Source organism: Gordonia aurantiaca, from assembly GCF_039939235.1.
Classification (GTDB): Bacteria; Actinomycetota; Actinomycetes; order Mycobacteriales; family Mycobacteriaceae; genus Gordonia.
This window is the reverse complement of the sequence record NZ_JBDUUF010000006.1, coordinates 1-57265: the sequence shown is the minus strand read 5'-3', so window position 1 is coordinate 57265 and position 57265 is coordinate 1. Positions and strand designations below refer to the sequence as shown.

Below are 57265 nucleotides of genomic sequence, written 5' to 3'. Positions count from 1 at the left end.
GAACACCGGCATCCAGGATGCGCACAATCTCGCATGGAAGCTCGGTCTCGCCGTCGCCGGTAATGCCGCGCCGGGGCTGCTCGACACCTACGATCTCGAACGCCGGCCGGTCGGCGAGGAGGTCGTCGGCCGGACCGTCCGCGATGCACGGGAGGGCATCGGCGCCGACTCGAACGACATCGGGTTCATCATGCGTCGTGAGGCGCAGTTGCTGATCTCCTATGCCGACAGCCCGCTGGCCGCCGGGTCCGCGATCCCATCCGTCGCGGCCGCGCCGCGTGCCGGTGAACGCGCCCCGGACGCAGCAGGACTCACGCGCGAATCGGTCAACCACCCGCTGCGCCTGTTCTCGCTGCTCGGCGGCGTCGACCATGCGCTGATCCTCTACGCCGACGCGTCCGCGGGTCCCGAGGACGTTCCGTGCCTGGAGGCACTGGCCGACGACATCGTCGCCGCCGCCCGTGGCCGCATGACGGTCCACGTGGTCGCCGCGCCCACCGCTCAGGTCGGCAGCATCGAGATCCCGTTGCTGCGTGACTCCGAGCGACTCTTCGAGGCCGGATACCGACCTGACGGATCGGCGATCTTCGTGATCCGTCCGGACGGTTACATCGGGTACCGCGGCCCGCTCGGTGACACCCGTGCGGCACTGACCTACCTCGAGTCGACGTTCGCGTAGACCGGGAGCGAGTTGAGCAGGTCACACCGGACGAACCATCCGGGTCCGACGGGCTGCGGCCACCGTAGGCTCACCGCATGACCAGATGGGTGCAGGTGGGGCGGGTCCGGTCGCTGGCCGGCCGGGTGAACTCGTCGGCTCGACGCCGCGTCGACGACTCGTATGTCGGGCGGTCGCTGGGGGCCGGCGAGGTGATCTACCTCGTTGCCCCCACCGGGCACCCCAACTACGGCGACGAGATCATCGCCCGCACGTGGCTGCGGCATCTGGCCCGCATCCGACCGAACGCGACGGTCGTGCTCGACTGTCACAGCCCCGGGTCGGCGAATGCGCTGCTGCGCGACGCACATCCGAAGATGATCGTCGTCGACACGCTCTGGCAGCTCACCGATTACGCCAAGGACGCCGAGCCTGGCGACCCGTGGTCGTGGGTGGCGCGCGCGGCCGTCGACTCCGGTATCGCACCTCGGCTCGCGGTCGGGATCGACCTGCTCGCCACCGCGACCACGATCCACCTTCTCGGCGGCGGATACGTCAACACCGTGTGGCCGCACCATGTCTCGTTGTTCGTGGCGGCCGAGGCCGTCGCCCGGACCACCGGGGCACGCCTGGTGGCGACCGGACAGGGACTGGTCCCGACGGTCGAGGAACCCGCCTGGTCCGCGCTGACCGCCGCGCTGCGGGCGTTCGACGTCGTCGACGTACGGGACACAGCGTCGGCGCAGGCGCTCGGCGACGTGCACGCCACGGCCGGCAACGTCCGTCACTCTGGTGACGACGCCTGGCTCGCGCTGCATCGGCCGCAGCCGCCGCTGTATCGCGTGGACCCGCCCGGTGAGCGGGAACCCGGTGTGGTGCTGTGCCTGCAGTCGGACCTCACCGAGAAGTTCCGTGGTCCCACCGGAACCGGTCTGGACGCGCTCACCGAATTCGTGCGCGCGACGCTCGACGCCTGGGAGGTCCCGGGTTCGGCGGTGACCGTCGTCGAGGGGATCCCCGGTCACGACTACACGATCCCGCATCGCCTCGGCTCCCGGCTCGAGGGCAGACGGGTCCTCGGCTTCCGAGACATCTGGTACCACGGTCTGCCCGCCGGGGCCGGCGACACGTGGATCAGCACACGGTTCCATCCGCATCTGCTGGCCGCGGCCGCAGGTGATTCCGGCGTGGCCGTCGTGCCGATGCCGGAGTACTACTCCACCAAGCACCGGTCGCTCGCCGACGCCGGATCCGCGTGGACGATCGTCGACTCCGGGGACACCGTGCCCGAACGCCCGGCCGCGGGCGGCTTCTCCCTCATGGACCGGGACACCGCGATCGCGACGAAAGTGGCGTCGGCACACGACATCTACCCGGTCGCGCCACTGCTCGCCCATCGCGCGTAAGGTCGGCGGCATGGCGAGAACCGTTGCGAGAGCCGATACCGTCGACCGCGCCGGACTGGTGGAGTTCATCCGGCCGCGCCATCAGATGATCCTGAGCACCGTCCGTTCCGACGGACGTCCGCAGATGTCGCCGGTGACCGGCGGCGTCGACGACGAGGGCCGCATCGTCATCTCCACCTACCCCGCCCGGGCCAAGGCGACCAACGTGCGCCGGACCCCGGTGGCGAACGTCGTTGTGCTCTCCGACGAGTTCAACGGCGCCTGGGTGCAGGTCGATGGCGACGCAGAGGTCCTCGACATGCCCGAAGCCGAGGACGCCCTCGTCGACTACTACCGCTCGATCGCCGGCGAGCATCCGGACTGGGACGAGTACCGGGCGGCGATGCGCCTGCAGGGCAAGTCGCTGATCCGGATCACCCCGACCCACTGGGGTCCCATCGCCACCGGCGGTTTTCCCGCCGACGTCGCGGCGAAGCTCGACGCACAGGACGGCTGAGACCCGCGGCATCCTTGCCGGGACCGAAGGGCGTATCACCATGAGCAACAAGGTCGATCTGAAGAAGACACTCGACAGCTATCAGGCGAGACGCGGCGAGTTCCGCATCCTCGAGGTGCCGCCGATGCGGTATCTGATGATCGACGGCAGCGGCGATCCCAACGACTCACCCGAATTCGCGGCCGCCGTCGAGACCCTCTATCCCGTCGCCTACGGACTCAAGTTCGCGAGCAAACGCGAACTCGGCCGCGACTACGTGGTGCCGCCGCTCGAGGGTCAGTGGTGGGCCCCGGACATGTCGGTGTTCACCGGGGCGCGTGACAAGTCACGGTGGAACTGGACGCTGCTCCTGTTCGTGCCGGAGTGGATCGACGACGAGCTCGTAGCCACGACCATCGCCAAGGTCGGCGCGAAGAAGGCGCCGCCGCGCATCGACGACCTCCGCGTCGAGGAGATCGATGAGGGCCTCTGCGTGCAGACACTTCACCTCGGGTCGTTCGACGACGAGGGCCCGATCCTGGCCCGCATGCACGAGGAGTTCATCCCCGACAATGGTTTACGCATGACGGGGCGTCACCACGAGATCTACTTCAGCGATTTCCGCAACGTCACCCCGGACAGACTGCGGACGATCCTGCGCCAGCCCGTGGAGCGGGTTCAGCGGTAGGGGTCGGTGATCTCGCGGAGCCGGGTCATCGTCTTCTCCAGCGCGGCGAAGTCGTCGTCGCCCAGATGCGCTCGCCACTCTCCTTCTATCTGCTCGACCTCGTCGGCCGCGCGCACACACAATTCGATCCCGCGCTCACTGAGGGTGACCAGCCGCGCCCGACGGTCCGACGGGTCGGCCACCCGCAGCAGGTAGCCCGCGGACTCGAGCTGGTCCACGATGCCACCGGCCGTCTGCTTGGTCACCCCGGCCTGTTCGGCCAGGTCGGTCAGCCGCATCGGTTCCGGGGCGAGACGCTGCATGACCCGCGCCTGCGCGAGGGTGATGTCGTCGGCGCCCTCCGCGGCGAGGCGGGCCATCACCCGCCGCTCGAGGTACCGGTGTGCCACGAACATCAGCACACCCAGCGGTGGTCGATCGTCGCTCATGCCGTTGACTTTAGTACGGAACCCTGACTAATATAGTCAGGCATCCTGACGAACTGCGACGGGAGGCGGCCGTGGACACCGACACCCTCTGGCGCCACATCGACCGCGAGCGGATCGACCTGGCCGACCTCATCGAATCCCTCACCTTCGAGCAGCTCGCGACGCCGTCGTCGTGCGCGGGATGGACGATCCGGGACGTGGCGGTCCACCTCACGCAATCGCACGCGAACGCGCGTGACGTTCTCGCGGCCGCGGTCCGCTACGGCTTCCGTTTCAACACGATGATCCGCGAGATGGCGATCCGCGATCAGACCCCACCCGACGAGGCCGCGGACAAGCTGCGCCGAATGGTCGGGTCACGACGTCACCCGTTCGGCACCAACGAGCGCGCGCCACTCATCGACGCGCTGTTGCACGGCCAGGACATCGCGGTCCCGCTCGCGATCGACCGACCGATGCCGGTCGACGCCGCGGCCACCGCGGCACGGGAGATCTGGGATGTCGCCTTCCCGTTCTTCGCCCGACGCCGCAACCGTGGCCTGCGATTCGTGGCCACCGACGTCGATTTCGAGGTCGGTGCCGACCGCGTGGTCGAAGCCCCGATCCGCGACATCCTGATGCATCTCAGCGGACGCACGCCGGTGCACAGACTGCCGGTGTCCGACGACTCGGATTCCGGCTCCCGGGCGGGCTGACCCCGCCCCCGGAGGCCAACCGGAGGGAATCGAGATCGCCTCGCGCAGCGTCGATCCAGTGTCACCGCAGCCCGGGACCGGCCGCAGCGGTTCCCCACCCACGGCCTGCGCCGCAACCGGCGACGAGAGGCCGCGCCGCGGGTGACGATTGCGCACCCACGTGTCGCCGGAGCCGCGTCGCACGGCGAGTTCGACCATGCGCAGGCCTCGAGGTGGACCATACGTGGGTTGTGTTCACCGAGGCGGCCGATGCGGAAACCGAGTTCCCGCAGTGGTTCACCGCGCTGTCGCATGTACGCTGCGGCATGAACGCTCTCGCGTGGACGGATTCCGTCCACCGGCCACACACGCCGCCGTGTGGACGCTCAGGTCGAGCGACGGTCAAAGCTGGTCGCCGACGGGCCGATCGTGGCTATAGTCGGCATCACAGCCCGACTCGACCGAACGGATCGCCATGTCGACAACTGTTGCCGAGAGGATTGTCGAAGAACTCGACCGTGCGGGGGTGCGGCGGGCCTACGGGATTCCCGGCGACTCACTGAACGGTCTCACGGACGCTCTGCGGACCACCGATGCCATCGCCTGGCAGCACGTGCGACACGAGGAGGCCGCGGCCTTCGCCGCCTCCGCGGAAGCCGCCCTGACCGGCGAACTCGCGGTCTGTGTGGGCAGTTGCGGGCCCGGCAATCTCCACCTGATCAACGGCCTCTTCGACGCCCACCGCAGCCGGGTGCCGGTCCTGGCGATCGCAGCACACATCCCCGGACCGGAGATCGGCAGCGGATACTTCCAGGAGACCCACCCCGAACAGCTGTTCCGCGAGTGCAGCGCGTTCTGCGAGATGATCAGCACCCCGGATCAACTGCCACGCCTCCTCGACGTCGCGCTCCGCACCGCCGTCGAACGACGCGATGTCGCGGTGCTCGTGATCCCCGGCGAACTGTTCCTCAAACCGTGCCCGAAACGCCGTTCCGGCGCACCCATCCGGAAGATCCCGCGGATCGTCCGTCCCACCGATGCCGAGTTGTCCCGTGCCGCCGACACTTTGAACGCCGCGCAGCGCGTCACGATACTCGCCGGGGCCGGCGTCGCGGGAGCCCACGACGAGGTCGTCGAACTCGCCCGAGTCCTCCAGGCGCCGATCGTGCACGCCCTGCGCGGCAAGGAGTTCATCGAGTACGACAACCCCTACGACGTCGGAATGACCGGATTGCTGGGCTTCTCGTCGGGGTACCGCGCGATCGAGAAATGCGACACGCTGCTCATGCTGGGCACGGACTTCCCGTACCAGCAGTTCTTTCCGTCGAAGGCGACGATCATCCAGGTCGACATCCGCGGCGAGCAGATCGGTCGGCGCTGCCCGGTCGACGTCCCTCTGGTGGGAGACGTCGGCGACACGGTGCACGCGCTGCTGCCCCTGATCGCCGGCGGACGCGATCCCGAACATCTCGACACCTCACTCGCCCACTACACGAAGGCACGTCGACGCCTGGACGACCTCGCCGACAACGACCGCAACAGAACCCCGATCCACCCGCAGTACCTCACTCGCCTGATCAGCGAAAAGGCCAGTGACGACGCCGTTTTCATCCCCGACGTCGGCTCGCCGGTGGTGTGGGCCGCGCGATACCTGAAGATGAACGGTTCACGCCGTCTGATCGGGTCGTTCACACACGGGTCGATGTCGAACGCGGTGTCCCAGGCGATCGGTGCGCAGTCGGCGTTTACCGGCCGTCAGGTCATCGCCCTCGCCGGCGACGGCGGACTCGCGATGCTCCTCGGCGAGCTGCTGACGCTCACGCAAAACAAGCTGCCGGTGAAGATCGTCGTCTTCGACAACTCATCGCTGAACTTCGTCGAGGTGGAGATGAAGGCGGCCGGGTTCGTCAACTACGGAACCAACCTGGAGAACCCGGATTTCGCGCGGCTCGCCGAATCCGTGGGTCTGTGGGGCCGCAAGATCGAGCGGCCCGACGATCTGCCCGCCGCCATCGACGGGTTCCTCGCCCACGACGGCCCGGCACTGCTCGACGTGACCACCGCCCGCCAGGAGTTGTCGATCCCGCCGACCGTCACGGCGGCGCAGGCGAAGGGCTTCACGCTGTACGCGCTACGAACGGTGTTGTCCGGTCGTGGCGACGAGATCATCGATCTCGCCGAGACGAATGTGTTCCGGCGGTTGTTCGACTGACCATCCCACCCGGGCGGCACCCTCGAAGCGCCGGAGCACGGTCCCGACCTGGCAGGCCCGACGCTGCCCGAGCAGGCCGATGGTCTCACTTCGGATCGTGCTCTCCGAAGAGAATTCGACCATCATCCGGCAGGTGTCTGTCTGACCGAAGCATCAAAACTCACGGTCGACGAAGCTCCGTTCACGAGTCGCCGCACGAAGTCCTGGTCGTCGGTCACCAGCATGGGGATGGTTGTCAGGTCGATCGGCGGGGTCTACCGGCGCCCATCTGGGAGCGGGTCAGAGGATGTGATCACGAGACCGGATGCACCAGCACGCCGAGCGGCATCGTACTTTCGCTCGAATGTGCAGCCATCACGCGGTAAGACAATGAACTGATCCTCGACGTCTGCGCCGCCTTCGGTGCACCCGTCGCCCAATGTCGATGACAGCCGTGCTTCCACCACTTTGGCACCGATGGAAAACGGGAAGTGCCTCAGCCGGACCGGCGCACCGTCGACGATGGCATCTACATCGGACGCCACATACTCATACCCCGCCGGACCCGGTGGCGAAGACGACGGCGATGCGGCGCCGTCGGCGACCCTGTCGGCACCTGGCGCGCCGCCGCACCCGGCCAAGACCGTGGAAGCAACGAAAGCCACTGCCATCGATGTCTTCATGGCAGGCGACCTACTCATGAACTCCCCCGGATCTCTCACGGTTCCAACGGTTTCCGCGAAGCCGAACGTCTGATCGCCCAGCCGGGTGTCCAGCGCAGCACGCCATCGTATGGCGCCTGCCTCGTCCGAAGAGACGAATGGGTAGTGGTGCGGTTCGACCATTTCGAATGCCAGTACGTGATAGGCCGCAGCCTCCGCCCCGATCTTGCACCACCACGTGACCCCGAGCCGCCAGGTCGAAACACCACGCACAGCGCCGAAGGCACGGACAATCGCCGCGCGACAGAACGAAACACTCAGCGCGCCAACAAGAACTGCCCCCGGCCCACCCACCAAGGGCCACCGCGTCCGCGCGGCTGCAGACAACCCGATGTTCGGCCATCGAATGCTCATGCAGTGTGCCACACCACCCATTTGCCAAGAATGACTGCGAGAGCGGCCCCGTCGCGCTCGCGCCCGACCGTGGCTGCGAGCGCGACTGCGACTGCGACTGCGACTGCGGCCAACGGTGTCAGGTGGGGTGTCCAGCCCGGCGGTCACACCATCTCGACCGGCGGCGACAACGCCGCGCCAGTCGAATTCGGCGGGTGGCCGGCAGCGGTCGTCGGGGTGAGGATTGCGTCAATGCGGCGACGCGGCCACCGAGATGTCCGCTGTTGACAAAGTGCTCGCGAAGGTCGGCCGGAAGCGTGCGCTCAACCGCGGGCCGGCGTGGGTGAGGCGGGTGACCCACGATGCGACCTCGACCCCACTCGAGGTCATGGGCGTGGTGACACCCAGCCAAGCAAGTGATACACAGGAAGGAATCCGTCTCATCGAACACCAGCCGAGCCGGACGTCAACCGTTGGGGGTAACCGTGTCCACGATGCTGCCGAGCCAGACACCGCCGTCGAACGAGCCGCCGTCGAACAAGCCGTCGTCGAACAAGCCGTCGTCGGGACAGCAACCGGCCGCCGACCCGGGCACGCCGCCCTTCCCGACCGCCGTCGCCTACGACGCCGCGATGTCGAACCGGGCACTGAGACTCGCCCGCTCCGCGGCTCGCAAGCTCACCGGTAAGGACCTGTTCCCCGAACCGGAGCACCTGCGGGGCTTCGCCGAGGACATGTTCCGTACCGACCCGGTCGCCGAGCGCTTCGTCGACGAGGTCTACGGCGCCCTCGGCCCAGAACCAGCCCGCGCACTCCTGGACAAGGCACTCACCGACGGGCTCGACAGCGTCGAGAACCCGCCGCCGGCGCTGGTCGAACTGTTCGAGGAATTCGAGACGGTGCCCGACTGGGTCGACCCGAAACTCATCGCCGAGGGTGAGGAGATCTGGCGACGCTGGGGCACCTTTCTGTTCAGCGTCGCCGGCGGCGAAACCCTCGAGATGTACACCGAGGCGGCCGTCGCGAAACCGTTGTCGCTGGCCGGCGGATACGCCGGGGACAACGCACTGCGCCGGTTCCTGGAGACCGCGAGGTTCTGGATCGACGTCTCGCAACCGGGCGCCCTGCTGACCCCGGGTTCGGCGGGACGTGCGACCGCGATGCGCGTCCGGGTCATGCACGTGTGGGTGCGACGGACCGTCGCCGAGCATCCCGAATGGGATCGCGAGCGCTGGGGCGAGCCGATCAGCCAGTCGTATCAGCTGCTCACGCTGCTCGGCGGGAGCGTCGTCCCGGCGCTCGCCCTGTGGCTGACCGGTGTGCAGACCACTCCGCGCGAGATCCGCGTCCTGCTGCACTACCAGCGCTACCTCGGACACCTCCTCGGCGTGCGCACCCAGTGGTATCCGGAGACCATCGCCGACGCGCTGCGCCTGCTCGCGTTCGTGAATTCGACCCGCAGCCACGACTCCGGCAAGGACGGCGCCGAGCTCATCGAGTCGTTCCCGGCCGCCTTCGCCAATGCGGACGCGACCGGCCTCGAACGGCTCCGCGGTAGGTACAACTCGATGATGTACGCCGCCTACTCGACGATCTACATGATGCCGACGACGCGGATCCGCTACCGAATGCCCAATCCCCTGCCCGGCATCGCGCTGATCGTGCTGCGATGGCCGCTCGTCATGGCAGCGGAGACTCTGCGCCGGGTGTCGCCCGGGTTCCGGCGGTTGCACGAGAAGGCGATGTGCCGCCACCGCGAGAACTGGCACCGCTGGCAGTCGTCGGGGCGTCCCGCGGAGTTCGCGCACGGCAAGGGCCTGCGGCGATGATCACCGGTGCTTCGCCGAACAAAGTGACGGAAACGCCACCTCGGGTTTTGCGGTCGGACCCGGCACGATTAGCGTGAACGGAATGACGCAACCCCCGACCACCGCCCCGACGTCGCCCACTGAGGTCCCCGACCTCGCCGAGCGCGTCGGGCACTACTACGTCCTCGACGGCGCGTACGAAGTGGGACGCGAGAAGGTCCGCGAATACGCCCGGGCCGTCCAGGACTACCACCCTGCCCACTGGGAGCCCGAAGCTGCTGCGGCTCTTGGCTATTCCGGTCTCGTCGCGCCGCTGACGTTCACGTCGATCCCGGCGATGGCGGCCAACCGCGAATTGTTCGAGTCGGTGATAGTCGGCTACGACACCTACGTCCAGACCGAGCAGGTCTTCGAGCAGCACCGCCCGATCGTCGCCGGTGACGAACTGGTGACCGACGTCGAGCTGTCGAACGTGCGCAAGGTCGCCGGCCGCGAGCTGATCACCGTGACCAACACGATGACCGACGCGAACGGCGAGAAGGTGCACACGATGCACACCACGGTCGTCGGCGTGACGGCCGAAGAGGTCGATCCCCAGCTCGGCCCCGCCGTGCGGAAGGTGATGATGCACGACGTCAACATCTTCAGCCACGACGACACCCATCACCTCTACGAGAAGACCGTCCGCCCCGAGGGCGAGGTCCGCGTCGCCGACGGCGCGGCCCGCGCATCCGGTGCGCGCTCCTTCGACGAGCTGTCGGTGGGCGACGAACTGCCCGTGCACACCGCCCGTATCTCGCGCGGTGACCTGGTCAACTACGGCGGTGTCGCGGGCGACGCCAACCCCATCCACTGGGACGAGGCCATCGCGAAGCTGGCCGGACTGCCCGATGTGATCGCGCACGGCATGCTCACGATGGGTCTCGGCGCCGCGTTCGTGTCGGAGTGGTCGGGCGACCCGGGCGCGGTGACCCGCTACGCGGTGCGCCTGTCACAGACGGTGCCGGTGTCGGCCGATGCGGGCGGTGAGATCGAGTTCAGCGGCCGGATCAAGTCACTCGACCCCGACACCCGTACCGGCGTCGTGCTCATCACCGCCAAGTCCGGCGGCCGCAAGGTCTTCGGCCTGGCGACGATGAACATCCGCTTCGCGTGAGAGCCGGGCGTTGCGCGCCCACGCCCGGTCGTCTCGGACGCGAAAGCCCCCGACGATGAATTCGCCGGGGGCTCTCGCGTCTGCGGGCCGCAGAAGGATCATTCGAGGACGAACACCGGGATCTGCCGATCGGTCTTGGTCTGGTACTCCGCGTAGGGCGGGTAAGCCTCGACGGCGAGCTTCCACCAGTGCTCGCGCTCCTCGCCGCTGATCTCGCGAGCGGTCAACTCCTTGACCTCGGTGCCGTCCTGCACCGTGACCTGCGGGTTCGCCTTCACGTTGTGGTACCACACCGGATGTTCGGGGGCGCCGCCCTTCGACGCGACCATGGCGTACTTGCCGTTCTCCTCGACGCGCATGAGCGGGACGTAGCGCTTCTTGCCGGTCTTGGCTCCGGTGACGGTGAACAGGACGATCGGGCGACCCATCACCTCGACGCCGTCGGTGGTTCCTGTTTCGAGGATCTTCTGGGTCTGGTCGCGGACCCAGCCCTCGGGGCTCAACTCGGCTTTGGCAGTCATGGTGTGGGCAACATCCCGACGGCCGCGCCTATTCCGTTGCGTGGGCCACACGATGTCGCGAGCGGCCGGCGTCGGACTCACCGTCCGGGTCGTCAGCCGGTGAGCGCCTCGGTCTCGACCCTGGGCACCGCGGCGAGCAATTCGCGTGTGTAGGGGTGCTCGGGGCGCCCGAAGACGCGATCGGCCTCACCGTATTCGACGACCTCTCCCCCGCGCATCACCAGGATGTCGTCGGCGACGTGATGGATCACGCCGAGATCGTGCGAGATGAACACGAGCGACACCCCGGTCTCCACCTGCAGCATGGCGAGCAGGTCGAGGATGCGCGCCTGGATCGACACGTCGAGGGCCGACACCGGTTCGTCGCACACGATCACCGACGGCTCGGGCGCCAGCGCACGAGCGATCGCGACACGCTGCCGCTGGCCGCCGGACAGGTGCAGTGGGTGACGCTTGCGGAAGGCATCCGACAGGCCGACATCGTCCAGGAGCTCGGAGATCCGCTCGTCGAGCGCCTTACCCCGGAGGTCACGTGACCGCAGACTGTCTCGCAGGATGCGTTCGACATTCCAGCGGGGATCGAACGAGCTCAGCGGGTCCTGGTAGATGACCGAGATCTGGTGCCGGTTCGCCCGACGTTCGCTGTCGCGCAACGAACTCCACGGCCGGCCGTTGAGTTCGACCGTCCCGGAGTCGGGTTCGGTGAGTCCGAGGATCATGCGCGCGGTGGTGGTCTTGCCCGAACCCGACTCGCCGACGATGCCGAGCGTCTTTCCCGGCAGCACGTCGAAACTCACGCCACGCACCGCCGGACGTGACGTTCTGTTCTTTCCCTCGAACGACTTGCGGAGATCGCGCACCCGCAGCGCCGGGGTGGCACCCGGATCGGACGCCACCGGCGGTTCCGGCAGTGTCTCACCGCTGCTGAGCAGGGTGCCTTTGGAGGTCCGCGACGGCACGGACGCGAGCAGCCCCTTGGTGTACTCGTGCTGCGGCCGGCGCAGGACGTCGCGGGTGGCGCCGTGTTCGACGATCTCGCCCTGCCGCATGACGGCGACACGATCGGCGAGCCGGCCGACCACGGCGAGATCGTGGGAGATCAGGATGACGCCGTTGCCACGGGCCTTCGCCTCGCCGAGGACGTCGAGGATCTGCGCCTGCACCGTCGCGTCGAGCGCGGTGGTGGGTTCGTCGGCGATGAGCAACTTCGGGTCCTGGGCGAGCGCCGACGCGATGAGCGCGCGCTGCCGCAGACCGCCGGAGAGTTCGTGCGGCCGTTGCCGGGCGCGTACCCGGGGTTCGGGCACGCCGACCAGGTCCAACAGCTCGACGACCCTCTCCTCACGCTCGGCGCGCCGGAGCCCACCCCGGCGGAGCAGGCCCCCGTCGAGCCGTGCGTGCGCGGTCAGCGACTCCCCGATCTCGCTCCCGACGGTCCGGAGCTGATCCAGGGACACCAGCGCGTCCTGGAGGACGAAACCGATCTCGCGGCCGCGGAGTCGCCGCCAGTCCCGATCGGTGTATCCGAGCAGGGACCGCCCGGCGAAGTCGATCGCCTCGGCCCCGATCCGTGCACCCTCACCGGTGAGCCCGATGAGGGTCCGGGCCGTCACCGACTTCCCAGATCCGGACTCACCGACGATCGCGAGGCATTCTCCGGCGTTCACCGCGAACGACACGCCCTTGACGACCTCGCGGTCGCCGAACGACACGTGCAGGTCCCGGATCTCGGCCAATGGCGCCTCGGCGCCGGTGACGTCCACGGTGGCAGTGGTGTCCGTGGCAGTGGTGGCGACTGCGGTCATCGGGTGGTTCCTTCCAGTCGGGCGCCGAGGTGGCGGCCCACGGTGGTGAATGCCAGCGCGGTGATCACGATGACGAGGCCGGGAAAGATCTCCAGCCACCACGCCACGGTGATGTAGGTGCGGCCGGCGTCAAGCAGCGCACCCCACTCCGGCGACGGAGGCGCGACGCCCAGACCGAGGTAGGCCAGGCCCGACGCCCAGATGATCGCCTGCCCGATGCCGAGTGTCGCGGTCACGATCATCGGCCGTAGAGCGTTCGGGGCGATGTGTTGCACCAGGATTCGCGTCCGCGAGTGTCCGAGGGCGGTGGCCGCCTCGATGTAGGCGGAGTTGCGGACCGCCAGCACCTGTCCGCGGATGATCCGCGCGTAGCCAGGTGCGATGCCGATACCGATCGCGAGGATCAGCGTGCTGCGCCCGGGACCGAAGACCGACGTCAGCAGGAGGCCGAGCAGGATCGTCGGGAAGGCGAACAAGACATCGATCCATCGATTGGACAACGCCTGGGCGAGGCGACCCGACAATCCGGCGGCGATGCCGAGCACCACCGCGATGACGAGGGCCACGGTCACCGCACCCAGGCCGATTGCGAGGGACTGCCGCGTTCCGAAGATGACGCGGCTCAACAGATCTCGCCCCGACAGGTCGGTGCCGAAGGGATGTGCCCAGGTGGGCGGCGACAGCGTCGCGTCGAGGTCGATCGCGAGCGGATCGTGGGGCGCGAGCGCTCCGGGTGCGACGACCGCGATCAGCAGCAACAGGAGAACGACGAGCGCGGCGATGACGGTGGGCGGGACCGACCGACGGCGCGGCGTCTCCGGCAACGCGGTGACGGTGCTCCGAGAGGTCTTGATCTCCGGGGCCGGCGCGGATGGTTCTTGGATGGTCATGGCACCTCGATCCGGGGGTCGATGACGGTGTAGAGGAAGTCGACCAGCAGATTGGCGACGGTGTAGATCGCGGCCACCAGCACGACGATGCCGCTCACGAGCGGAACGTCACGGGCACTCGCGGCGGCCACGAGCGTCTGGCCGATACCGGCGCGTGCGAAGACCGTCTCGGCGATCACCGCACCCGACAGCAGTGCGCCCATCGCCCATCCCGACACGGTGATCGCGGGGAGCACCGAGTGCCGCAACACATGTCGGGCGCGCACCGACAGGTCACCGAGTCCTCGGCTACGGGCGGTGAGCACGAACGGCTGGTCGAGCGCGCGGGCGAACTCGTCGCGCGCGATGCTGCCGAGGAAACCGGCCAGCGGGATCGCCAGCGTCAATACCGGCAGGACGAGACCTCGCAGGGAATTCCCGCTCTCCACCGGGAACCAGGCCAGGTCGATCGCGAAGACCACGAGCAGGATCGATCCGAGCCAGTACTGCGGGAGGCCGGCGCTGACGGTCTCCAGCAGGGCGCCGAACGCGCCGACCGGACCACGACGACCCGCCGTCAGCGTGGTGGTGACCAGCACGAGCAGCCAGGCGACGACCAGTGCGCTGAAGGTCAGCACAAGGGTCGGCCCGAGCTGTGCGGCGATCACGTCGGTGACGGGTTCGCTCAGCTGGTACGAGGTGCCCAGGTCGCCTTTCAGCAGCCCCCGCAGATAGTTCAGGTACTGATCCCAGATCGGGTCGGTGAACCCGTACTGCTCGTTCACCGGACCGGTCTCGTCGGGTGTGCGTTCCCGACTCTCCCCGGACGACAGGTTGAGCAGCAGCGTCGCCCGGTCACCTGGCGCGAGGACCTGCAGCAGGAACGTGATGGTCGCCGCCGCCCACAGCACGAACACGGCCGAACCGACTTTGCCGAGCCACCGTGACCACGTCGCCGCGCCGATCCGCCGGCGGTGCGCCGGCCGATCGGCGACCTCGTCGACGGGCGCGGTCGTCGTCTTGTCGGCCTGGATGGTCATCGCACAAACCTCGCATCCGCGAACACCGGTTCGCCTTGGGATTTCTCGACCCACACGTCGTGCAGCTTCGGATGGACCGCGATCGACGTGGTCTGCGTGTACAGCCCGATGGACAGCGCCTTCTCACCGATGAGCTGCTGTGCCCGGCGGTAGTACTCCCGCTGTTCGGTCGGGTCCGGCGAACTGTTGGCCTTCTCGATGAATCCCTGCAGCACCGGGTCGTTGTAGTACGCCGTGTTGTGGGGGTTGGGTGAATCCTCGAGTCGCTGACGCCAGTTGATGTACAGCAGGCCCGGGGTGGGACTCGTCCAGTAGCCGACGTACGCGTCGTAGGTGTGCGGCTTGGCGTAGTTGCCGCCGAAGTACTCGCTCTGGGTCGCCGGCACGAGTTCGATGTCGAAGCCGACCTCGCGTGCCTGATAGGCGATGTCCTGCAGGATCGCAGCCCCCTCCGGGCCGACGATGGCGTCGGCGGCGTAGACGATCCGTGCGGTGAGCCGTCGGCCATCCTTGGTGCGGATGCCGTCGGAGTCCCGCGACGTCCAGCCCGCCTCGTCGAGCAGCGCGTTGGCCTTGTCCGGGTCACGCTCGTAGGCGCCGGCGTCCGGATCGTAGTCGGGGGTGCTCTGGCTCAGCGCGCCGTTCGAATTGAACGGCACCACACCGAGAAACGCGGTCTCGACTGCCTTCTCGCGGTCGGCTGAGTAGGCGAACGCCTGACGCACCCGGACGTCGTCGAACGGGGCGTGTTCGACGTTGAGGGTGATCGCGTTCGGCCGCCCCGGGGTCACGTATTGCTTGGTCTGGAAGCGCGTTGTCGCGTCGGCCCAGTTGATCGGCGGGACGTTGTAGATGACGTCCGACGACCCACTGGTGAGCGAGCCGTATCGCAGCACCGGGTCCTTGAGGAATTTCCAGATCACCTTCTCGACGTAGGCCGGACCCTGGTGCTTGGCGTTTGCCGGCGCCGAGTTGTAGTGCGGGTTGCGGACGAAGGTGATGCTGCGGTTGCGGTCCCAACGTTCGATGACGAACGGTCCCGAGCCGACGGGTTTGGAGCAGTTCTCCTTCGGTCCGCGGGCCAGTGCTGTCGGCGACTGAATTCCGAAGTAGCCCTGCGTGAGCACCGTCAGCAGCGGGCTGTACGGACGCTTGAGATGAAGCGCGAACGTGTGCTCGTCGATGACCTCGCCACGGTCGTAGTACTGACCGATGTAGGCCATCACGGTGCCGTTGGGCGCATCCGGATCGAGGTACCTGTCGAAGTTCTCCTTCACCGCCGCGGCGTCGAGGTCCGTGCCGTCGGTGAACTTTACCCCGGGCTTCAGACGGAAGGTGTAGGTCTTGCGGTCCTGGGAGATCTCCCAGCTCGTGGCCAGCCACGGGACCGGGGTGCCGTCGTCGTCGAGGGAGACGAGGTTGTCGAGGTATTGTCTTGCCAGGTAGGCGTTCTGGACCCACCCGCCGTGGATGCACGGCGGCTCCTGCTCGTGGCCGTACTCGATGACACCACCGTCGAGATACTCACCGGCAACCGGTGGCACGCCGGGCGAGGTGCCATCACCGGTGGCCGGCCGCTCCCCGCATGCGGTGAGCAACGCGGCCACCGACAGGCCCGTCGCGACCAGGGCTCGCGTCCGTCTGGAACGGACAGAACTGAACACGCCAAGTACTCCTAGGATTCGAAAGTCGTTGATCGACAGTCACGGAAAGTTCTCCGCCGGCGTCGACGTGCTGGAGACGCACCTATCAGACCGTGCATTTCAGACCGCACGGTCGGCCCGCGGTTCGTGACGAACGGTAGCGATCGCGTCCGGCGTCGTCAGGTGTTGGATTCACCCTGAGCGCAACGACACACGGATCGGCCGCGATGAGTACCGTCATCGGCGTGTCTGAGCCAAAACCCTTGCGGTTCTCCGCGTTTGTCATGAACACCACCTCGCACATCCTGCATGGTGCGTGGCGTGCGCCCGACGCCCGGCAGACGGAGTTCAACTCCCTGCAGCACTGGATCGATCTCGCAAAGATCCTGGAAGAGGCAACATTCGACTTCATCTTCTTCGCCGATGTGGTCGGCCTGTACGACGACTACCGAGGCGACTGGAAGAAGTTCGTCGACACCGGACTGCAGATCCCCAGCAACGACCCGCTCGTGCTCGCGTCCGCGCTCGCCTCGCACACAGAGAATCTTGGCATCGCGATCACCAGCTCGATCCTGCAAGAGCACCCCTTCGACTTCGCGCGGAAGATGTCCACGTTGGATCACGCCTCGAACGGCCGGATCGCGTGGAACATCGTCACCAGTCTCTCCGGAAATGCCTGGCGCAACTTCGGATACGACAGCATCACCGCTCACGACGACCGGTACGCGTGGGCAGAGGAATACGTCGACGTGGTCTACAAGCTGTGGGAGGGCAGCTGGGATGACGGCGCCCTGATCCAGGACAAGGAATCCGGTATCCACGCCGACTTCGACAAGGTCCACAAGATCCATCATGTCGGCGAGCGCTACCGCGTCGAGGGCCCGCATCTGGTGGCACCGTCCCCACAGCGCACCCCGGTGCTGTTCCAGGCCGGATCGTCGCCGGCCGGGCGCCGGTTCGCCGCCCGTAATGCCGAGGCGCAGTTCATCGTGTCCCCCAACCCGCAGGCCGCGCGCGGTCTCGTCGACGACACCCGCCGCCTCGCCGTCGAGGCGGGTCGCGCGCCGGAGGACATCAACTTCTTCCAGGGGTTGTCGTTCGTCGTCGGGAGCACGGAGGAAGAAGCACGTCGCAAGGCGGCAGAGCTCGACGAGCTCATCGACCCGAGCACGATCATCGCCCATTCCGCCGGCGGCCTCGGCATCGACCTGGGCTTCTATGACCTCGACACCCCGATCGGCGAGATCAGGACCGAAGGCACGCAGAGCACCCTGCTGTGGCTGCGGGAGGCCGTGCCCGACCGTGAACCGACCGTCCGCGACCTCGCCGAACTGCGCAGCCGCAGCGGTCGGGTCGTCGGCACGCCCGAGCAGATCGCCGACCGTCTGGCCGAGTGGCGCGACGCCGGAGTCGACGGCATCAATGTCATCAATGCGACGATCCCGGGCAGCTACATCGAGTTCGCCGAGCACATCCTGCCGGTGTTGCGCGACCGTGGACTCGCCCAGCGGGAGTATGCGCCCGGCACGACCCGCCGCAAGCTCACCGGCCGGGACCGTCTCCCCGATACCCATCCCGCAGCCGCCTACCGTGGCGCGTTCGCAGCGAAAGCCGAGGTGCCGGCATGAGCGTCCTCACTCGCGTCATCACGGAACGTGCCGCAGTCCTGTCCGAGATCGCCGCGGACGCCGCAACCCGCGAACTCCAGGGCGACGACCCGCACGCACAGATCCGGCTGCTGAGCGAATCCGGCTACACCGCATTGACTCTCGATGACGAGTCGGGGCATGGCGCAAGTGTGCCGGAGTTCTTCGAGTTCCTCATCGAGCTGGCGCGCGCCGATCCGATCGTCGCGCACATCCTCCGGGCGCACTTCTGGTTCGTCGAACAGATCCGCCGCTTCCCATCCGGTCCGGTGCGCGACCGTTGGGTCACCGAGATCGCCGCCGGGAAGGTGTTCGGCAACGCGACAAGCGAGCGCACCGGCAACGCCGGCTCGTTGTCGTTCCAGACCGAGCTCCGCGCCGTCGACGGCGGATGGGTGCTCTCCGGGGTCAAGTTCTACAGCACCGGCACCGCCTTCGCGGACTACGTATCCGTCACCGCGACGGTGCGCGGCGGCGACCACGACGGTCAGGTCGCGAGGATCGTCCTGCCCGTCGATCGTGAGGGCGTCACCATCGTCGACGACTGGGACGGGATCGGACAACACCGTACCGGGACCGGCACCACTCGTCTGGAGAATGTTGCGGTGACGGCGGAGGACATCCTGTCGTTCACCGACCGCGGGTCCACCGAACCGGTCGCCAACGACGGACCGTTCCTGCAGCTCTATCTGCAGGCGCTGATCACCGGGATCCTGTTGTCGGTGACCGACGATGCGACGTCCCTGCTGCGGTCGCGCACCAGAACCTTCGATCACGCTCCCGTAGAATCACCCAGCCACGACCCGGTGCTGCTGGCGACCGTCGGCGAGATCGATGCCGCCGCCCACGTCGCACGGGCCGCGGTACTCGACGCCGCGCGGACCATCGAGGAGGCGTTCGCGCCGGCCCGCAGCGGGGTTATCGAACCAGATCTGTTCCACAAGGCATCGGCGGCCGCGGCCCGGGTCAAGATCCACGTCGACCGTGTCGGCCTGCGCGCCGCAGCCGATCTCTTCGAGGTCGGCGGTGCATCGTCGGCGAGTCGAGCAAAGAACCTCGACCGGCACTGGCGGAACGTCCGGACCGTCACCTTGCACAACCCGACGTCGTACAAGGCGATCGCACTGGGCGACCTGCTGGTCAACGACACTCCCCTGCCGGCGAACGGTTACTTCTGACCCGGTGCACTTGTCGGCGTAATGCGTGCAGAATCCCTCGCGGATGTGCGAGCAGCACACGCGCAGCCACCTTCCGCTGCTTGCGGTCCGAGGAGCGTGAGCGACGAGCCGCGAAGGGTTGGTGACCTGAACTCCCGACGTCGCCGCCCGGAGTGATGTCGTGGGTGATGTCGTGGGTGATGTCGTGTCCGGCGCTGCGGTGTTCTAGTTCCGGTAGGCGGTGTTGAGTAGTTCCGCGCACAGGGCGAGTTCGATCGGGGATGCGTCTTGGCGGTCGGTGTATGTCAACTCGAGTGGGTGTGGTGCAGCGGCGGGCAACTCGGGTTCGGGTTGGTTGTGGATGTCGTTGCGTACCTGGGTGAGGATTTCGCCGAATCGTCGACCGATGTCGGGTCGTCGGTTCACGCGTGCGGGGTTGGGTGGCGCCCCGGGCTCGTCGTTCAGCTGCCAGGAGCATCGGCCGGCGTCGGGTCCGGTGCGGATCAATACGGGTGGTGTACTGGCCGGGTTGGTCGCCGACCATGTGGTGATGGCGGGTGCAGGTCTGGATGAGGTTGTCGATGTCGGTGGACCCGCGGGATCAGCGTGCCGTCAGCGCTGATGGCGTATCCGGTGGTGCGGACGAGGTCGTGCAGGTCGGATTTGATGATCCGGTTCATCGGCAACCCGCGATGGACCTTGCCGAGTAGGCCGTCGTCGAACACTGCTTTCAGCAGCGCCGTCAGGGCGTCGTGCTGCATCTGCGCCGGGGTGCGGAGATCCCGCTCGGCGGCCGCCGCGAGCTGGTCGGGGTCGGCGTCCTCGGTCGAGCCGCGCGGTGAGTCCGGATCGTTGGGGTTGATCATCCCCGGGTCTGGCCCAGAAATCCAGAAACGTCCCCAACAACGCCCGTAGTTCGGGGGTTGGCGGGCCGATCAGTTTCGACATGCCGTCGGCGCGTTGCCGGTCGATCTGCAGTCGCCGTCGGCGTTTACGGTCGTCGGTGTCGGTGAGGGTGCCGTCCGGGACGAGGTGGGCGAGCAACTGCGCGCCGGCGCGGTCGATCTCGGTCAGGGTCATCCATGACGCGTATTCGGTCATGGTGCGTTCGGCGGCGGCTTTCACATCTTGGAGGATCGCGGCGGGGATCTGTTCCGCCACTTCCATCACCGCATGCACATGCTCGGAGCCGACCCGACCGTCGGCGAAACGCTTCCGCCAGCGCGGGCAGTTCGGGCTCGAGCGGCCGGCCGGTCAGGTCGGTGAATGTCGCGGTTGCTTTCACCTGGGCGCGGCGTTGACCCGGATGGGTCATCCGCAGTGTTTCCTGCATGTACTGCAGGATGTCGCGTCTGCCGGTCTTGCGGGGCACGTCACGGACCGCGATCTCCACCAGCTGCTGGTTACCGGGAACGGGCTCGTTCGGTCTCGCGGGCAACGTATTCGGCCTCAGGCATCGGACAACCCGGTCAGATTCGCCTGCCGTATCCTGTCGATCAACTCGTGGAACCGATCAACCAACTCCACAGCGTCGGGGCGGGGTGCGTCGACAGCGTCGACCGTGCCGGTGTCGGTCAAGACGGCCACCCCCAGAAACCGCGGATCGAAAGTATGTTCGATCACACACGCGGACCAGGCGCCGCGCAGTGGAAATCCACAAGATCAGGTGAGTGGTGAAGCCAGCGCAACCGTATCCACACCCGCATGACCGCTTCCTCCCGCGTGTCGACCGACGACCATCCCACGCCGGAAAGAACAGGTCGCGCGGGAAGGTGGAGGTCACGCGCAGACGACACCGCCCACGCACACGTGGAGCACCAGACGGAATCGTCTGGCTCGCAGCGCTTCTCAGTTAACTCCCGCGAGCTCCTCGTCGGCCGCCGTCTTCCCGAACGCGCCTCGGTACCGCGCCGCGGGATGACGATCGGGCAGCCGATCCCCTTCGCCGAAGATCTTGTGCCGCAACGTTCCCGGCCGGTACTCGCTCTGGATCAGGCCACGTTCCCGCAGCGTCGGGACCACATGGTCGATGAAGACCTCGTACGAACCGGGGATCTCGTAGTTCATCAGGTTGATACCGTCGACACCGCTCGCCTGCCACGCGGCGAGCTCGTCGGCGATCTTCTCCGGCGTGCCGACGATGCGGAGGTTGGTCGCGGTGTGGTGCGCGACGTCGCGCAGGGTCGCCGGGCGGTCGGTGACGATGTCCTGAATCCACCCGACCACCGACTGCACCCCCTCGGTCTGGATCTCGCCGACCGGGGTGTCGAGGTCGTCGTACCCGAAGTCGATGCCGATCGATCCCGACATGTGCGCCAGGTGCCCGTCGTGGTCGATCCACTCATCGAGTTCGGCCGCGAGACGGGCGGCCTCGGCCTCCGTCGACGCGGGCACGACGTACAGCCCCTGGAAGAACTTCAGGTCGTCCGCGCGCCGCCCCACCGCGACCGCACGGCGACGGATGTCGGTCGTGTCCCGCAGCGCCGCCTCGCGATTCGGCGCCCCGAGAAACACTGCCTCGGCGTTGCGCGCCGCGAAGGTGCGTCCCGCCTCGGACGCGCCGGCCTGGAACAGGAACGGCGTGCGCTGCGGACTCGGCGACACCAGGTGCGGCCCCTCGACCTGGTACCGCTTCCCTACGTGGTTGATGCGGTGGACCTTGTCGTAGTCGGCGTGGATGCCACGCTCGCGGTCCTGCAGCAGTGCGTCCTCCTCCCAGCTTCCCTCCCACAGCTTGTAGGTGACGTCGACGTACTCGTCCGCCCACGCGTACCGCTCGTCGTGCTCGGTGAGCCCCTCGAGACCGAAGTTCCGGCTCGCGTTGGGCAGGTAGTTGGTGACGATGTTCCAGGCGATACGCCCCTTGGTCGCATGGTCGAGCGTGGAGATCCGTCGGGCGAAGTTGAACGGATGCTCCTGGAGAATGCTCGCCGTGAACGCGATGCCTAGGTGTTCGGTCACGTAGGCGAGAGCACTCGCGAGGACGCTCGGGTCATTGCTGGGCACCTGCAGGCCGGCCTCGAAATACTTGCGTTCATCGCCGCGGTACGGCGCGTAGAGCCCCACTACGTCGGCGAAGAAGATGGCGTCGAACCTCCCCCGCTCGAGGGTCTTCGCGAGGTCCACCCAGTGGTCGAGGTCGTTGAAGTCCACCGAACGCGACGACGGTCTACGCCAGGTGCCCTGGACGATGTGACTGGTCGTGTTCATGACGAAGGCCGCGAAGTGCAGCGGCCGTGTGGCTTTCGGATCGGACATGAGCGCTTCCTCCGACTGACGATCTGCGGCGACGAGAAGTGGGATCGGACTGATGCACCGTAGGTCCGCGACGGACACCGGAACACGATTGCGCGCAGCATGATCGAAACCCACGGGTCGCCGTGGGGCGGCGAAAACCGCTGGACGGCGATCGGACACTGGAACCCATGAAACTGTGGGTCGACGACCTCCGCACGCCGCCGGAGGGTTGGACATGGGCGAAGACGAGCGCCGAGGCGATCGCCGCGCTCGCCGAGCACTCGGTCACCGAGTTGTCTCTCGACCATGACCTCGGCGGCGACGACACCGCCCGCCCGGTCGTGCTCTGGATGTGCGAACACGAGGTGTGGCCGACGGTGATCTCCGTCCACAGCGCCAACCCGGTCGGAGTCGAGTGGCTGACCGGGATGATCACGCGCTACCGCACCCGAAACCCTCCCCTCGGCGCCCATCCCACACTCCGGCCGTATCGAAATCCTCGGCCGTCGCAAAACTTATGAGACTCCTGTTTTGCGACACCACCCGAACCACTTCCCGAAACACGGTGGCGTTACTTGGAACACATCGGGTGCGTCTCGAATCCCGGGCGAGTCTCAGAATGATTTCGAGCGTTTTGAGATAGTGTTCTCCCCGTGACAACCGATGCGACAGGTGGCGCACCGAGGATGGCCCTCGGGTACGCGCGGGAGACTCCGGGGGCCCATCCCCTGGGGCCACAGATCGATGCACTGACCGAAGCAGGGGTCGATCCCGGCCGGATCTACACGGACCCGGCGGACCGCCGTCCCGTGACGGGGCCTCGAGCCGGGATGAGCGCCCTCCTCGACTACGCTCGCGCCGGCGACACGGCGGTGGTCGTCGGGATCGACCGGCTCGGCCGCAACGTCCGCGAGGTCATGATGATCGCTCGTGAACTCGCCTCGCGCCGAATCGGTTTGCGCTCGCTGCGCGAGGGCATCGACACCGACGACCCGGCAGGCGCCATGATCGTCGGGGTCCTCGCATCGCTCGCGGAGCTCGACGACGACCCCACACCTCGCCCGGTGCGCAGCCGGCCACGGACCGGCGGGCACGCTCGCCCGTCGTCTCACGTCGGTCGGCCCCGCGCGCTCGACGACGATCAGGTACTGCGCGCCGAGCAGATGCGCGCCGCCGGTGAGTCGGTCCCACGTATCGCCGAGGCGCTGGGGGTCAGCCGCGCCACCCTCTACCGGACCCTCGCGGAAAGGCGGTCGGTCCGGTGAACCGCGACGAAGACTTCCCCGACCTCGACATCGTCACGCCGTACGGCATCGTCACCCGTCTGCCGACGTCGTTCCCGATCTACGACGCGGATCTCGACGAGCACCTCGACGCCGATCTCTTCCAGAAGGGGTTCGAGGACGCCGAGGCCGACCTGTGCGCGCTGCCGCTGCCCTGGCGGTCGCAGCTGGCGCGCAAGGTGCTCGAGAGCCCGCCCGACCCCGACGACGAGGAGCCGAGCCACACCCGCGGCTACCGCGCCGCGATGTACGGCTACGTCCGACACGGGGGTAGGTGAGCCCAGGCCCGTCCGGGCCGGTCAGCCCACGCCGGCACCGGACTCCTGGGGTATGACGCGGCCGTCCCGCACGCGGTAGACCGCATCACACCGGGCGAGCGTCGACTCGCGATGGGTGATCCACAGCACCGTGCGCCCCGCCCACACCTGGCGCAGGCGGGCGATCACCCGCGACTCGGTGGCGGTGTCGAGCTGACCGGTCCCCTCGTCGACGACGATCACCGATCCGTCGTGCAGGACCGCCCTGGCCAGGGCCAGACGTTGCCGCTGCCCGCCGGACAGCGCCACGTCGCGGTCGGCGATCACCGTGTCGAGACCGTCCGGCATCGCCCGTACGACTGTGTCGAGGTCGACGGCGCGGAGGGCGTCCCAGAGACGCTCGTCCGTCGCATCCGGCGCTCCCAGACGCAGATTCGCCGCGATCGATCCCGGTAACAGGTAGGGCTCCTGGTCGACGACGGTGACCAGGTTGCGCAGTTCCCCGACCGGGATGCGCCGGAGATCGTGCCCGTCCCAGAGCACGCGCCCGGCAACCGGGTCCCAGATCCTGGCAACCAGCGCGCCCAGAGTGGACTTCCCGCTGCCCGTGGCACCGACGATGCCGACGAAACCTCCCGCCGGCACGGTCAGATCCACGCCATCGAGGATGCGCCGCCCGATTCGATTCCGGTGTTCGAAGACCACTCCGTCGAAACAGATCTCAGGGGCCGAGGTGTCGGGTCGCCAGGCGTCCGCGGGCACCGGATCCGGGGTGGCCGGTTCAGCGTCGGCGATCTCCCGCACGCGGCGTAGCGACGACCTCGTACTCCCCAGGAGCGCGGCGAAACCGTCGACGGCTGCGAGAGCGGGAAAGGTCGCGACCGTGACTCCCAGCATCGCCGCGATGGTCGGTGCATCCGCTCCGCCGGCGTGCGCGATCACGATGACGACGACGAGCGCACCCACCTGGAATCCTCTGGCCAGACCGGCACGGGCGGCTGCCCACCGCGCCACCGTCCGATACCGGACGGCCAGCTCCCCCTCGACGGAGTCGATCGCACGCATCCGCTGCGATTCGGCACCATGGGCGCTGATCTCTCGTAGGCCCGCGATCGAGTCCGCGAGATGAGCCGAGATCGCTCCGCCGAGACCGACCACCGTCGCCTCGGCGCGTCCCACCCGGGCCCGCCCGACAAACGGAATGCCGGACCCGAGGGCCACGAAGAAGAACAGCAAAGCGAACGCCAGATCCGAATGGCCGATCGCGATGAACCAGACGAGAACACCCGTGGGCATCACGATGGCCCCGATCGCCGGGACCAAGGTGTGCGCGAAGAACACCTCGAGCCGATCGATGTCGCGCGTCACCCGCCCGAGGAGGTCACCGGTACGGTGCCGATACGTGACGGCAGGAGCCAGCGCCGCCAGTCGCCGGTAGAAGAACACCCGCATCATCGCAAGGACCCGGAACGCCACCCAGTGCCCGGTGTAGTGCTCGAGGTAATGGAATACACCCCTTACCGACGCCAATGCCATGACCACCGCGAGAGCGAGCCACGGCGACCCGGACCGTGTGGTCACCGCGGACACCGCCGCTTGTGCGGCGTACCCGAGGAGAACCGCCCCGGCGGCTAGCTCCGCCACCCGACACAGGGCGGAGATCGCCAACGGCCACAAGACTGGTCGTCCGAAGGCGAGGAGCCAGCGGGTCTGTGCGGTCTGTGTACTCCGGTCGTCGCGGGTTGCGCGTTCGGTCATCGCCGTGCCCCTTCATCCCGCACGAGGTCGTCGTTCTCGGGTCGGGCGGTCTCGAGGGCTGCTTCGTCGAGATCGACCCCCCGATGGGCCAGTGCGGTGAGCAGCGCCGAGTGCGTCGCCATGACGACCGTCTTCCTCCCGGCCAGCGAGGCGATGGTCTCCGCGATGAGCCCTTCGGAACGCGGGTCGACATGGCTGGTGACCTCGTCGAGGATCAGCACCGGCGCATCCCGCAGAAGGCCGCGCGCAAGTGCCAGCCGCTGCGCCTGACCACCCGAGAGCGCGGTCCCGAACTCCCCCACCGCAGTGCCGAGCCCCTCGGGCAGCGCGTCGATCTCGGCGTCGAGGCGCGCCTGCCGCAAAGCCTCCCACATTCGTGACTCGGAGGCGTCCGGACATGCCAACCGGAGGTTGTCTGCGACGGACCCGGCGAAGAGATGTGTCTGCTGGTGGACGATTGCGGTGTGGACGCGGGGATCGCCCACCGCGCCGTCGAATTCGATGTGACCGCGATCCGGAACGAGGTCCCCGGACAGCAACGCGAGCACCGTCGACTTTCCCGCGCCGGAAGGCCCGGTCAGAGCGACGATCTCACCCTCCGTGACCTCGAGGGTGAAGTGCGACAACGTCGGTGCGCGCCCGGGATGGGAGAAATCGACGTCTTTCAGACCACAGGACACCGGCCTCGCGGACACCGGCCTCGCGGACGCCGCCGGACGGTCCGCGACCGGCGGTCGTGGTGTCCCGGTGCCCAGCAGTCCGACGACCTCCTTCTCGGCGGCGACCCCGGTCATGCCGATGTAGAAGAACTGGCCTATGTGGTCGATGGGCGTGGTCAACAGCACCGCGAGCAACACCAGCGCGAGTGCATGCGGTGCGTCGAGCCGGCCGACCGCACCCATGTGGACCGCGGAAGCCGTTGCCGCACCGATCAATCCGCCGTAGATGACGACGTCGGTGACGAGGAGGATGACCTGGTTGCCGAGCAGCAACCGCATCACGGTGCGGCGCTGGGCCTCGCTCTCGGCGGCCAGACGTTCCGCCTCCTGCCCGGTGCGCGAGTAGAGCGAGACGGTCCGCAGACCCCGCAGGGCGTCGAGGAACTCGGCGGCGAGTCTCCGAGACTGTTCTCGATGGCGGTCCGACGACCGCCGGAACATTCGCTGCAGACCACCCACGGCCGCCGGTGCGAGCAGCAGGAGGATGAACATCAGCCCGGCGATCTCCCACCCGGTCGAGAACCCGATCACCACGACCACGACCAGCGGCGTCGTGACCGCACCGATCATCGTCGCGATGAACCCCCCACGCAACGCGGCGATCTTGTCCGCCCCGTCGGTTGCCGCCGACACCAGGCGACCGGCCGGCGGCAGTTGCGCGCGGGCGACGAGATCGTCGGCGGCGAAGATGCGCCGCTGGACCGCGCGTCGGACCGAGCGCTCCACGTGACGTGCGGCCCGATCGTCGACGAGCGGGATCGAGGCGACCGCGAGCACCGAGATCACCGTCGCCGTGGCGAGGATCCCCGGCCAGGGCGTCGTTTCCCCGTCGGCCGGCAGCTCCCCGAGCGCGAGGTAGACGACGCAGGTCGAGACGACGCCCAGCCAGGTGAGACCGACACTCACCGCGGTGAGCCGGCGGACCGGTCGCTCGATCGGGAAACCCATCAGCACTCCCTTATTGAAAATGATTACTGTTATCGTTTGGTTGATCCCGGAGTATACGCACGAAAGGCACGACCGCTGTGGCAGCCCCAGAACCCCTCGTCGAGGACCGTCGCGAGACCCCGACCACACTGCGGCCCAAGCGATCTGCGTGGTGGTCGATGGCCGCGGCGGTCGGCGTCCTGATCGTGGTGGCCCTCGCCGGGATCGCGATCGGGCCGGTTACCGTCGGATGGCCGGACACGCTGCACGCGCTCGTCGACCCCGATGCCGCGGACGCCCCGCTGGTCCGCGACGTCCGCGCCCCCAGGGTCGTCGTGGCCGGGATCGTCGGCGCCGCGCTCGCGGGTGTGGGTGCGGTGATGCAGGCGGTGTTCCGCAATCCCCTGGCCGACCCGGGAATCACCGGTGTCGCGTCCGGCGCGGCCGTGGGCGCGGTGGCCGTCCTGGTCTCGGGCGTGTCCATCCTCGGTAGTGCCTCGGTGCCGCTCGGCGCGTTCGCCGGGGCCGCGGTCGCGGCCCTGTCCCTGCTGCTTGTCGCCCGCACCCGTACCGACGCGTCACCGGTGACCTTCGTCCTGGTGGGCATCACCGTGGGCTCGTTCTGCTCGGCGGTCACCGCGGCGCTCGTCGCCAACGCACCGACCGACTCCGCGGTGCGGTCGGTGATGTTCTGGATCAACGGCGATCTCACGTCGCGGACCTGGACCGACGTCTGGCTGTGCCTGCCGCCGATCATGCTGGGGACGGCCGTCCTCGTCTCCCGGCACCGGGTGCTCGACACCTTGCTCCTGGGCGAGCAGACGGCGACCAGCATGGGCATCGACGTACGACGCCAGCAACTCGTGCTCCTGCTGGCCGGCGCGCTCGTGACCGGCGCCGCGGTGGCCGTCACCGGCGTGATCGCGTTCGTCGGGCTGGTGGTACCTCATGCAGTCCGACTGGTGCTCGGCACCCGGCATCGCATCCTGCTTCCGGCGGCGATGCTCAGCGGTGCGATCTTTCTGATCCTCACCGATCTCGCGGCGCGGATGATCTTCTCTCCCGTTGTGCTGCAGACCGGTACGGTCGCGGCTCTGGTCGGTTCACCGGTGTTCGCGTGGCTGGTGCTTCGCAGCGGAGGTCACCAGGAGAGCGTCGCGTGAGCGCGCTCCTGTCGGTGCGAGACCTGCACGTGGTCGGTCGCTCACGCACCGGCGCCCCGCGCCCGCTGGTGGACTCGGTCGACTTCGACGTCGTGCCGGGCAGCGTGATCGGCATCATCGGCCCGAACGGTTCCGGGAAGTCCACGCTGCTGTCGGCGATCGCCGCCGGGCGCCAGATCACCCGGGGATCGATCCGGTGCCGCGACGTCGAGTTGACGGGAGCCCGTCCCCGCGTCCGGGCCCGTCACGTCGCCTACGTGCCGCAGCAGGCCCACCTCGGGTTCGGCCTCACCGTCCGCGAGATCGTCGGTCTCGGCGCTCACGCCAATGCGACGGGGCACCGGCACGATCGGTTGGTCGACTCCGCGCTTCGGCGCACCGGATGCGCGCACCTGGCCGACCGGCCCGGGGCTGCCCTCTCGGGAGGCGAATGTCAGCTCGTCCACATCGCGCGGGCGCTCGCCCAGGGGGCTCCCGTCCTGGTGATGGACGAGCCGGTGTCGGCATTGGATCTCGCCCACCAGGTCGAGGTTCTCGCGCTCGCACGATCCCACGCCGCGACCGGCCCCGACACCGCGACCGTCCTGAGCATCCACGATCTGGGCCTCGCCGCCCGTTTCTGCGACCGCCTGGTCCTGATGCAGGCCGGCCGGGTCGTCGCCGACGGGGCACCGGAGGAGGTACTCACGCCGCACCTCATCCGGCAGGTCTACGGCGTCCGAGTCCGCACCGACCGGGACCCGGCGACGGGATCGATGCGTGTCACCGCCTTCCCACGTGGGGCCGGCGATCTCCACGACGTCGGCCCGCCCGACGAGGCCGCCGCCCTCGACTCCCGAAACAGGCCCGGGCAACACCCGGGCACCCACCAGAAAGGTCGATGATGAAGACGTCCCACAGCGTTCGGTTTCTCGCCACAGCGATCGCGCTTGCCGCCGCACTCGCCGGATGCAGCGGCCAGACCGCAGAAGACCACGAAACCGAGGCCACGCCGCAGCGGATCGCCGCGCTCAGTCCCGACGTGGCCGAAACCGTGGCAGCGCTCGGGGCCGGCGACCGACTCGTGCTCATACCGGACTCGCAGACGCACCCGTCCCTGACCAACCACCCCGACGTGATGCGTGCGGTCGGTTCGACCATCGCCGCTCACGGTCCGGCGGACCCCGAACGGATCCTCGCCGCGAACCCGGACATCGCCATCGTCACGCCGCGACACGAGGGCGAAACCGACACGTCGACCCTGCTCGCCGGTTCTTCGGTACGGATGGTGACCCTCCCCAACACTTGGCAGAGCGTCGACGAGATGCTCACCGACATCATCGCCATCGGCGACGCCATCGGATCGTCACGACAGGCGACCGAACTGGCCTCGTCCATCCGCGACGGCATGGCGGAGATCCGGCCGGTCCCGGCACCGGCGAGATCGGTCCTCATCCTCAGCAACCAGGCCGGACGACCGATGATCAACGCGGGCAAGGGTTTCACTCAGGATCTCGTCACCCGCGCGGGCGGGCGCAACGCGGCCGACGATGCGGGGCTGTCGCGCACCGGCTTCGCCGATCCCGAGCAGGTCGTCCGCGCCCGGCCCGACGTCATCCTGCTCGTGGACATGCTCGGACTCGGTCGCGATTCCTTCGCCCCGATCCTGTCGAACCCCGCCGTCCGGCAGCTCGCCGCGGTCCGCGGCGACCGCATCCTGCTTCTCGACGGCAAACACAGCCAGGCGCTCGGACTGCAGAGCACGGTCGACGGCCTGCGCCGAATCCGTGACCGGCTCGGCGACACGTCCGACCAGCGGTAGTCGCCTCCCGGCGTCCACCACGTAATGTCGCAGCGATGCGACCGGCATCGGGTCGGTCGCATCGCCGCCCCGACGGCTGAGGCGAGAGGACTGCGAGGCGATGGACGACACCGGCTCCCACGGCGAGCTCCAGCAGGACGACGGACGGTTCCGGGTGACCCGATGGACCATCGAACCCGGCGGGACGATCCCGATGCATCGCCACGAGTTCGACTACGTGGTCGTCCCGCTCGTCGACGACACGATGTACGCCGTCGCTCCCGACGGCACCGAGATCGCCGCCGAACTCCGGGTCGGCCAGACCTACACGAGGTCGGCCGGCGTCGAACACCGGGTCGAGAACCGGGGCACCGACCGAATCGCCTTCGTCGAGGTCGAACGTCTCTGACAACCCGCGGCCGGCCCGAAAAGCCCGCTCTCGGACCACATTCCCCCGACCGAGGACACATGACGTCGAGGTCGTCGACGAATCGTGACCGGGCCCGACCCGAGCACCCGCAAGATCGCGGGTTGCGCCCAGAATCGCGAGCTGGAAATGGTGATTATTCAGGTGAACCCGCGATTTCGTGCCGTCGATGACGCGGCGACCCGGTGCCGTCGTCGCCGGGGCCGTACAGTACTTGCGTGGTGCAGCTCAAAGTGGGAAGCCAGCGCGACGACGCGGCGACCGATGTCCTCCTCGCGGCCGACAAGTTCAACCGACACACGTTCTGGTGCGGCCAGAGCGGTTCGGGCAAGACCTATGCCCTCGGCGTCGTGTTGGAGCAGTTGCTGCTCAACACCAGGCTGCCGCTGCTGATCCTCGACCCGAATGCCGACTTCACCCGGTTACCGGAGGCACGGGCCACCGCCGACTTCGAGACCGCCGCCGCGATCGCCGCGGCCGACATCCGCGTCCTGCATTCCACGCGATCCGACGAGCCGCAGCTGCGTACCCGTTTCCTGGAACTGCCGCTCGCCGCGAAAGCCGCAGTGCTGCAACTGGACCCGATCGCCGACGCCGACGAGTACAACGTTTTGCTGCACGCCGACGCCGCGCTCACCGCCACGCTCGACGAGACCAACTTCCTCTCCGCGCTCCGGGAGTCGGGCGACCCCGGTCGGCAGCAGCTGGCAACCCGCGTCGAGAACCTGCAGGTCCTCGAGTGGGACCTGTGGGCGCGCGGCGACATCGCGGCCACCGATGTCGTCGACGAACGGCCGGCCGCGACCGTTATGGACCTGGGCGGTTTCTCACATCCGGAGGAACCGAAGGTCGCCGCACTGAGCGTCCTCGAGCACCTGTGGGCGCGACGCGACGAGCGCCGTCCCGTCCTGATCGTCATCGACGAGGCACACAACATCTGCCCGCCGGTCGCCACCAACGCCGTCGAGCAGGCACTCATCGACCGGGTGGTCCAGATCGCCGCGGAGGGACGCAAGTTCGGCCTCTGGCTGTTGCTGTCGACGCAGCGTCCGACGAAGATCCACCCGAACGTGCTCTCGCAGTGCGACAACCTGTGCCTGATGCGGATGAACGCACCCCGGGACCTCGCCGAACTCGCCGACACCTTCGGGTTCGTCAACGAGCACATGCTCGCCCAGTCCCCCGAGTTCCGGCAGGGCGAGGCGCTGTTGGCCGGCGGGTTCATCCCGACCCCGACCTTCACCCGGATGGGCGCGCGGCTCACCGAGGAAGGCGGGGCCGACGTGCCGGTGCCGCTGGGTATCTGAGGGCCTGTCCCGCTACCGCCAGACCGGTTCGTCGCTGCCCCATGGGTGCAGCGGCGACGGATAGTTAGTCGGCGCCCCGGGGAAGTCGAGGATCGGCGGAGCGCAGATGACCGTCGTCGCGGAGACGTCGGTACCCGGGCGGATCGGTACCGACGTGGTGGGCAGGGACGCCGGACCGTCGTGCTCGCCATGGTTCTCCGAGGGGCCGGCCGTGAGCAGTTCGTGCGCGGTCCGAGCAAGCCTCATGTCGATGTCGAACGATCCCCCGACGGTCCGCTGGGCGCGGATGGCTGTGCTGATCGCCGCGGCGAGGAAATGTCCCGTCGAGTGGTCGAGCGCCTGCGCCGGCAGCGCGCCCGGCGTCGCACCGTCCCCGGACTCGAGGACGGCGATACCGCTCGCGGCCTGGACGAGACTGTCGAAGCCGCGGCGATCGCCCCACGGCCCGTCCGTGCCCCACGCCGACAACTGCGCGACGATGATCCCGGGGAAGCGCTCGCGCAGCGACTGCGGGTCGAGTCCGTACCTCGCGAGGGCCGTCGGCCGGTACCCGTGTACGACGACGTCGGCGGTGGACAGCAACTCCTCGAACCGCAGCCGGTCGGAGGGATCGTCGAGATCCATCAGCGCGCTGCGCTTCTCGTGACCGGTGTCGAGGTGCTGCCACGACGCCTCGGGGAGTCGCGGCGAGTCGATGCGCAGCACGTCGGCACCGGCGACGGCGAGATCCCGGGTGGCCACCGGACCTGCGATCACCCGGGTCAGGTCGAGCACCCGGATGCCTGCCAGAGGCGCCGCCCCGCCTTTCCGCCACGGGCGCGGGGCCGCGTCACCGGAGGACGCGAAGCGCACCATCGGGACGCCGGCGACGAGCTGCGCCTGGGGATGCTGCCGCCACTCGCCGGGATAGCGGACCGCGAAGACCAGCGCCCCGGCTGCCGCGGCGAGGTCTTCGAGGTCGAACCGCGTCCACTCGGACATCGCCGCTTCCACCGTCGGCCGCTCGGACCGCGGTGGGATCCCGAGGAGCCGCGCGAGCCGCTCTGCGTGGTGCGGATAGTTCGCGTGCGTGCGGACCCAGCCGTCCCGGACTCGCCAGAATCCGGACAGCGCTCCCCAGACCTCGGGCGGCTCACCGTCGAGACGGAACAGCTTCTCGCTGCCGAACGACGCCTGCACCTTGGACGCGTCCGGCGAGACCGTCAGACCGCGCCTCTCGATGACTCCCCGCTGCACACCGATCAGTGCCACGCCGAGAGAGGCGAGCGCCGCGCTGTCGTAGGCCAGTTCCGCGACGCGCAGCTTCGACGTCCACGTGGGCACGTCCGGTGCGGGCCGCAGGGCGGCGAGGTCGGCGGCGGAGAGACCGAGCGCCTCGGCGACCGCACGGCCGGCACGGTGGAGCCCACCGGCGGCATCCCCGTCATCGCGCACCGGGTCGGACGGATCCCGTGTCGCCGGTTCGGTCATCGTCGGCACCTCCGATCGGTCTCGTGATCCTGTCATTCGTTGCCGTCTGCATCAGATCCGGCCCCACGTGCGATGTCTGAGCGAGTAGATCACCGCAGCCATGTCCTGCTCGGCCCGGCCGAGTTCCGTCGCCTCCGCATACAGCTCGGTGCACACGTCCAGAAGTGGACACACGACCCCGTTGCGGTGTGCGTGTTCTCGTACGAGCGTGCTGTTCTTGAGTACGTCGTGGATCGCGGCGTGCGGCGTCCAGTCGGCCTCGACGAGCTTGGCCGTCTTGGCACGGGACACCGCCGAGGACATGGGTCCGGCGTCGAGCACCTGCCGGAGGAGGCCGGGATCGACCCCGTTCTCCTCCGCGAAGTGGAACGCCTCGGCGAGGGCGGTCACGAGCGGGATGAGAACGGCGTTGACCGCCAGTTTGGTCATGAGCGCCGACGGGACGCGGCCACAACGCACGACGGTCGAACTCATCGCGCGGATCAACGGCTCGACCCGGTCCAGGGATTCCTCGTCACCGGCCGTCAGGGACAGCAGTGTGCCGTCGAGCGCGGGCTGCCGCGAACCTGACACCGGTGCCTCGACATATGCGCCGCCGCATTCGACGATCCGGCCCTCGAGACGTTCGGAGAATGCCGGAGAGACGGTGCTCATCAGCACGACGATGCGGTCCCGGAACCGGCCCGCGTCCATCGATCCGAGCACCGACTCGACCGCGTCCTCGTCGGACAGCATGACGAAGACGACCTCGGCGTCGGCGAAGACATCGGCGGCTACCGACGCGACCGTCGCTCCGACTGCGCCGAGGCCGTCGCACGATGAGCGCGTCCTGTTCCACACGACCAGCGGAGTCCGCCGATGCAGGTTCGCGGCCATCGCAGAGCCCATGCGGCCGAGGCCGAGGAATCCGACCCGGTCACCCACGTCGGGCACCACCCGGTTCCCGGTGGCCCTCACTCTGGCCGCCACCGATCAAGTCACCACCGATCAAGTCACCGTCGATCAAGTCACCGTCGATCAGGTCACCGTCGTGGGTCGGCCGCGGGCCGGGCCGGTGGCGTTCCCGGCGACGGGTGACGAGGGCGAGGACCACGATCACGAGGGCCACGACGACGAACGCCGTCACGGTTCCGGCGTCGAGAAATCCCTCCGACCCGGCCGCGTCGGCACAACTCCCCTCCCCGCGGAGTTCGCGAACGCACACGCACGCGACGCATGCCTGATGCAGGGCATCGGCCAGCACCGTGTGAGCCGACCCGAAAACCGTCATGTGATCACCGACCTCCACTGTCTGGACCTACGCCACCGATCCAATCTCCGGAAGCATGCGCACAGATAGATCCAGTTGGGGTTAACTGGACCCATGAGCCTTTCGACCATCGGTCCGCGGATGTCGGCCCGAACCCTGATGAATCTCGTCGGCGAGCTCGACCCCGCTCGCCCGGTCTACGAGGCCCTCGCCGAGCGGATCCGGCTGCTGATCCTCGACGGTCGCATCCCGGTGGGCACCCGGCTTCCCTCCGAACGCGAACTCGCCGCCGCATGCGGGCGCAGCCGCACGACGATCGTCGCGAGTTACCAGATCGTCCGCGACGCCGGCTACCTGGTGAGCCGGCAGGGTTCCGGGAGCCGCGCGATCCTGCCCGATCCCGGTCGGGGCGAATCGGATTCCCGGGCAATCGACTTCGCGCGCGCGGTGCCCCCGCCGGTCGATGGTCTCCGTGACATCTTCGCCCGGATGGGCGAGCGCATGGTCGACGCGCTCGACGGGCCGGGATTCGATCTGGTCGGCAACCTCTCGCTCCGCGAGGCCATCGCCGAGCGCTACACCGATCGCGGCCTGCCCACGACCGCAGACCAGATCATGGTGACGATCGGCGGGCAACATGCGATCTCGCTGGTCGCGCACACGCTGCTCGGTCGCGGCGACATCGCACTCGTCGAGGCGCCGACCTACCCGCATGCCTACGACGCGCTCAAACGCGCCGGGGCCAGGTTGATCACGACGCCGGTGACGTCGGCGGGATGGGACGTCGACCGACTGGTGGACGCCCTGACCGGCGCTCGGCCGGCGCTCGCCTACCTGGTCCCCGACTTCCAGAACCCCACCGGCGCGTCGATGCCCACCGAGGCGCGGGCACGCGTAGCCGAGGCCGCCCGGTCGTCGGGCACCGCCCTGGTCATCGACGAGACGACGGCCGACCTGAACATCGACCGCCCCTGGGACGACGGCCCGTTCGCGCGTCACGCGAAACGGGTCGACCCAACGCTCGGGACGGGTGTGATCACCGTCGGGTCGTTGAGCAAGTCGATCTGGGGTGGTCTCCGGATGGGCTGGATCCGCGCCGACACCACGGTGATCCGGCGCCTCGCGCAGGCCCGGCCCGCCGGCGACCTCGGCACCCCGCAGATGGAGCAGTTGCTCGGCGAGCAGATCGTGCGCGCCATGCCCGAGCTGCTCGCCCGGCGACGCGCTCTGCTGGCCGAACACCGTGCTGCGCTGGTCCGCCTTCTGGGCGAGCGGCTCCCGCAGTGGACCGTGCCCTTCCCCGACGGCGGGCTGTCGCTCTGGGTGCAGCTCGACTGGCCCGGCAGCTCCGCGCTGACCAGCCTGTGCGACGTTCGCGGGCTATCCCTGGTCGCCGGGCCCAAGTTCTCGCTCGACGGCGCGTTCGAGCGGCACCTGCGCATCCCGTTCACATCCCCGATCGCCGATCTCGAGCGCGGCGTCGACCTGCTCGCCGACTCGTGGGAGCAGCTCACGGTCCGACGCACCCGCCGGACCGTCATGTCGCGGATGCCCGGAGTGGTCTGACGTCGACCAGTCCACTTTTCTCGACTGGATCATGAGCCCGTTCTCCGTTGCGTGATGCAATCTGCAGCGGCAGAGAGGATCGAGATGCACCAGTTCCAGTGCGTGCCAACGGCACAGCGGGATGCCGTCTACACCGAGTTGCTACGGACTCCCGCGATGAGCGTCGGCACCTACGTGGTCCCCGCCGGGGCCGACGACCCGCAGCGTCCGCACACCGAGGACGAGGTCTATGTCGTCCTCGGTGGCCGCGGGCTCCTACGCACCGAGCACGGGGACGACGTCGCCGAACCGGGGGTCGCACTGTTCGTCCCGGCCGGAGAGCGTCATCGCTTCGTCGAGGTCACCGAGACGCTGTCGATGTACGTCGTCTTCGCGCCCGCCGAAGGGACCCGATCGTTCCCTGCGAGCGGAGAGGAGAGGTGAACATGTCCGAGACCGGATGCGAGGTCGTATTCGAGGATGTCGAGATACGGTGCGCCGACGGGCTGGTACTGCAGGCGCGGTACTTCTACCCGGCTGAACTCCCCGACGACGCGGTTCGCGCCGTGATCGTAGCGCCGGCCACCGGCGTGCAGGCGCGCTACTACTGGCGGTTCGCGACCCATCTCGCCCGCAACGGATTCGCCGCGCTCGTCCCCGATTACCGGGGCATCGGCCGGTCGGCACCCGACCGGTCGCGCGAGTACCGCAAGCTGAAGGCCCGCTGGCACGAGTGGGGCACCCTCGATGTGGAGGCCTGCATTTTATGGCTCCGGGATCGCTTGGGGCCGCAGGCGCGGCTGAGCGCGGTCGGCCACAGTTTCGGCGGATTCGCGGCCGTGCTCGCCGAGCACGCCGGCGAACTGGACCGCGTGATGATGGTCGGCGCCCAGCACGCCCACTGGCCCGATTACGCGAAACCCGAGCGGTACCGGCTCTTCCTCAAGTGGCACGTCGTCATGCCGGTCGTCGCCGGAGTGCTCGGCTACTTCCCCGGCAAGCGGCTCGGGTGGCTGGAGAACCTCCCGAAGGGCGTTGCCCTGGACTGGGCACGCGGCGCCGCCGACTATTCGACGACCATCGGCGATCGAGGCGTCGAGATCCTCGGCCGCAGCGCGCAACTCGAACTTCGTGTGCTGGCGGTGAACACCACCGACGACCCCTACGCCACCCCGGCGGCCGTGCGTCGCACCCTGGACTATCTGCCGCGCTGCACGTGCGAGGAGATCTACTACACGCCGGACATGCTCGGCGTCGCAGAGATCGGGCACTTCGGGCTCTTCCACGACCGGTTCAAGCACACGTTCTGGGGGTGGGCGGTGGACTGGCTCGTCGGTCCGCCGGCCCCGGAGGCGTCGTCGCGCCGCAGCGAGGTCACCACTCCTCGGGATCAGCCATCGAGCCTGCGGCGGCACGGCCGGTGAAGCCCCCCGCGACCATCCGCTCCCGGGCATCGGCGTGATCGTTCTGCCTCCGAGCGCGGCAGGTTCATCTCGTCGCCGCAGTGATTTCGTTGCCGCAGTGGTCTCGTTGCCGCAGTGGTCTCGTTGTCGCAGTGGTTTCGTTGCCGCAGTGGTCGCGTTGCCGCAGTAGGCGCAGCGCTTCCGGTAGATGCCGTGCCCGACCGGGAAGATCGGCAGCAAGAACAGGGTGAGCCAGGTCGTCGTGAGTCAGGTCGTCGACCGGAACAGGCGCGCTGCGCGGCCTGCACGCGGCAGTACAGGCACACGAGGATCTGTGCCGCCACGACTTCCACCATGGTGTGTGAGCCGAAGATGATCATCCGGTCTGTCCCCCACTTGTCCGGCTCGTGCGGCACGGAACCGGCCGAGGAGGTCGCTCCGAACACCAGGGCGTGTGCGGCACGGGCCGGCCTCTCTCCACTGCCCCGCACCTGCGCAGCGTCGTCGAAACGACCAGAACACGACTGAGCCACGAGAACACGAAGAGGGCGCTCCGGATCGGATGCGCCCTCTTCGTTCTGTCGGGCTGACAGGATTTGAACCTGCGACCACTTGACCCCCAGTCAAGTGCGCTACCAAACTGCGCCACAGCCCGTTGTCATCGACCTCTCGGTCTTCGACTGCCCACCGGAGCGGGCGGAGTAAAGATTAGCCGACGAGTGCTGTCCTGTACCAATCGGCAGGTCAGAAGGGGTGTCGTGGCCCTCCGTCCGGGCCGCAGACCCACCCCGGATGGACAGATCCACCACCCCGCGAGGGGGAGAATCTGTCCAACAAGGGTGGGTTTGCGGCGACGGTCAGCGCTTGCGGCGCTGCTCGCGCTTGTCGCGAACGCGGACGTTGATCCGCACCGGCGAACCGTCGAAGTTGAATTCCTCGCGCAGGCGGCGCTCCAGGAAGCGGCGGTAGCCGGCCTCCAGGAAGCCCGTGGTGAACAGCACGAAGGTCGGCGGCCGCACGGATGCCTGCGTCGCGAACATCACGCGAGGCTGGCGACCGCCGCGCAAGGGTGGCGGGTTGGCCGCGATGACGTCCTTCAGCCAGCTGTTCAGCGGCCCGGTGGAGATGCGCTTGTCCCACGACTCGAGCGCCGCCTCCATCGCGGGCACGAGCTTCTGGACGGCGCGACCGGTCATCGCCGAGATGTTCACCCGACGCGCCCACGGCACGCGCGCGAGTTCGCGGTCGATCTCCTTGTCGAGCTGATAGCGGCGATCCTCGTCGACGAGGTCCCATTTGTTGAACGCGATCACCAGCGCGCGGCCGCTCTCGATGATCATCGACAGCACGCGCAGGTCCTGTTCGGTGATCGGCTGCGAGGCGTCGATGAGCAGGATCGCGATCTCGGCGGCGTCGAGCGCGGACCGGGTCCGCAGCGACGCGTAGTACTCGTGGCCGGTTGCGTTGCGCACCTTGCGGCGCAGGCCCGCGGTGTCGACGAAATACCATGGCTTGCCGCCGAGTTCGACGAGCTCGTCGACCGGATCGACGGTGGTCCCGGCGACGTTGTCGACCACCGAGCGCTCGGTGCCGGCCAGCTTGTTCAGCAGCGAGCTCTTGCCGACGTTCGGCTTGCCGACAAGTGCCACGCGACGCGGGCCGCCCAGCGTCGGGACCTCGCGCGGGGTCGACGGCAGCTTCTCCAGGATGACGTCGAGCAGGTCACCGGCGCCGCGACCGTGGGCCGCCGACACCGGGTACGGCTCGCCGAGACCCAGCGACCACAACGCGGCCACCTCGGGCTCGAGACGCTCGCTGTCGACCTTGTTGGCGCAGAGGATGACCGGCGTCTTGGACCGACGCAGGACACGTGCAACGGCCTCGTCGGTGGCGGTGGCGCCCACCGTCGCGTCGACCACGACGACGATCGCGTCGGCGGTCCGCATCGCGAGTTCGGCCTGCGCCGCCACGGCCTGCTGCAGGCCCTTGGCATCGGGTTCCCAGCCGCCGGTGTCGACGACGGTGAACCGGCGTCCGGACCAACTCGCCTGGTACGACACACGGTCGCGGGTGACACCGGGGATGTCCTCGACGACGGCCTCACGACGGCCCAGGATGCGATTGACGAGCGTGGACTTGCCGACGTTCGGCCGTCCGACGATGGCCACCACCGGCATGTGCTCGACCTCGGCGACCCCGTCGGCGCCCTCCACATCGGCCAGCTGCCAGTCGGATTCGTCCGACCACGTCCCGTCACCGGGCAACGCGGCCAGATCTGTATCGAAGTTGTCGCTCACCGTTCTGCTGCTCCGATCCGGCTCTCCACGAGTGCACACAACTCGTCGAGCACCTCCATCAGGGTCTTGTCACTGGTGTCCACCACCACGGCGTCCTCGGCCGCCCGCAGCGGCGAGACCGCGCGGGTCGAGTCGAGATGGTCGCGCCGGTTCACGCTCGCCAGCACCGCGTCGTAGTCGCTCTCGCGGCCGGCGTCCAGGTTCTGCTTGTGGCGTCGTTCGGCGCGTGCCTCCGGCGTCGCGGTCAGGAAGATCTTGACGTCCGCGGCCGGGAACACCACGGTCCCGATGTCCCGGCCCTCCACCACGACGAACCGACCCTCGGCGTTCTCCCGCTGCAGCGCAACCAGTTTGGTCCGCACCTCGGGAACCGCCGACACCGCCGACACCGCACTGGTGACGCGCTCGGTGCGGATCGGCCCGGACACGTCTCGTCCGTCGAGCAGCACCGTCGACGAGCCGTCGCCGTTCGGGATGAGCTTGATGTCGGCCGCCTGCGCGACCTTGGCGATACCGGCCGGATCATCAAGCGCCACATCGGCATCGAGAACGGCCAGGGTGACCGCCCGGTACATGGCGCCGGTGTCGAGGTAGCTCGCGCCCACCTTCTCGGCGAGCAGCTTGGACACCGACGACTTGCCCGTGCCGGCCGGTCCGTCGATCGCGACAACCCGTGTCGCAGAAGAGGTCACAGCCCGACAGCCTTGTACAGGGCACCGACCTCGTCGTTGCCGAGCACGCGCAGGCTGCCGGGACGCTGCTCCCCCAGCGCGACCGTGCCCACATGGGTGCGGACGAGCTTCGTCACCGGGTACCCGACTGCGTCCATCATGCGGCGCACGATGCGGTTGCGGCCCTCGTGCAGGACGATCCGCACCAGCGACTGTCCTTCGTGGACCTCGAGGACGGAGAACCTGTCGACCTCGACCGGGCCGTCGTCGAGCTCGATGCCCTCACGCAGCTGACGGCCGAGTCCACGCGGGACCTCGCCCTTCAACGTCGCCAGGTAGGTCTTGGGCACCTCGTACGACGGGTGCATCAAGCGATGCGCGAGCTCGCCGTCGTTGGTCAGCAGCAGCAGTCCCTCGGTGTCGGCGTCGAGGCGTCCGACGTGGAACAGACGCTGACCCGCCATCACGCGTTCGGCGACCACGTCACCGACGCAGGGACGGCCCTGGTCGTCGGCCATGGTCGACTGCCAACCCCTGGGCTTGTTGAAGGCGAGGTACTGCTTGTCCTCGTCGATGATCACGCGCGCGTCGTCGACATGGATGATCGCGGTGTTCGGGTCGATGCGCAGCCCCTGCTCGGTGACGACCACACCGTCGACCTTCACACGTCCGGCGGCGATCATCTCCTCGGCGCCACGACGTGAGGCCACGCCGGCCTGTGCGAGCACCTTCTGGAGCCGCACACCGTCGGCGACGAAGGTCGGGCCCTTGCCGCTCACCTTCTCCGGCGGCACCTGGTGCCGGGCGGGGCGAGCGTTGTTGAGGCGGATCTTGCCGGCCTCGACGTTGGGCTTGGACGTCCCTTTACGATGCGTCTTCTTGGTTCGCGTTTGCGGTACGGGTGCGCCCTTGCGGCGTTTTCCCGGTGAGCCATCTCGGCCAGCGGATGCCATCTTCCTCAGTCCTGTTGTCGATCGATCTGTGCGGTTCTAGTCATCTTTCAGGTCACCGTCGGTGACCAGCTCCTTCGAGTCTGACGCCTGAGGCTGCAATTTGGCGAATCGGGGATCCGACATCAGCTCGTCGTCGAGGTCGTCGATGACGTCGACATCGGGCAGCAGCGGGGCCAGATCCGGCAGATCCGACAGCGACGCCAGACCCAGCCGTTCCAGGAACAACTCGGTGGTGCCGTACGTGGTGGCGTTGGTCTGCGGGTCGTTGCCGACCTCGTAGATCAACCCGCGTGCGACGAGGGTGCGGATCACACCATCGACGTTGACGCCGCGGATCGCGCTGACCCGGGCGCGTGTCACCGGCTGCCGGTACGCGATCACCGCGAGGGTCTCGAGTGCCGCGCGGGTCAACTTGGACCGTGCACCGTCGAGCAACAACCGTTCGACGTACGGCGCGTATTCCGCGCGCGTGTAGAACCGCCACCCGTCGCCGGCATAACGCAGGTCGATGCCGCTGCGGGTCGCGGTGAATTCGGCGGACATGGCGTTGAGCATCTCCCGGACCCGAGTGGGGTCCTGGTCGACGGCATTCGCCAGTTCATCGGTGCTCACCGGGGTGTCCACGACGAGCAGGATCGCCTCCAGCGCCGACCGCAGCGTGGCGTCATCGAGGATCTCGCCCTCGTCCTCCCCCGCCGGCGCGGTCTGCTCGGGATCGGCCGGACCGGGGTCGACGGCGTCTGGAGTCGTATCGTCCGACTCTGCGGCTTCTTCCTCGGAGGCGGCTTCTTCCCCAGGGGCGGCCTCTCCATCCGGGGCGACGACTTCGTCGGCGGCGGTCGCGTCGGGCGCGGCCTGTGCCGGCGTGGGGTCGGACGCGTCCGGAGAACCCCCGGCGTCGACGCCCTCGTCCAGCGCCTCGTCGTTCACGTCGTCAACGTCCTCGATCGGTCCGTCGGTCATCCGTAGTCCTCTGCCTTGTCGATACGCAGGTCGTCGATGTCGCGTTCCCCGGTCCACATGACCGAGAGGTCTCCGAGTGCCTCCGGCTGCTCGAAGGCGATGGCCTGTTCGCGGTAGAGCTCGAGAAGCCCCAGGAAGCTACCGACGATCTCGAGTCCGTTCTCGCAGTCGGCGATGAGGTCGCGGAACGTCAACCACTGCCCCGTCGCCGCACTGAGCAGCTTCGCCATGCGGCGCGCCTGCCCTGGGACCGAGACCTTCTGCACGTCGTGCAGGTGGTCGAGCCGCACCGTCGGGACCGGGCGCGGGGTCAGGGCCGTGGCCGCGACCTCGGCGAAGCCCTGGGCGTCGACGCCGAGGGTGACCTCCGGCAACAGGTCCTCGAACCGCTTCTCGAGGGACACCGAGCGCGGATAGCGCTGGAGAGCCGCGGCCTCCAGCTCGCCGAACAGCTGCGCAACCTGTTTGTAGGCCCGATACTGCAGCAGCCGCGCGAACAGCAGGTCGCGGGCCTCGAGCAGAGCCAGGTCCTCCGGGTCCTCGACCTCGCCGGACGGCAACAGGCGCGCGGCCTTCAGGTCGAGCAGCGTCGCCGCGATGACGAGGAACTCGGTGGTCTGGTCGAGTCCGACCTCCGGCCCCAGCTCGCGCGTGTAGGCGATGAACTCGTCGGTGACGACGTGCAGCGCGACCTCGGTCACGTCGAGCCGGTGCTGCGAGATCAGTTCGAGCAGCAGGTCGAACGGGCCCTCGAAGTTTCGGAGCTTGACCCGGAACCCGGAGTCGTCGGACCCGTCCCCCGAAGCGGACTCGCCCCTGTCTCCGGACTCGCCACCGCCCCCGGACTCGCCACCGTCCCCGGGCTCGTCCCGGGACCCGGTCCCCGGGCGACCGTCAGGGTTCGCGGCCGTACCGGACTCCACCACATCTGCGGACTCGGACGACTCCGGCTGCACGTCGCCCGCCGCAGGATCCGTCACCGCCGAGTCCGTGACCGACGGAGCCGAAGTCGCCGAATCAGGCACTTCCGCATCCGTCACGACCTCCGCCGCACCCGATGCGCGTTCCACCCCGTCGTCCCCCACGGCGTCGGCCTCCACCGCATCGGTCCGATCGGCGTCGATCGTCATGTGCGCTTGACGTTGCGGGCGATCACCTCACGAGCCAGCGCCCGGTACGCCTTTGCACCGGCCGACTTGGGGGCCCAGGACGTGATCGGCTCCCCGGCGACGCTCGTCTCCGGGAAGCGGACGGTACGGGTGATCACCGTGTCGTAGACCGCATCGCCGAACACCTCGACCACGCGCTGCATCACCTCGCGCGAGTGCAGGGTGCGGGCGTCGAACATGGTCACGAGGATGCCACCGAGTTCGAGGCGCGGGTTGAGGCGGTCACGCACCTTGTCGATGGTGTCGGTGAGCAGCGCCAGTCCGCGCAGCGAGAAGTACTCGCACTCCATCGGGATCAACACGGTGTCGGCACACGCGAGCGCGTTGACGGTGAGCAGGCCCAGCGACGGCTGGCAGTCGATGAGCACGACGTCGTAGCGGTCGAGCACCGGGTGCAGCGCCCGCGCGAGGGACTGTTCACGCCCGACCTCGGTCACCAGCTGGATCTCGGCGGCCGACAGGTCGATGTTGCTGGGGAGCAGGTCGAGACCGTCGACACGGGTGCGCATGAGCACGTCGTCGGTGGCGACCTGCGGCGGCACGAGCAGGTTGTAGACGGTCTGCTCGAGCTCGTGGTGCGGCACACCCAGGCCCGCGGACAGCGCGCCCTGCGGGTCCAGATCGACCAGCAGCACGCGACGGCCGTACTCGGCGAGCGCGGCGCCGAGATTGATCGTCGACGTGGTCTTGCCCACGCCGCCCTTCTGGTTGCACACCGCGATGACGGTGGCCGGACCGTGCCGGTCGAGCGGCCGGGGTTCGGGGACCTCGCGGTAGGGACGCCCGGTGGGACCGATCTCGCTGGAGTCGTGGTGGTCGATCTCGTCGGCGTCATGCCCCGGCGACACCTGGATGCTGTACTGATCCCCCGGACGGGTGCCAGACTGCGGTGCGCTCGGAGTGGTCACGAGTCCGCCGCTCCCTTCACTCTTCACGTTCGATATTCGTGTCGGCCGGTCGGCTGGAACCGGATTCACCGACGACGACTCGTATCAGCCTAGGACATCCCACCCGTCGAACCGCTGTCGGCGCGCGGTCAACGGGCCCGCGGATGTGCGACGGCATACACCTCGCGCATCGTGTTCACCGTCACCAGGGTGTACACCTGGGTGGTCGTCACCGACGCGTGGCCGAGCAGCTCCTGCACGACGCGCACGTCCGCGCCACCGTCGAGCAGGTGCGTGGCGAAGCTGTGCCGCAGCGTGTGCGGTGAGACGGCCTTGTCCAGGCCCGCCTTCTCCGCGGCCGAGACCAGCACCTGCCACGCCGACTGCCGCGACAACCGCCCGCCGCGTGCGTTGAGGAACAGCGCCGGCGTCGCCCGCGAGACGAGCGCCGGGCGTCCGCGCACCAGGTACGCCTCGAGTGCCTCGACGGCGGGCCCGCCGAGCGGGACGAGCCGTTCCTTTCCGCCCTTGCCGCGTAACAGGACCGTGCGGGCGTCGAGGTCGAGGTCGTCGATGTCGAGGGAGGTGGCCTCGGAGATGCGGGCGCCGCAGCTGTAGAGGAACTCCAGCAGTGCCCGGTCCCGCAGGGCCCGGGGGTGATCCGCCGAGCCGACGGCCTCGAGGATGGCCAGCACCTCGTCGACGGGCAGCGACTTCGGGAGGCGCCGCGCCGGTCGCGGCGGCTTCACGCCGTGCGCGACATCGGCCGAGACCATGCCCTCCTCGAGGGCGAACTTGTGAAATCGCCTGGTGGCCACCAGGGTTCGAGCCACCGAGCTGTCGGCGAGCGGCGCGGAACCGGCGTCGGCGTTACCGCGTCGGAGTTCGACCAGGAATTCCCGGATGTCCTCCTCGGTCACCGCGTCGAGGGAGTCGATGCCACGGGATTCGAGGTAGCGCCGATAACGCTCCAGGTCCCGCCGGTACGACGAGACGGTGTTCGCCGCCGCACCTCGCTCCACGGTCAGGTGGTCGAGGTAGCGCGAGATGTCGGCGGCGATGCTCACGATCTCCTACCCGCGTCCGGCGGCTGTCACGACTGCCCGTCCCGCGCCCGGCGACGCCGTTCGCGCAGGGCGGTCGGCTCGTCTCGCCACGGCGCGTCGACGCCGCGCAGTTCGACGCCGGCCCGTTCGGCCGCCGAGGCGGCGAGGATGCCTGCGACGCTGGTCGCATTGACGATCTCGCCGGCCAGCACCATCCGCACCGCGTCGTCGAGCGGCAGCCACTCGACCTCGATCTCGGCTTCCTCATCGACCCGCTCGGCGGCCTCGAGCCGATGCAGGTCCTCGGCGAGATACAGACGCAGGGCCTCGTCGGTGAACCCGGGCGACAGCGCGAGGTCGACGAGGACGTGCCAGGAGTCGGCGGCCAGATCGGCCTCCTCGGCCAGCTCACGCTTGGCTGCCTCGAGCGGCTCCTCGCCATCCTGGTCGAGCAGGCCGGCCGGCAACTCCAGGAGTCTCCGGCCCACCGGGTGCCGGTACTGGCGCACCATCGCGATCCGGCCCTGCTCGTCGCGAGCGAGGATCGCCACCGCACCGAAGTGCTCGACGACCTCTCGCTCGGCGACGCGCCCACCCGGCATGACGACGTCGTCGACACGCAGGGTGATGATCGCGCCGTCGTAGACCGAGCGCGAGCTCCTGACCTCGAAGTCGTGACCCAACCGGTCAGTCCTCGCCGGCGGCGTCGGCAGCGATCTCGGCGACCGGCTCGACCTTGACGTCGTTGACCGCCGCGACGGCCTCCGCCGGCGCGTCGTTCGACTCGTAGTCTTCCCCGAGGTCGACCGGAAGGCGTTCTGCCGCCTTGTATTTCAGCGCCGCCTCGATGAAGGCGCGGAACAGCGGATGCGGTCGCGTCGGACGGCTCTTGAGCTCCGGGTGCGCCTGTGTGGCGACGAAGAACGGATGCACCGACTTCGGGTACTCGACGAACTCGACCAGGTGGCCGTCCGGCGAGGTCCCGGAGAACACCAGGCCCGAAGTGGCGATCTTGTCGCGGTAGGCGTTGTTGACCTCGAAACGGTGACGATGGCGCTCGGACACCTCGCGGGTGCCGTATGCCTCGGCGACGACCGACCCCGGCTTGAGGACCGCATCGTAGGCGCCCAGGCGCATGGTGCCGCCCAGGTCGGCCTCACCGGCGACCGCATCCTCCTGGTCGGCCATCGTCGAGATGACCGGGTGCGGGGTGTCGGGGTCGAACTCGGTCGAGCTGGCGCCGTCGAGACCCACCGAACGCGCGGCCTCGATCACCACGCACTGCAAACCCAGGCACAGGCCGAGCAGCGGGATGCCACGGCGACGTGCATACGAGATCGCCCCGACCTTCCCCTCGATGCCGCGGATGCCGAAGCCGCCCGGGATCAGGATGGCGTCGACGTCGCCCAGCGCGGCCTGCGCACCCGCGGGGGTGGCGCAGTCGTCGGACGGAACCCACTTGATCTCGGTGCGCGCCTTCCAGGCGAAGCCGCCCGCACGGATGGCCTCGGTGACCGACAGGTAGGCGTCGGGCAGGTCGACGTACTTGCCGACCAGCGCGACGCGCACCGTCTCACGCGGCTCGTGCACGCGGCGCAGCAACTCGCCCCACACCGTCCAGTCGACGTCGCGGAACGGCAGGCCCAGCTTGCGGACCACGTACGCGTCGAGGTGCTCGTTGTGCAGCACCTTGGGGATGTCGTAGATCGACGGGGCATCGGGGGTCGAGATGACGCCGTCGAGCTCGACGTCGCACATGAGCGCGATCTTCTTCTTGAGCGACTCGGGCACGTCGCGGTCGCAGCGCAGGATGAGCGCGTCGGGCTGGATACCGACGTTGCGCAACGCGGCGACCGAGTGCTGGGTCGGCTTGGTCTTCAGCTCGCCCGACGGCGCCAGGTACGGCACCAGCGAGACGTGGAGGAAGAAGACGTTGTCGCGACCCACGTCGTGACGGACCTGGCGGGCCGCCTCGATGAACGGCAGCGACTCGATGTCGCCGACGGTGCCACCGATCTCGGTGATCACCACGTCGGGCACCTCGCCGTCGGCGTCGGGCTCGGCCATGGCCAGCACGCGCGCCTTGAGCTCGTCGGTGATGTGCGGGATCACCTGCACGGTCTCGCCGAGGTACTCGCCGCGTCGTTCCTTGGCGATGACGGTCGAATACACCTGTCCCGTGGTCACATTCGCGGTCTTCGACAGGTTGCGGTCGAGGAATCGCTCATAGTGTCCGACGTCCAGGTCGGTTTCCGCGCCGTCCTCGGTGACGAACACCTCTCCGTGCTGGAAGGGGTTCATCGTGCCCGGATCGACATTCAGATACGGATCGAGCTTCTGCATCGTGACCCGGAGGCCTCGAGAGGTGAGAAGTTGACCCAGGCTGGAGGCCGTGAGGCCCTTGCCCAGAGAAGAAGCCACGCCACCAGTGACGAAGATGTGTTTGGTGTCGTGAACGTGTCGCAAAGGTCGCAAAAGCGTGTCTCCCGTCGGCCGAATCGGGGCCGATGCCCTGATTACCTACGGGACTCCAGGGTAACACCACACGACCCGTGCGCCGTACCGCCACACCGCGGCGCGGCGTGGCGGTACTCACGAATGACGATTGCGCTCTCCCGCGCGGCGCTATGTGGCCGGTTTGCCGTCGGCACCGACGGTGACCGCGGTGGCACCCGCGCCGGTGCCATATGCGCCGGTCGAACCCTTGCCCTCGGCGGCGAGCGCCAGGATCGTCGTGATCAGTCCGGTCGGCTGATCGACGTTGTCGACCGTGGAGACCGCATTGGACAGCGACGGATCGGATCGCACGATCGCGATCGGCGAGCCGCCGTTCGCCGAGCCGGTACGACCGACGAGGACTCCGCCCGCGCCGCGGGCCGATGCGGTTGCCGCGAGCCGGGCCACGAGGGCGCCCTGCGCGCCGGAGTCGGGACCGAACTCGTCGCCGGTGACCACGACCATCAGATCGGCGGGCGTCACCGCACCGTTCACGTAGTCGATGAACCCGCCGTCACGCAGCGTCGACAGGCCGGTCTTGCGATCGGCGGGCGACGCGGGACGGGTGGCCTTGTTGTACAGCACCAGCGTGCCCAGCAGGTCGCCGACCCGGCTGCCGGAGTCGGTGAGCTCGGCGCGCAGCATCGCGCCCGGCGGGATCGTCTGGTCGACGATGGTCCGCAGCTGTTCGGCGTTCTCGTCGCCGAGCAGCGAGTCGGTCAGCGCGATCTGCCCGGCGAACCGAGCGCCGGCGTCATGGAGATTCTCCTTGACCGCGTTGACGTCGGACTCGGCCGCGTTCGGGGCGGTGACCACGAGCACCGACTTGCCGCGCAGCGTGTTGGCGATCAGCCGGGGCGCGATGGCGAGGTCGAAACTGTTGGCCGCGTTGAGTTTTGCGTTCAGATCGTCGCGCTGGTCCTCGAGATCGCCGATCCGGTCACGGCTGGTGCCGGTCAGCGAGTTGACTCGGTCACCGACGAAGCCGGAGCCGAGGAACAGCCCGAGTGCGAGCGCGAGGAAGACGGCGACCAGTGAGACCGCGTGTTGTCGTAGCGAGATCATCGCCTATCGGTTCCAGACCTCTCGTGCCCAGTCGAGCAGCGCGTTCCACTGCATGACGATCCAGTCGGTGATGTCGGTGCCGGCGTTGGACAGCAGCACCGCCGCGATGACCGCGATCAGCGCGGCGAGTACGACGCAGGCGATCGCGGCGCCCGACACCCGGCTGCGGTACAGGGTCGTGATGGCCTTGGCATCGACGAGCTTCTGCCCCACCTTGAGACGGGTCAGGAACATCGACGGGTTGCTCTCCCGACGCGAGCGGTCGAAGAAGTCGTCGAGGGTGCCCGGGTAGCCGACCGTGACGATGAGGTCCGCGCCGTGGTAGTCGGTCAGCAGCAACGCCAGGTCGCTCGCCGAGCCGGCGGCCGGGAAAGTGGTCGCGCCGATGCCGAGATCCTGGATTCGCTCCAGGCCCGCGGCGTGCCCGTCGGTGTCGGCCGGGAGCACAAGCTGCGCACCGCATTTCAGGGTCGCGGTCTTGATGTCGTCTGGGTCGCCGACGATGATCGCCGGCTTGTGGCCCGCCTTCATCAGGGTGTCCGCGCCGGTGCCGACACCGATCATCACCGGCTGGTACTCCTTGATGAACGGCTTGAGTGCCCGCAGATCGGCGGCTCGATCGGGCCCCTCGCCCACGATGACCACGTGCCGGCCCGCCAGGTCCACGTCGATCTCCGGCACACCGACACCGTCGATCAGCAGCGGGGACTCGCTCCGGATGAACTCGATGGTGTTCCCGGAGAAGGCTTCGAGGTGATCGACGAGGCCTGCCTTCGCGCCGATCATGATGTCTGCGATGTCGCGTTCGTCGAGTTCGGTGCCGAGCGCGATGCGACGCTCGCCGATGAAGAGCCGGTCGTCGTGGACACGCACCTTGGCGCCGTCCTTGACGCGCTTGAAGATCTCCGGGCCCACGTCGTCGAGGAGGACGATGCCCGAGGCGACGAGAACCTCCGGACCCAGGTTCGGGTACCGGCCCGTGATCGAGCGCGACGCGTTGACGACGGCGACGACGTTGGCCTCGACGAGGGCGTCGGCGGTGACGCGGTCCAGGTCGACCTCGTCGATGATGGCGATGTCGCCGGGACCGACGCGGCTGAGCAGCCGCTTCGTGTTCTTGTCGATCCTGGCGATACCGGTCACGCCAGGCAGTTCTTCGGTGTTACGCGCGAGCAGTGCAGGCATCTTCATGCCCGCAATGATTGACCGAAGTCACGCGTGAACCACGGAGGCGCGCCGTAACACGCGAAACTTTTGTCACACACGCAACACGCGTTTCACGGCTACGAGGCCCGGTTCGCCGCCCTCTCCTCCTCTGCGAGAGCGAGGAGTTCCTCGGCGTGTGCGCGGCCGGTGTCGGACTCGCCCAGGCCGGCGAGCATGCGGGCGAGCTCGGCGACGCGCTCGTCACGATCGAGGGTGCGCACGCTGCTGGTGATCAACGCGCCCTTCCTGGACTTGCCGATGACCAGGTGGTTGTCGGCGAAGGCGGCGACCTGCGGCAGGTGCGTGACGACGATGACCTGGTGGGCCCGCGCAAGACGCGAAAGCCGCTTGCCGATCTCGACCGCGGCGCGGCCGCCGACACCGGCGTCCACCTCGTCGAAGACCATCACCGATCCGGAGGTCGGGGCGGCCAGCACCACCTCCAGGGCCAGCATGACGCGCGACAGCTCACCGCCCGACGCCGACTTCGCGATCGGCAGCGGCGTCGCCCCGGGGTGCGCGACCAACGCGAACTCGACCTTGTCCGCACCGTCGGCCCCAGCGTGGGCGCGGGCGCCGTCGACGGTGATGGCGAGCCGGTCGTCGGGCGACGCCGGTTCGGGCGTGACGGACACGGCCAGCGCGGAGTCGCCCATGGCCAGGCCCTTGAGCTCCTTGGACACCTTGTCGGCCATCGACGACGCGGCCTTGGCGCGCAGGGTGTGCAGCTTCGCCGCGGCGGCCTCCACCTTCTCGCGAGCGGCGACGGCGGCGGCCTCGAGTTCCTCGATCGACGCCTGCGGATCCTCGATCTCGGCGAGCCGGGCCTCGGCCTGGCGGCGCCATTCGATGACCCCGTCGACGTCCGGAGCGTACTTGCGCACGAGCGTCTTGAGCTCGGCCTGGCGAGCCAGGAGTTTGTCGAGTTCCTCCGCGTCGGCCGGGAGGCTCGAGGTGAACGCGGTGAGCTCGGCGCCGACGTCTGTGATGACGGTCAGCGCCTCGGAGACACGCGGGACCAACCCGCGCAGCGTCTCGTCGGCGGCGCCTTCGAGCAGGGTGCGCACCGTGCCGAGGCCTTCCACGACCGACGAACCGGAATCCCCGGCGACGATGTGGTGGGCCTGATCCGCGGCCGAGCGGATCGACTCGAGATCCGTGAGCCGGCGGATCGTCGCGGTGAGTTCCTCGTCCTCACCCGGGTACGGGTCCACAGCCGCGATCTCGTCGATGCCGAAGCGCAGCCGGTCGGCCTCCTGCGCGAGTTCGCGGTGGTTCGCGCGACGGGTCTCGAGGTCGTCGAGGATCTCGACCCACGCGGCCCGGGCCTTGCGATATACCTCGAGCGCGGCGGCGGTCTTCGAGCCGCCGAAGGTGTCGAGCGCGGCCCGCTGGTGTTCGGGTCGCAGCAACCGTAGCTGGTCGTTCTGGCCGTGGATGGCCAGCACCGAGGTGGTCAGCTGCCCCATGACGCCCACCGGCACCGAACGACCGCCGAGATGGGCACGCGAACGTCCGTCCGCACTCACCGACCGCACCGCGATCACGGTGTCGTCGTCATCGAGTTCCGCACCCGTCGAATCGAGGATGTCGGAGATGACCGGGTCCTGCAGCGCTCCGTCGAGCCGGAACCGACCCTCGACGACCGCCTTGGCGGCGCCGGTCCGCACGCGCGTGGCATCGGCCCGCGCCCCCGACAGCAGGTGCAGGCTGGTGACGATCATCGTCTTGCCCGCACCGGTCTCGCCGGTGAGCACCGTGAATCCGGGATGGAATCGAGCCCGCGCCTCCTCGATGACACCGAGTCCGGTGATCGACAGTTCTTCGAGCACCCCTAAGCCTGCCTCCCTCGCCATCCCGTGACCGGGAGGGCGAACTTGGTGACCAGACGGTCGGCGAACGGGTCCGAGTCGATCCGGATCCAGCGCACCGACCTCTCGCTGCGTGTGACCTCGACGCGGTAACCCGCCGGCACGTCGAGGGCTCGGCGGCCGTCGCACAGCGCGACCGCCGGTCGTCCGTTCTTGTCGACCTCCACCGCGATCCGCGACCTCGGGCTGGTGACCATCGGACGCGTGAACAGTGCGTGGGCATTGTTCGGGACCACCAGGATCGCCTCGAGGTCGGGCCACATGACCGGACCGCCGGCGGAGAACGCATACGCCGTCGACCCGGTCGGGGTCGAGATCAACACGCCGTCGGCGCCGAACGCCGACACCGGACGGCCGTCGACCTCGGTGACCAGTTCGAGCACCCCGTGTTTGGTGGTGTTGAGGATCGCGATCTCGTTCAGCGCCCAGCTGCGGGCCGCGGCCGGCTCCGGATCGGTCGGGTCGACGATCGCGACGTCGAGCGTCATACGCTCCTCGATGCGATAGTCACCCGCGATGAGCTGGGCCATCACCTCGTCGACGCGATGCGCCTCGGCCTCGGCCAGGAACCCGATGTGCCCGAGGTTGATCCCCAGGACCGGGACGTCGGCCGGATAGGCCAGCTCCGCGGCGCGCAGGAAGGTGCCATCGCCGCCGAGTACGATGACGAGCTCGCACCCGTCCGCCGACGCCGACTCCACTGGCGGCACCTCCACCACCGCGCCGAACGACCGCAGATGTTCGGGGTCGACCGGGATGTTCTCCGGCGGCAACGACTCTGCGCGGTCGACGAGCGCCGGCGAATAGAGGATGTCGTGATCCTGCGCCCCGCGGTCGAGGGAGTCGTGATCGACGATCCGCAGCGCGACGCCGGCGGCAGCACAGTGCCGGGCGATCGCCTCGATGGTGCCCAGCACGTTCTCGCGTCCCGTGTGGGCGACCACCAGGAACTCGCGGGCACCGGCGACCTCGGCCACCGAATCGTCGGTCACGGGTGGATTCCTCCCAGGAAAGTTCGGTCGGTCATGTGCGGTCGGCGGCGGACGAGCCGATCGCGAGCCGGGCTCGGACTCAGCGGGGTCCTTCCGCGACGGCACGGTCGATCATGAAGCGCAGCTCGTCGGACGGGGCCGACCGCTCGACCCTATCGCTCTCCCCCGACGCTCTGCTTGTCTGGTCGCCCGGCCGGTCCTTGCGCAGCCACAGGAAGTATTCGACGTTTCCCGACGGGCCGGGCAGCGGGCTGGCCACCACACCGAGCGTCGTGAGTTCGAGCGCGGCCGCCTGGGTCGCCACGTCGAGGACGGCTTCGGCGCGCAGCCCCGGATCCCTCACCACTCCACCGGAACCGACACGATCCTTGCCGACCTCGAACTGCGGTTTCACCATCGGCAGCAGGTCGGCGCCCGCAGTGCAGCAGCGCGCGAGAGCGGGCAGCACCAGGCCCAACGAGATGAACGACAGATCAGCCACGACCACGTCGACCGGACCGCCGATGGCCTCGGATTCCAGGTGGCGCACGTTGGTGCGGTCGTGCACATGCACACGATCGTCGTTCTGCAGCCGCCAGATCAACTGCCCGTAGCCGACATCGACGGCGACCACCTCCCGCACACCCCGGCGCAGCAGGACATCGGTGAAACCGCCGGTCGACGCACCGGCGTCGAGGCACCGACGCCCCACCACCGACAGTCCCTGCGGCTCGAACGCCTCGAGCGCGCCGAGCAGCTTGTGGGCGCCACGGGATGCCCAGTCGTCCTTGGGGCCCTCCATCACGACGATCGGCGTGTCGCGGGTGACACCCGTGGCCGGCTTGGCGGCGACCGTCCCGTTGACCTTCACCACACCGGCGTCGACGAGCTCGCGGGCCTGTTCGCGTGATCGGGCCAACCCCCGCCGCACGAGTTCGGCGTCGAGTCTTGCTCTGGTCGCCATGTCAGCGAGCCCGCCGCGGCGTCATCGGCGGTCCACCGCATCGAGTGCTGCGGTCAGGACGTCATGGGCCTGCTCCAGCAGGGCCGCCTGCCGTTCGAGCACGGCAAGCGAGAAGGTCTCGCCCGCCGCCTCACGGATCTCATCGACGCGGGCGAGCAGCTCGGACACGGTGGCCTCGACATCGGGCGCGTCGAGTTCGACCTCCGCCGACTCGTCGAACGCCGACATCGGGTCGTACTGACGCCGAGGCATCGCGCCCGGACTGGGCCGGGGCGTGTTCTGCGCAGACTGATCACCTGGGTAACTCATCGCTGACAACGCTAGTCGACGACGGTGACACCCAGCGAGGCCAGTTTGTCGCGTGCCGCGCCCTCGGCACGGATCCGGAGATCCTCGGGCTCTGCGGTGCCGGCATCGACGGCCGCCCAGGTCGCGGCGGCGAGCGCCGGGACGAGTCCTGTCTCGTCGCCGTCGCCGGTCACCGAGACCGTCGGGCCGTCGACGGTGATCGTCCAGCCCGGCTGGGCCCCGACGCGCACGGAGTCCACGTCCTCGAACAGACCCGCGAGATCGTCGACGACGAAGGTGGGCCGCTGCTCGGGCGGGGCCGCGAGCAGATCGGTCACCGTGCTCACGCCGGTCAGGACGAGTACGCTCTCCACACCGACCGAGTGACCGCCCTCGATGTCGGTGTCCAGACGGTCACCGACCACCAGCGGCGCGGAACCGCCGGCGCGGGCGATCGCGTCGGACATCAGCGGCGCGGCCGGCTTGCCGGCCACGAGCGGCTCCTTGCCGGTCGCGTGCCGCAGCGCGGCCACCATCGAGCCGTTGCCGACCAGCAGGCCGCGCTCCGACGGCAGCGTCGCATCGACGTTGGTCGCGACCCACAACGCGCCGGCGCGGATCGCCAGCGCGGCCTCGGACAGCTGGGCCCAGCCGGTCTCCGGCGAGTGGCCCTGGATGACGGCCGCGGGACGGTCGTCGGCGTTGCGGGTGACCGCGATGCCGACCTCTCGGACCTCCTGGGCCAGTCCCTCGGTGCCGATCACGAGGGCGCGCGATCCGGGCGGGAGATGCTCTGCCAGCAGCCGGGCGCCGCTCTGGGCGCTGGTGACCACCATGTCCTCGGTCGCCTCGAACCCGAGTTCGCGAAGGTGCGCGGCGACCTCGGCGGGCCGGCGGCTCGCATTGTTGGTCACGAAGAACCGCGCGGTGTCGAGCCGCTCCAGGGTCTCCTTCGCGTTCGGAAGCGCCCGGTTACCGGCGAACACGGTGCCGTCGAGGTCGAGCAGCAGCGCGTCGTAACGGTCCGGGAAGGTGTTCTTCCGCACGGCCGCCGGGGGAACGGTCGCGGACTCCGGTTCCGCGTCGGCCGGCGCGGCGAGAAGGTCGTCGGGAGACTCGATCAGATCGGACGCGTCCTGTTCGACATAACTCGACGTCGCAGACAGGTCCGCGGTGCCCTGCAGGGAGGCGATGTCGTCCCGCGTGTCGACGGCCTCCTCGGCAACGGCGGCATCCGCGGCCGGCTCCACCGGCGCCGAATCGGCTTGCGGAGCAACCGGTTCGCGCTCAGTCGCCGATTCATCGGTGCTCGACCGCCCGGCCTCGGCCTGCTCGGCGCTCTCCTGCTCGGCGCTTTCCTGCCCGCGGTGCTCCTGCCCGGCGTTCTCCTGCCCGGCGTTCTCCTGCCCGGTGTTCTCCTGCCCGGTGCTTTCCCGACGGGGCGCAACCTCTCCCGGGGCCGCGGGCGCCGAGGCCGATGTGGCCGTTGTCGCCGCCCCAGCGAGCACGGCGGTGCCGTCGACTCCGGGCTCCTCGATCGCAGGTTCGTCATCGTGGGCCAGTTCCGTCAAGCGGTACTCGGCATCGGTGACGTCATCGACGTCGGCCGCCGCGGCGTTCATGTACCAGGTGATCGCCTCGTCACGACGACCCGCCGCATGCAAGGCGGAGGCATACGCATAGAAGAGGCGGGCGGGGCCGGTCCCCACCTGGCCGGGCTTGAGGTTCTCGGCCTGCAGGGTGACGATCGCCTTCTCCGGCTCGCCGAGATCGATCCGGGCGCCGGCCTCGACGATGCGCATCTCGGTCGCATCCTCGCCCTTGAGTGCGCGCCCCTCATCCCCACGGGCGATCTCGACGGCACGCTCCGGACGTCCGAGGCCACGCTCGCAGTCGGCGATCAGCGGTAGCAGCGCGGGATTGCCGGTGATACGGCGCGCAGCCCTCAGTTCGGTCGCGGCCTCCTGCCATTCGCCGGCGTTGTAGGCCGCGATACCGACGGTCTCACGCACGACGCCCACGCGGGAGGCGCGGCTGCGGGCGGCACGCGCATGTTCGAGCGCCAGCGCAGGGTCCTCGAGCAGGACCTGCGACACCATCACCAGGTGGCGCGCGACGATCTCGGCGTTCGCCTTGTCGAGGGTCAGCAGATCCCGCCGCACCTCGGGATCGAGGTCGGACGCCGAGATCTCGTCCGGAATGGGCGGACCCGGCTGCCGGCTTCCCCGGTCGGCACGCTCGCGACCCGGGCGATCGGGACGGCGCCCACGACTGCCACCACCTCGTTGGTCGCCCTGACCGCCGCGCCGCTGACCCCGAGGGCCTCCCTGTCCTCGAGGATCCCGCTGATCCCGCGACTCCCGCTCACCGCGTCCTTCACGACGCGGACGATCACGATCACTCATGGTTGCCAATCTATGCCTTCGAACCTCGTTGGGAAGCATCCACCACCGACGACGCCGGCGTGATATCCACCGCCCAGAGACGGTATCGGGGATATGAGAAAGGCCCCGTATTCGACGATCTGGTCATCGAATACGGGGCATTTCTGAAATTGTGTTCGGCGGTGTCCTACTCTCCCACACTGGTTAAGGTGCAGTACCATCGGCGCTGGAGGGCTTAGCTTCCGGGTTCGGAATGGGGCCGGGCGTTTCCCCTCCGCTATGGCCGCCG

53 protein-coding genes, 1 tRNA gene, 1 rRNA gene and 1 pseudogene (1 of these 56 cut by a window edge) are annotated in these 57265 nt (G+C 68.7%); 21 read left to right on the top strand and 35 right to left on the bottom strand.

Going from position 1 to position 57265, the window contains the following annotated elements; translation table 11 throughout:
• The 4 genes from ABFT43_RS13070 to ABFT43_RS13055 all read left to right on the top strand — a co-directional run.
• Positions 1–679 carry the 3' end of an FAD-dependent monooxygenase gene (locus tag ABFT43_RS13070; RefSeq protein WP_347960790.1) on the top strand. 953 nt of this gene lie to the left of the window's left edge, so 679 of the gene's 1632 nt are visible here — the last part of the coding sequence; the start codon falls outside the window, past its left edge; its stop codon occupies positions 677–679.
• A gap of 77 nt (positions 680–756) precedes the next feature.
• Positions 757–2064 carry a polysaccharide pyruvyl transferase family protein gene (locus tag ABFT43_RS13065; RefSeq protein ID WP_347960789.1) on the top strand — a complete coding sequence of 436 codons (1308 nt, stop codon included), beginning with the start codon at positions 757–759 and terminating at the stop codon, positions 2062–2064.
• Between the two features lie 10 nt (positions 2065–2074).
• Positions 2075–2560 (top strand): PPOX class F420-dependent oxidoreductase, encoded by a 486-nt coding sequence (locus ABFT43_RS13060; protein ID WP_347960788.1) that lies wholly within the window; start codon positions 2075–2077, stop codon positions 2558–2560.
• Between the two features lie 40 nt (positions 2561–2600).
• Positions 2601–3227, top strand: a complete 627-nt coding sequence (locus tag ABFT43_RS13055; RefSeq protein ID WP_347960787.1) for a GyrI-like domain-containing protein — start codon at positions 2601–2603, stop codon at positions 3225–3227.
• Here the strand turns inward: ABFT43_RS13055 and ABFT43_RS13050 are convergent.
• Positions 3218–3655: a MarR family winged helix-turn-helix transcriptional regulator gene (locus ABFT43_RS13050; protein ID WP_347960786.1), complete on the bottom strand. Its 438-nt coding sequence runs from the start codon at positions 3653–3655 to the stop codon at positions 3218–3220. The genes ABFT43_RS13055 and ABFT43_RS13050 overlap by 10 nt on opposite strands.
• Before the next feature lie 71 nt (positions 3656–3726).
• Between ABFT43_RS13050 and ABFT43_RS13045 the strand changes: the two genes are divergently transcribed.
• Positions 3727–4350, top strand: coding sequence for a maleylpyruvate isomerase family mycothiol-dependent enzyme (locus ABFT43_RS13045; RefSeq protein ID WP_347960785.1), 624 nt, complete (start codon positions 3727–3729; stop codon positions 4348–4350).
• Positions 4351–4804: 454 nt separating this feature from the next.
• Complete coding sequence (gene poxB, locus ABFT43_RS13040; RefSeq protein ID WP_347960784.1) at positions 4805–6541, top strand: ubiquinone-dependent pyruvate dehydrogenase; 1737 nt, start codon at positions 4805–4807, stop codon at positions 6539–6541.
• 254 nt (positions 6542–6795) lie between these two features.
• On the opposite strand, the gene ABFT43_RS13035 is transcribed toward poxB, so the two are convergent.
• Both ABFT43_RS13035 and ABFT43_RS13030 read right to left on the bottom strand, forming a co-directional pair.
• Positions 6796–7596, bottom strand: a complete 801-nt coding sequence (locus ABFT43_RS13035) for a PA domain-containing protein (RefSeq protein WP_347960783.1) — start codon at positions 7594–7596, stop codon at positions 6796–6798.
• Positions 7597–7824: 228 nt separating this feature from the next.
• Complete coding sequence (locus ABFT43_RS13030; protein ID WP_347960782.1) at positions 7825–7965, bottom strand: hypothetical protein; 141 nt, start codon at positions 7963–7965, stop codon at positions 7825–7827.
• 242 nt (positions 7966–8207) lie between these two features.
• Here ABFT43_RS13030 and ABFT43_RS13025 point away from each other — a divergent pair, with 242 nt between their 5' ends.
• Together ABFT43_RS13025 and ABFT43_RS13020 are read left to right on the top strand one after the other, a co-directional pair.
• Positions 8208–9404 carry an oxygenase MpaB family protein gene (locus ABFT43_RS13025; protein WP_347961009.1) on the top strand — a complete coding sequence of 399 codons (1197 nt, stop codon included), beginning with the start codon at positions 8208–8210 and terminating at the stop codon, positions 9402–9404.
• An 82-nt stretch (positions 9405–9486) separates the two neighbouring features.
• Entirely contained in the window at positions 9487–10539 is a 1053-nt protein-coding gene (locus ABFT43_RS13020; RefSeq protein WP_347960781.1) for a fused (3R)-hydroxyacyl-ACP dehydratase subunits HadA/HadB, read from the top strand.
• Between the two features lie 98 nt (positions 10540–10637).
• Here ABFT43_RS13020 and ABFT43_RS13015 read toward each other — a convergent pair whose 3' ends face one another.
• From ABFT43_RS13015 to ABFT43_RS12995, 5 genes are all read right to left on the bottom strand, one after another.
• Entirely contained in the window at positions 10638–11060 is a 423-nt protein-coding gene (locus ABFT43_RS13015; RefSeq protein ID WP_347960780.1) for a nitroreductase family deazaflavin-dependent oxidoreductase, read from the bottom strand.
• A gap of 92 nt (positions 11061–11152) precedes the next feature.
• Positions 11153–12865, bottom strand: coding sequence for an ABC transporter ATP-binding protein (locus tag ABFT43_RS13010; RefSeq protein ID WP_347960779.1), 1713 nt, complete (start codon positions 12863–12865; stop codon positions 11153–11155).
• Positions 12862–13755: an ABC transporter permease gene (locus ABFT43_RS13005; RefSeq protein ID WP_347960778.1), complete on the bottom strand. Its 894-nt coding sequence runs from the start codon at positions 13753–13755 to the stop codon at positions 12862–12864. The genes ABFT43_RS13010 and ABFT43_RS13005 overlap by 4 nt, the downstream gene beginning before the upstream one ends.
• Positions 13752–14774 carry an ABC transporter permease gene (locus ABFT43_RS13000; RefSeq protein ID WP_347960777.1) on the bottom strand — a complete coding sequence of 341 codons (1023 nt, stop codon included), beginning with the start codon at positions 14772–14774 and terminating at the stop codon, positions 13752–13754. Before ABFT43_RS13000 ends, ABFT43_RS13005 begins: the two co-directional genes overlap by 4 nt.
• A complete protein-coding gene (locus ABFT43_RS12995) occupies positions 14771–16438 on the bottom strand; it encodes an ABC transporter substrate-binding protein (RefSeq protein ID WP_347960776.1) in 1668 nt (555 codons plus the stop codon). Before ABFT43_RS12995 ends, ABFT43_RS13000 begins: the two co-directional genes overlap by 4 nt.
• A 224-nt stretch (positions 16439–16662) precedes the next feature.
• On the opposite strand from ABFT43_RS12995, the gene ABFT43_RS12990 reads away from it, so the two are divergent.
• Both ABFT43_RS12990 and ABFT43_RS12985 read left to right on the top strand, forming a co-directional pair.
• Positions 16663–18045 carry an LLM class flavin-dependent oxidoreductase gene (locus ABFT43_RS12990; RefSeq protein WP_347960775.1) on the top strand — a complete coding sequence of 461 codons (1383 nt, stop codon included), beginning with the start codon at positions 16663–16665 and terminating at the stop codon, positions 18043–18045.
• Positions 18042–19241: an acyl-CoA dehydrogenase family protein gene (locus ABFT43_RS12985; protein ID WP_347960774.1), complete on the top strand. Its 1200-nt coding sequence runs from the start codon at positions 18042–18044 to the stop codon at positions 19239–19241. Before ABFT43_RS12990 ends, ABFT43_RS12985 begins: the two co-directional genes overlap by 4 nt.
• 482 nt (positions 19242–19723) lie before the next feature.
• Here the strand turns inward: ABFT43_RS12985 and ABFT43_RS12980 are convergent, their stop codons facing one another.
• The 4 genes and pseudogenes from ABFT43_RS12980 to ABFT43_RS12965 all read right to left on the bottom strand — a co-directional run bounded on the left by ABFT43_RS12980 (position 19724) and on the right by ABFT43_RS12965 (position 22478).
• Positions 19724–20086, bottom strand: coding sequence for a DUF222 domain-containing protein (locus ABFT43_RS12980; RefSeq protein WP_347960773.1), 363 nt, complete (start codon positions 20084–20086; stop codon positions 19724–19726).
• Between the two features lie 46 nt (positions 20087–20132).
• Positions 20133–20387, bottom strand: a pseudogene (locus ABFT43_RS12975) (DUF222 domain-containing protein); the annotation flags it as partial.
• Between the two features lie 282 nt (positions 20388–20669).
• The gene (locus ABFT43_RS12970; protein ID WP_347960772.1) at positions 20670–20798 is read right to left on the bottom strand and encodes a hypothetical protein; all 129 of its coding nucleotides are present in this window, start codon (positions 20796–20798) and stop codon (positions 20670–20672) included.
• A 270-nt stretch (positions 20799–21068) separates the two neighbouring features.
• A complete protein-coding gene (locus tag ABFT43_RS12965) occupies positions 21069–22478 on the bottom strand; it encodes an LLM class flavin-dependent oxidoreductase (protein WP_347960771.1) in 1410 nt (469 codons plus the stop codon).
• A 167-nt stretch (positions 22479–22645) separates the two neighbouring features.
• On the opposite strand from ABFT43_RS12965, the gene ABFT43_RS12960 reads away from it, so the two are divergent.
• From ABFT43_RS12960 to ABFT43_RS12950, 3 genes are all read left to right on the top strand, one after another.
• Entirely contained in the window at positions 22646–22978 is a 333-nt protein-coding gene (locus ABFT43_RS12960) for a cyclic-phosphate processing receiver domain-containing protein (RefSeq protein WP_347960770.1), read from the top strand.
• 165 nt (positions 22979–23143) lie between these two features.
• A complete protein-coding gene (locus ABFT43_RS12955; RefSeq protein WP_347961008.1) occupies positions 23144–23722 on the top strand; it encodes a recombinase family protein in 579 nt (192 codons plus the stop codon).
• Positions 23719–24018, top strand: coding sequence for a hypothetical protein (locus tag ABFT43_RS12950; RefSeq protein ID WP_347960769.1), 300 nt, complete (start codon positions 23719–23721; stop codon positions 24016–24018). The genes ABFT43_RS12955 and ABFT43_RS12950 overlap by 4 nt, the downstream gene beginning before the upstream one ends.
• A gap of 21 nt (positions 24019–24039) precedes the next feature.
• Here ABFT43_RS12950 and ABFT43_RS12945 read toward each other — a convergent pair whose 3' ends face one another.
• Complete coding sequence (locus tag ABFT43_RS12945) at positions 24040–25755, bottom strand: amino acid ABC transporter ATP-binding/permease protein (RefSeq protein ID WP_347960768.1); 1716 nt, start codon at positions 25753–25755, stop codon at positions 24040–24042.
• Positions 25752–27422, bottom strand: a complete 1671-nt coding sequence (locus ABFT43_RS12940) for an ABC transporter ATP-binding protein (protein ID WP_347960767.1) — start codon at positions 27420–27422, stop codon at positions 25752–25754. Before ABFT43_RS12940 ends, ABFT43_RS12945 begins: the two co-directional genes overlap by 4 nt.
• A gap of 77 nt (positions 27423–27499) precedes the next feature.
• Between ABFT43_RS12940 and ABFT43_RS12935 the strand changes: the two genes are divergently transcribed.
• The 5 genes from ABFT43_RS12935 to ABFT43_RS12915 all read left to right on the top strand — a co-directional run bounded on the left by ABFT43_RS12935 (position 27500) and on the right by ABFT43_RS12915 (position 32078).
• Complete coding sequence (locus ABFT43_RS12935) at positions 27500–28564, top strand: FecCD family ABC transporter permease (protein ID WP_347960766.1); 1065 nt, start codon at positions 27500–27502, stop codon at positions 28562–28564.
• A complete protein-coding gene (locus tag ABFT43_RS12930; RefSeq protein WP_347960765.1) occupies positions 28561–29448 on the top strand; it encodes an ABC transporter ATP-binding protein in 888 nt (295 codons plus the stop codon). Before ABFT43_RS12935 ends, ABFT43_RS12930 begins: the two co-directional genes overlap by 4 nt.
• Entirely contained in the window at positions 29445–30365 is a 921-nt protein-coding gene (locus ABFT43_RS12925) for an ABC transporter substrate-binding protein (RefSeq protein ID WP_347960764.1), read from the top strand. The genes ABFT43_RS12930 and ABFT43_RS12925 overlap by 4 nt, the downstream gene beginning before the upstream one ends.
• A 100-nt stretch (positions 30366–30465) precedes the next feature.
• Positions 30466–30753: a cupin domain-containing protein gene (locus ABFT43_RS12920; protein ID WP_347960763.1), complete on the top strand. Its 288-nt coding sequence runs from the start codon at positions 30466–30468 to the stop codon at positions 30751–30753.
• A gap of 236 nt (positions 30754–30989) precedes the next feature.
• Positions 30990–32078, top strand: a complete 1089-nt coding sequence (locus ABFT43_RS12915) for an ATP-binding protein (RefSeq protein WP_347960762.1) — start codon at positions 30990–30992, stop codon at positions 32076–32078.
• Between the two features lie 12 nt (positions 32079–32090).
• On the opposite strand, the gene ABFT43_RS12910 is transcribed toward ABFT43_RS12915, so the two are convergent.
• From ABFT43_RS12910 to ABFT43_RS12900, 3 genes are read right to left on the bottom strand one after another with little or no spacing between them, the layout of a single operon-like run.
• Positions 32091–33548, bottom strand: coding sequence for a CoA transferase (locus tag ABFT43_RS12910; RefSeq protein WP_347960761.1), 1458 nt, complete (start codon positions 33546–33548; stop codon positions 32091–32093).
• Positions 33549–33599: 51 nt separating this feature from the next.
• Complete coding sequence (locus ABFT43_RS12905) at positions 33600–34472, bottom strand: NAD(P)-dependent oxidoreductase (protein WP_347960760.1); 873 nt, start codon at positions 34470–34472, stop codon at positions 33600–33602.
• On the bottom strand, positions 34465–34818 hold the full coding sequence (locus tag ABFT43_RS12900; RefSeq protein WP_347960759.1) for a hypothetical protein: 354 nt from the start codon (positions 34816–34818) through the stop codon (positions 34465–34467). The genes ABFT43_RS12905 and ABFT43_RS12900 overlap by 8 nt, the downstream gene beginning before the upstream one ends.
• 93 nt (positions 34819–34911) lie before the next feature.
• On the opposite strand from ABFT43_RS12900, the gene yczR reads away from it, so the two are divergent.
• The 3 genes from yczR (at position 34912) to ABFT43_RS12885 (ending at position 37766) form a co-directional block, all read left to right on the top strand.
• Positions 34912–36363: a MocR-like transcription factor YczR gene (gene yczR, locus ABFT43_RS12895; protein ID WP_347960758.1), complete on the top strand. Its 1452-nt coding sequence runs from the start codon at positions 34912–34914 to the stop codon at positions 36361–36363.
• 84 nt (positions 36364–36447) lie between these two features.
• On the top strand, positions 36448–36786 hold the full coding sequence (locus ABFT43_RS12890) for a cupin domain-containing protein (RefSeq protein WP_347960757.1): 339 nt from the start codon (positions 36448–36450) through the stop codon (positions 36784–36786).
• 2 nt (positions 36787–36788) lie between these two features.
• Complete coding sequence (locus tag ABFT43_RS12885) at positions 36789–37766, top strand: alpha/beta hydrolase family protein (RefSeq protein ID WP_347960756.1); 978 nt, start codon at positions 36789–36791, stop codon at positions 37764–37766.
• A 560-nt stretch (positions 37767–38326) separates the two neighbouring features.
• On the opposite strand, the gene ABFT43_RS12880 is transcribed toward ABFT43_RS12885, so the two are convergent.
• From ABFT43_RS12880 to rrf, 18 genes are all read right to left on the bottom strand, one after another.
• Positions 38327–38400 (bottom strand) — tRNA-Pro (locus tag ABFT43_RS12880).
• A 202-nt stretch (positions 38401–38602) separates the two neighbouring features.
• A complete protein-coding gene (gene der, locus ABFT43_RS12875) occupies positions 38603–40042 on the bottom strand; it encodes a ribosome biogenesis GTPase Der (protein WP_347960755.1) in 1440 nt (479 codons plus the stop codon).
• On the bottom strand, positions 40039–40734 hold the full coding sequence (gene cmk / locus ABFT43_RS12870; RefSeq protein WP_347960754.1) for a (d)CMP kinase: 696 nt from the start codon (positions 40732–40734) through the stop codon (positions 40039–40041). The genes der and cmk overlap by 4 nt, the downstream gene beginning before the upstream one ends.
• Positions 40731–41666, bottom strand: a complete 936-nt coding sequence (locus ABFT43_RS12865; RefSeq protein WP_347960753.1) for a pseudouridine synthase — start codon at positions 41664–41666, stop codon at positions 40731–40733. Before ABFT43_RS12865 ends, cmk begins: the two co-directional genes overlap by 4 nt.
• Before the next feature lie 36 nt (positions 41667–41702).
• Entirely contained in the window at positions 41703–42629 is a 927-nt protein-coding gene (gene scpB / locus ABFT43_RS12860) for an SMC-Scp complex subunit ScpB (protein WP_347960752.1), read from the bottom strand.
• Positions 42626–43555 (bottom strand): segregation and condensation protein A, encoded by a 930-nt coding sequence (locus ABFT43_RS12855; protein WP_457590155.1) that lies wholly within the window; start codon positions 43553–43555, stop codon positions 42626–42628. Before ABFT43_RS12855 ends, scpB begins: the two co-directional genes overlap by 4 nt.
• Positions 43556–43755: 200 nt before the next feature.
• Positions 43756–44706 carry a ParA family protein gene (locus ABFT43_RS12850; protein WP_347960749.1) on the bottom strand — a complete coding sequence of 317 codons (951 nt, stop codon included), beginning with the start codon at positions 44704–44706 and terminating at the stop codon, positions 43756–43758.
• Positions 44707–44834: 128 nt separating this feature from the next.
• On the bottom strand, positions 44835–45752 hold the full coding sequence (gene xerD, locus ABFT43_RS12845) for a site-specific tyrosine recombinase XerD (RefSeq protein ID WP_347960748.1): 918 nt from the start codon (positions 45750–45752) through the stop codon (positions 44835–44837).
• Between the two features lie 26 nt (positions 45753–45778).
• A complete protein-coding gene (locus tag ABFT43_RS12840) occupies positions 45779–46414 on the bottom strand; it encodes an NUDIX hydrolase (RefSeq protein ID WP_347960746.1) in 636 nt (211 codons plus the stop codon).
• Positions 46415–46418: 4 nt separating this feature from the next.
• Positions 46419–48206 carry a CTP synthase gene (locus ABFT43_RS12835; protein WP_347960745.1) on the bottom strand — a complete coding sequence of 596 codons (1788 nt, stop codon included), beginning with the start codon at positions 48204–48206 and terminating at the stop codon, positions 46419–46421.
• Between the two features lie 150 nt (positions 48207–48356).
• Positions 48357–49292 carry a copper transporter gene (locus ABFT43_RS12830; protein WP_347960744.1) on the bottom strand — a complete coding sequence of 312 codons (936 nt, stop codon included), beginning with the start codon at positions 49290–49292 and terminating at the stop codon, positions 48357–48359.
• Positions 49293–49295: 3 nt separating this feature from the next.
• Positions 49296–50483, bottom strand: coding sequence for a putative cytokinetic ring protein SteA (steA, locus tag ABFT43_RS12825; protein ID WP_347960743.1), 1188 nt, complete (start codon positions 50481–50483; stop codon positions 49296–49298).
• Between the two features lie 92 nt (positions 50484–50575).
• Positions 50576–52330 carry a DNA repair protein RecN gene (gene recN, locus ABFT43_RS12820; RefSeq protein WP_347960742.1) on the bottom strand — a complete coding sequence of 585 codons (1755 nt, stop codon included), beginning with the start codon at positions 52328–52330 and terminating at the stop codon, positions 50576–50578.
• Positions 52331–52332: 2 nt separating this feature from the next.
• Positions 52333–53361 (bottom strand): NAD kinase, encoded by a 1029-nt coding sequence (locus ABFT43_RS12815; protein ID WP_347960741.1) that lies wholly within the window; start codon positions 53359–53361, stop codon positions 52333–52335.
• Between the two features lie 79 nt (positions 53362–53440).
• A complete protein-coding gene (locus tag ABFT43_RS12810; protein WP_347960740.1) occupies positions 53441–54304 on the bottom strand; it encodes a TlyA family RNA methyltransferase in 864 nt (287 codons plus the stop codon).
• Positions 54305–54325: 21 nt separating this feature from the next.
• On the bottom strand, positions 54326–54613 hold the full coding sequence (locus tag ABFT43_RS12805; protein WP_347960739.1) for a hypothetical protein: 288 nt from the start codon (positions 54611–54613) through the stop codon (positions 54326–54328).
• 11 nt (positions 54614–54624) lie between these two features.
• Positions 54625–56997 (bottom strand): HAD-IIA family hydrolase, encoded by a 2373-nt coding sequence (locus ABFT43_RS12800; protein WP_347960738.1) that lies wholly within the window; start codon positions 56995–56997, stop codon positions 54625–54627.
• A 153-nt stretch (positions 56998–57150) separates the two neighbouring features.
• Positions 57151–57265 (bottom strand): 5S ribosomal RNA (rrf, locus tag ABFT43_RS12795); the annotation flags it as partial.

Coding starts and splice junctions, on each gene's coding strand:
- ABFT43_RS13065 (WP_347960789.1), top strand. CDS start 757: ATGACCAGATGGGTGCAGGTGGGGCGGGTCCGGTCGCTGGCCGGCCGG.
- ABFT43_RS13060 (WP_347960788.1), top strand. CDS start 2,075: ATGGCGAGAACCGTTGCGAGAGCCGATACCGTCGACCGCGCCGGACTG.
- ABFT43_RS13055 (WP_347960787.1), top strand. CDS start 2,601: ATGAGCAACAAGGTCGATCTGAAGAAGACACTCGACAGCTATCAGGCG.
- ABFT43_RS13050 (WP_347960786.1), bottom strand. CDS start 3,655: ATGAGCGACGATCGACCACCGCTGGGTGTGCTGATGTTCGTGGCACAC.
- poxB (WP_347960784.1), top strand. CDS start 4,805: ATGTCGACAACTGTTGCCGAGAGGATTGTCGAAGAACTCGACCGTGCG.
- ABFT43_RS13035 (WP_347960783.1), bottom strand. CDS start 7,596: ATGAGCATTCGATGGCCGAACATCGGGTTGTCTGCAGCCGCGCGGACG.
- ABFT43_RS13030 (WP_347960782.1), bottom strand. CDS start 7,965: ATGACCTCGAGTGGGGTCGAGGTCGCATCGTGGGTCACCCGCCTCACC.
- ABFT43_RS13025 (WP_347961009.1), top strand. CDS start 8,208: ATGTCGAACCGGGCACTGAGACTCGCCCGCTCCGCGGCTCGCAAGCTC.
- ABFT43_RS13020 (WP_347960781.1), top strand. CDS start 9,487: ATGACGCAACCCCCGACCACCGCCCCGACGTCGCCCACTGAGGTCCCC.
- ABFT43_RS13015 (WP_347960780.1), bottom strand. CDS start 11,060: ATGACTGCCAAAGCCGAGTTGAGCCCCGAGGGCTGGGTCCGCGACCAG.
- ABFT43_RS13010 (WP_347960779.1), bottom strand. CDS start 12,865: ATGACCGCAGTCGCCACCACTGCCACGGACACCACTGCCACCGTGGAC.
- ABFT43_RS13005 (WP_347960778.1), bottom strand. CDS start 13,755: ATGACCATCCAAGAACCATCCGCGCCGGCCCCGGAGATCAAGACCTCT.
- ABFT43_RS13000 (WP_347960777.1), bottom strand. CDS start 14,774: ATGACCATCCAGGCCGACAAGACGACGACCGCGCCCGTCGACGAGGTC.
- ABFT43_RS12985 (WP_347960774.1), top strand. CDS start 18,042: ATGAGCGTCCTCACTCGCGTCATCACGGAACGTGCCGCAGTCCTGTCC.
- ABFT43_RS12980 (WP_347960773.1), bottom strand. CDS start 20,086: ATGATCAACCCCAACGATCCGGACTCACCGCGCGGCTCGACCGAGGAC.
- ABFT43_RS12965 (WP_347960771.1), bottom strand. CDS start 22,478: ATGTCCGATCCGAAAGCCACACGGCCGCTGCACTTCGCGGCCTTCGTC.
- ABFT43_RS12960 (WP_347960770.1), top strand. CDS start 22,646: ATGAAACTGTGGGTCGACGACCTCCGCACGCCGCCGGAGGGTTGGACA.
- ABFT43_RS12955 (WP_347961008.1), top strand. CDS start 23,144: ATGGCCCTCGGGTACGCGCGGGAGACTCCGGGGGCCCATCCCCTGGGG.
- ABFT43_RS12945 (WP_347960768.1), bottom strand. CDS start 25,755: ATGACCGAACGCGCAACCCGCGACGACCGGAGTACACAGACCGCACAG.
- ABFT43_RS12940 (WP_347960767.1), bottom strand. CDS start 27,422: ATGGGTTTCCCGATCGAGCGACCGGTCCGCCGGCTCACCGCGGTGAGT.
- ABFT43_RS12925 (WP_347960764.1), top strand. CDS start 29,445: ATGATGAAGACGTCCCACAGCGTTCGGTTTCTCGCCACAGCGATCGCG.
- ABFT43_RS12920 (WP_347960763.1), top strand. CDS start 30,466: ATGGACGACACCGGCTCCCACGGCGAGCTCCAGCAGGACGACGGACGG.
- ABFT43_RS12910 (WP_347960761.1), bottom strand. CDS start 33,548: ATGACCGAACCGGCGACACGGGATCCGTCCGACCCGGTGCGCGATGAC.
- ABFT43_RS12900 (WP_347960759.1), bottom strand. CDS start 34,818: ATGACGGTTTTCGGGTCGGCTCACACGGTGCTGGCCGATGCCCTGCAT.
- yczR (WP_347960758.1), top strand. CDS start 34,912: ATGAGCCTTTCGACCATCGGTCCGCGGATGTCGGCCCGAACCCTGATG.
- ABFT43_RS12890 (WP_347960757.1), top strand. CDS start 36,448: ATGCACCAGTTCCAGTGCGTGCCAACGGCACAGCGGGATGCCGTCTAC.
- ABFT43_RS12885 (WP_347960756.1), top strand. CDS start 36,789: ATGTCCGAGACCGGATGCGAGGTCGTATTCGAGGATGTCGAGATACGG.
- ABFT43_RS12865 (WP_347960753.1), bottom strand. CDS start 41,666: ATGGCATCCGCTGGCCGAGATGGCTCACCGGGAAAACGCCGCAAGGGC.
- scpB (WP_347960752.1), bottom strand. CDS start 42,629: ATGACCGACGGACCGATCGAGGACGTTGACGACGTGAACGACGAGGCG.
- ABFT43_RS12830 (WP_347960744.1), bottom strand. CDS start 49,292: ATGATCTCGCTACGACAACACGCGGTCTCACTGGTCGCCGTCTTCCTC.
- steA (WP_347960743.1), bottom strand. CDS start 50,483: ATGAAGATGCCTGCACTGCTCGCGCGTAACACCGAAGAACTGCCTGGC.
- ABFT43_RS12810 (WP_347960740.1), bottom strand. CDS start 54,304: ATGGCGACCAGAGCAAGACTCGACGCCGAACTCGTGCGGCGGGGGTTG.
- ABFT43_RS12805 (WP_347960739.1), bottom strand. CDS start 54,613: ATGAGTTACCCAGGTGATCAGTCTGCGCAGAACACGCCCCGGCCCAGT.
- ABFT43_RS12800 (WP_347960738.1), bottom strand. CDS start 56,997: ATGAGTGATCGTGATCGTCCGCGTCGTGAAGGACGCGGTGAGCGGGAG.